Genomic DNA, 56612 nt, shown 5'->3' on the forward strand with positions numbered 1-56612 from the left:
TTGAACTGAAATTCCTTTAGTTTTCGGATGACCGTTGAGGTTGATACGGTTAGGCTTTCAGCGATGGCCGTCATGGCCACCTTTTCAATCAGTTTCTGGGCGATTTTCTGATTAAGAATGACAGGAATTTGATGGTTGACTTGACCAGTGACGTTTCAGCGACAGCCATTTTCCCGCAATTCGAGCAACGAAAGCGGCGCTTTCGCAAGCGAATGAGTGTCTGGTAACCAGCACACTCAAGATAAGGTATTTTGGATAGGTTCTGGAAGTCGTACTTGACCATCTGTCCCTGGCAATGTTGGCATTTTGGATCAGGATAATCGAGTTTAGCGATGACCTCTTTGTGACTCCTAGCCTCCACAATCTCCAAAATAGTGATATTAGGGTCTTTAATTCCGAGTAGGTTTGTGATAGAATTGAACTGTTCCATATGTGTCTTTCTAATGAGTTGTTTAAGCACTTTTCATTGTAGGTCATATGGAACTTTTTTTCTACACTCAAAAGGCTCTATAATCTCCATGGTGGATTTACCCACTACAGAAATTATAGAGCCGTTAAAAATAGCTTATTGAAATTAAGTCAGTAAAGATGTGACGTTTCCGTTGTCAAACGCTTAGGAGAAGGTTATCTACGATGCTAACGGCTTAAAGCAGCTCTTTGCAACAATGAAAACGTGTTATGTGAACTTTCAAAGTTAATCTCACCTTAATTGTGAATTTTGTGTTATACTAGTTAGGTTGTTTGTTCAACGATATAGAAAAGCGTGATAAGGCAGCTTCGCACTGCCTTTTTAGAAAGAAGATAACATGAATTTTAATGAACTTGCTCTGTCCTTAGAGATTTTATCTGCTGTGGAGACAGCAGGCTTTACCACCCCGTCACCGATTCAGGAGCTGACTATCCCACTAGCTTTAGCTGGTAAGGATGTGATTGGTCAAGCCCAGACGGGAACAGGAAAGACCGCCGCTTTTGGCTTGCCGACCCTTGATAAGATTGATACGACAAATCCTGCGGTGCAGACCTTAGTTATCGCTCCGACCCGTGAATTGGCGGTGCAGAGTCAGGAAGAGCTCTTCCGCTTCGGTCGGGATAAGGGCGTCAAAGTTCGCTCTGTTTATGGTGGATCTAGCATTGAAAAGCAGATCAAGGCCCTCAAGTCAGGTGCCCACGTAGTTGTTGGAACACCAGGTCGCCTGCTTGATTTAATCAAACGTAAAGCTTTGAAACTAGATGGGATTGAGACTTTGATTTTGGATGAGGCTGATGAGATGCTCAATATGGGCTTCCTTGATGATATCGAAGCCATCATCAGTCGCACGCCGGAAAGCCGTCAAACCTTGCTGTTTTCGGCGACCATGCCTGACCCGATTAAGCGCATCGGTGTCCAGTTTATGAAAGAACCTGAACACGTTAAGATTGCGGCTAAGGAGTTAACGACAGAGTTGATTGACCAGTACTATGTCCGCGTACGGGAGCATGAAAAGTTTGATACCATGACCCGCCTTATGGATGTGGAGCAGCCAGAATTGGCCATCGTCTTTGGTCGAACCAAACGCCGTGTTGATGAGTTGACTCGCGGGCTCAAGCTTCGTGGCTACCGTGCCGAAGGGATTCATGGGGATCTTGATCAGGGCAAACGCCTACGTGTTCTTCGTGATTTCAAAAATGATACCTTGGATATTTTGGTTGCAACAGACGTTGCTGCCCGTGGATTGGACATTTCTGGCGTGACCCACGTCTACAACTATGATATTCCGCAAGACCCAGAGAGTTATGTGCACCGTATCGGTCGGACAGGTCGTGCGGGCAAATCTGGTCAATCTATTACCTTTGTCTCACCAAATGAGATGGGCTATCTGGCCATTATCGAAAATTTAACCAAAAAGCGCATGAAGGGCATGAAGCCTGCGACAGCAGAAGAGGCCTTCAAGGCAACCAAGCGAGTAGCGCTTAAGAAAATTGAGCGTGATTTTGCCGACGAAGCTATCCGTGCGGAATTTGATAAGTTCAAAGGTGATGCCATTAAGTTAGCTGCTGAGTTTAGCCCAGAAGAGTTGGCGCAGTATATCCTTACCTTGACGGTGCCAAATCCTGACACTATGCCTAAGGTAGAAATTGCCCAAGAAAAACCACTGCCTTTCAAGTTTGCCCCAGGTCAAGCCAAAGGAAAAGGCAGTCGAGGACGTTCAGACCGTGACGATAGAGCTGGTCGCGACCGTCGTGGAGGCTATCGTGGTGACCGTCGCCGGGATGATCGCGATGGTGACCGCAGGGACTTTAAGCGCAGGTCCAATAGAAACCAGCGTGATGTCGTTAAAAAAGACAACAAGCGCCCTCACCGTACCTCGAGTGAAAAACAAACTGGTTTTGTGATTCGTAATAAAGGTGATAAGTAATGTCCAACAAATGAGAATAGGGTAAAAGCCTCTTTCTCATCTAATGCACATAAAAATAAGATGAAAGATGCTAAATGCCACAGATACGATTGTGGTAATTAGCATCTTTTTAGTGCCATTGCGTTTCCACTACTCTAGTGATTGATTACTCTGTGCTAATATTTCTGTTAGAATAATTGTCCTATCGCAAGGGAAACTCGCTACACTACCACTGTTTTACTAGATGACGATTGACAAGAGATATGGTATAATAGTTAAATGACAACAATAACGACCATTTATGCAAATCATGCTGAATACCCACGTGTTCCAGACCAGTACCTGGATGAAATTTTAGCTAAACCGATTGCCAAGCTTCAGATGGTGCGAACATCTGAAGGGCTATTGCCTGGACATATCATCTTGCTCTGGCGTATTCAGTTTGGGAGCTACCTAACCACTAGCCAACCTCACAAATACTTTGCAACGACCTATGGGATTGATGCTGAACATGACCTGGTTTGGTTAATTGAAGAGGGCTATGTCTTTATTGAAGGGGCAAGAGATGCCCTGCGCCATCAGCCGATTACTCAATTAAAAGCTTGGCTTAAGGACAAAGGGATAAGCGGTTTGTCAAAGATGAAACGTGCTGATTTGGATAAAGCAGTTTTAACGCATTTTTCTGATCAAGAATTAGAACAATACTGTCAAGAACGTGCTTATTTGTTAACAGAAAAAGGTCTCAGTACCTTGGCAAACCATCCAGAGATTGTTGCAAAACACCCACAGAAAAAATTTTAAGGAGACAACATGGAACTCACTAGAGAACAAGTTTTTGTTAATGCCTACCACTACGATGCCCGCAATCATGAGTGGGAAAAAGAGCATGGTGCACCAGAATCGAATGCAGAAGTCAAGTTTCAACTTATAGAAAAGAGTGAAGAAAACCAAAAGACGACATTTATGGCGGTCTTGCACTTTATTATTGTCCAGCAAGATTTTGTAGTGAGCGGTGTGATGTCACAAATTAACTATTTGCATAACCGTTTGGTTGAGTCGCCGAGTGAATTTTCGCAACATGACGTAGAAGAGGTATCCGCGCCCCTGCTTGATATGTTGCGCCGTCTAACCTATGAAGTAACAGAAGTTGCCCTAGATCGTCCTGGGATTAGTTTGGAGTTTTAAATGAAGTTAGCTGTTATTACAGATAGTTCTGCCTACCTTTCAGAGGATTTGAGACGTCGCGAAGGCTTATTTGTTCTGGATATTCCGATTACCATTGACGGAGAGACCTATGTTGAGGGGGTCAATCTGACACCTGAAGACTTTTATGCCAAGATGGCAGCTAGCCAAGCCTTGCCAACGACCAGCCAGCCCAGTGTGGCGGAGTTAGATGATATTTTATCTGCCTTGCCAGAGCAGGGCTATACTCATGTGATTGGTCTATTTCTCTCTAGTGGGATTTCGGGCTTTTTCCAAAATATTCAGTATTTGATGGAGGAGCACAGTGACCTGACTGTCGCTTTTCCAGATAGTAAGATTACCTCTGTGCCCTTGACCAGCATGGCGGTTAATGCTCTTGATTGGGCAGATGCGGGAGTTAATTTTGAGATGATGTTGGACAAGCTCAATCAAAAAATCGCGAAAAGCAATGCTTTTATCATGGCGAATGATTTGAATCACTTGGTCAAAGGGGGACGATTGTCAAATGGCTCTGCGATTCTTGGCAACCTCCTGTCCATCAAGCCTATCCTTTATTTCAATGAAGAGGGCGTGATTACAGTCTATGAAAAGGTTCGCACGGAGAAAAAGGCGGTTAAGCGACTGGTGGAGATTTTGCAAGAGCGAACAGCCGATGGTGACTATGAGATTGCCATTCTCCACACCAACGCCCCTGATAAGGCAAGAGAGTTCCAGCAGCTGCTGGCGGTGCTGGGCTTATCCGCAGAGATTGTACCGCTCAATAGTGTCATCGCAACCCATCTGGGCGAGGGGGGCATCGCCTTTGGCATTACCCCTATTGTATAAGGAAATGATATGATTAAGGTTATTATTGCAGGATTTTTAGGCAAGATGGGGTCAACAGCTGTCCAGATGGTACAGGCTGACCCTGAGCTACAGTTGGTCGGTCTCTTGGATCCCTTTGCGACTGAAAAAGAGATTGAGGGCGTGCCTGTCTTCACCGATAAGGCGGACTTGGTGGGCTTCTCTGCGGATGTCTGGGTCGACTTCACGACCCCTGCGGTCGCTTATGACAACACTCGCTTTGCTCTTGAGCAGGGATTTGCCCCTGTCGTAGGGACGACTGGCTTTACCGAGGCACAAATCGCCGAGCTGATTGACTTGTCTCGTCAGAAAAAGCTGGGTGGCTTGATTGCCCCTAACTTTGCGATTGGCGCTATCCTCTTGATGGAATTTGCCCAGAAAGCGGCCAAGTATTTCCCAGATGTGGAGATCATCGAGCTCCATCACGATAAGAAAAAAGATGCGCCGTCAGGCACGGCCATTAAGACCGCAGAGCTTCTGCGTGAGACCCGTCAAAGCAAGCCACAAGGGGCTACTGACGAAGAGGAGTTGCGGGCAGGAGCACGTGGGGCGGAAGTGGACGGCATGCGGATTCATTCCGTGCGCTTGCCAGGTCTCGTTGCCCATCAGGAAGTCATCTTTGGAGCGCAGGGTGAGGGTCTGACCCTTCGTCATGATTCCTATGACCGTGTATCCTTTATGAGCGGGGTCAATATCGGGATTAAGGCTGTGGTCGCCCGTGACCAACTTGTTTACGGATTAGAGAGTCTGCTCTAGGCTTAGGCAACTAATAAACAAGATAATGAGAGGAAGTCTAGTTTGAAGACAATTGAATTATTTGCAGGAGCTGGAGGGCTAGCCCTAGGAGTGGAAGCAGCAGGCTTTGAAACTATCGGATTAGTTGAATTTGATAAAGCAGCTGCCGAAACGCTGAAGGCCAATCGTCCTAATTGGCGTGTTATCCATGATGATGTCGCCAACATCTCGCCGCTTGATTTAGAAGATTATTTTCAAATCAAAAAAGGAGAACTAGACTTGCTTAGTGGTGGTGCTCCCTGCCAATCTTTTTCCTATGCTGGTAAGCGTCTAGGTTTGGAAGATACTAGAGGAACGCTATTTTATCACTATGCTGTTTTTTTAGAGAAATTACAACCTAAAATGTTTCTCTTCGAAAATGTTAAGGGCTTGGTTAGTCATGATAAAGGGAGAACCTATCAGACGATTTTGACAGTCTTCGAAGATGCTGGTTATCAAGTCCAGTCTAAGGTTCTTAATGCTTGGGACTATGGTGTTGCTCAAAAGCGTGAACGAATGATTATGGTTGGTATTCGAAATGACTTGGTTGATAAAACCGAGTTTATTTATCCGATTCCTCATAGCTATAAACCTGTTTTGAAAGATATTTTAGTTGATACACCACCTAGTGTTGGTGCCTCTTATTCTGACTATAAGAAAGCGATTTTTGAGTTGGTTCCACCTGGGGGTTATTGGCGAGATATTCCAGAAGAGGTCGCTAAACCTTATATGAAATCGACGTGGGATATGGGTGGTGGTCGGACAGGTATTCTACGTCGGTTGAGCATGGACGAGCCGTCTTTAACGGTTTTGACCTCGCCCAGTCAGAAACAGACGGATCGCTGTCATCCCCTTGAAGCAAGACCTTTTACTGTTCGAGAAAATGCTCGCATTCAATCTTTTCCTGATGAATGGGTCTTTACTGGCAGTGTTGGTAATCAGTACAAGCAAGTTGGGAATGCCGTCCCTGTAAAATTAGCCTATGAGGTAGCCAATCAGATTAAGAAAAGTTTGGAGGTAGTTTAATGTGGACACTTGATTTTATTAGCCAAGAGAATTTTTATCATCATGTTCGCATGACGATTGGCAAATATGGTGAAAAATTAACCTCATTTGATTTACAACGTTTTAATAAAAATATCATTGACCCTGTTAAATTGATTTTTGATAAAACTGTTTATCAGCAATCGTGGGAGGACATTATTAATAGTGAAATTTTCCGTCAAAGGGATAAAGCGAATAACAATGATATTGGTTATTTCCATCAAGGAATTTTTCAATACATGTTAGACTGCCGAGTTCCAGACAATGGAAAAGAGGGAGGTTGGGATGTTATCTTAGAACGCCCAAGTGCTATTGAACTTCCTGACGGTTCAACGGTTAGTCGTGTTTATGTTGAAATGAAAAATAAACATAATACGATGAATTCTGCTGCTGCTGGAAAAACGTTTATCAAAATGCAATCCCAGTTGCTAGATGATGATGATTGTGCCTGCTTTTTAGTTGAGGCGATCGCTAAGCAATCTCAAAATATCAAGTGGGAGACAACTGTTGATAAGAAGAAAGTTGGTCATAAACATATTAGGAGAGTTAGCCTTGATCAATTTTATGCTCTAGTGACTGGACAAGAAGACGCTTTTTATCAAATGTGTTTAATACTTCCAGAGGTCATTCAAGATTGTGTGACCGACTTAGCTGATACGGTTGTTCCTAACGATACGGTCTTACAGGAAATTCAACAGTCAGTAGTTCACGACGACAACCTATCTGACGAACAAGCCTTTGCTTTGGCTATTTATCTATTAGGTTTCTCAAGTTATCAAGGCTTTAATCGTCTTAATTAGAGAGAATCATCTGCAACAGAGGAAAACAAATGAAACTAACCAATCTGCCTTCTGAATTTCAGAAGGCTTTGCCGATTTTAGAGAAATTACAGGCGGCGGGCTACGAGGCTTATTTTGTGGGCGGTTCGGTGCGAGATGCCATTTTAGGTCGTCCTATCCACGATGTGGACATCGCCACTTCCGCCTATCCGCAGGAGGTTAAGAGCATTTTTCCACGCACGGTTGATATTGGGATTGAGCATGGCACGGTGCTGGTCTTGGACGGTGAGGCGGGCTACGAGGTGACGACCTTTCGTACGGAGGATGTCTATGTGGACTATCGCCGTCCTTCTGGTGTGACTTTTGTCCGCTCGCTGGAGGAGGACTTGCTGCGGCGGGATTTCACGGTCAACGCCTTTGCCCTCGATAGCAGCGGTCAGGTCATTGACCTCTTTGATGGGCTGGCTGACCTTGACCACCGCCTGCTCCGTGCGGTTGGCGTCCCTGCCGAGCGCTTTCAGGAGGATGCCCTGCGGATCATGCGTGGCTTTCGCTTTGCAGCCAGTCTTGGCTTTACCCTTGAGACTGCGACTTTTGAGGCAATGGCAGAGCTGGTACCCTTGTTAGCCAAGATTTCCGTGGAGCGGGTCTTCATCGAGTTTGATAAGCTCTTGACCGCACCATTTTGGCAGGCTGGTCTGACCAGCCTGATAGCGAGTTGTGCCTATGACTTTCTGCCTGATATGGCTGAAAAAGGAGCAGCGCTTGAGACCTTGCGTGATGGCTTCACTGAGGGCTATCAGTTTATCAGCTCCGAACAGGCTTGGGCTGCTCTGCTATTCGCCCTAAACATCAGAGAGGTCAAGCCCTTCCTGAAAAAATGGAAAACCTCCAATGACCTTCAGAAAGCTGTCGACCAGCTGGTGTCTGCCTACCATGAGCGTTTGAGTGCGGAGCCCAGTCGTCAGCTGGTCTACCGCTATGGTAAGAACTGCCTGCTCTTGGTGGAGAATCTGCGGTCTGCTCAGGGCTTATCCAGCCAGCCAGCGCTGATCCAGCAATTAGACGAGGAGCTCCCTATCCATTCCAAACAAGACATGGCCATCACCGGGCGAGACCTGATCCAAGACTTCGGCATCACACCAGGCCCCCAGCTGGGCGACATTCTGGACGAACTGGAACGGGCTATCGTCGCGGGAGAAGTGGGGAATGAGAGGGAGGAGATTGTTAAGTATCTTGTCAAGCATTTAAAAATGTTAAACTAGGAGAAAATATGAGTAATTTGCAGGAGAATGTTAATGCGCTAAAGCAATCCCCTCTATTTGCTTTATCGTTGGGGGGAAAAGAGTTATCCCACTCTAATTTTTGGGAGTGGTTAATCAATATTAGGGTTGATAGTGTCAATCCTTTTGTGGAAGTTTTTTATCCAGAGTTTTATTCTAAGAAGAATCAGTTCATTAAGGTAGAAAGAGAAAAAGGACACAGGGACTTAACCATTTATTTTGAGGATTCTAATGGTATGAGAAAGGCTGTTTTCATCGAAAATAAATTGAAATCTATTCCGACTATTGAGCAGTTAAGAACATATGAAGAGAATTTTTCTGAGAAGAATATTGTATTTGAGTTTGGTATCCTAACAGGAATAGAGCAGACATTACATTACGATAATTGGGAATTTTTATCTTATGCTAAAATTTCTGAAAGAATAGCTGGAATAAATCAAATAGTTACTCTAGATTCCCATATCTTTAACACTATTGAAAATTATGTTTCTGACATCCAACTAATAAGTTGTATACTTTTAGAGAAGTTGAACGAAGCACAGAATAGATACTTTTTTGAAAGTGATTCTGAACTTGAGAAGTTGAGATTAGAAGATATATATTTAAAGTTTTCTGGAAGTAAGTTGAGCCAATTCATTGAGAAAGAACTTAATGTAGAGTTTCAAACTCCTTGGGGTATGCCTGTGATTGGTAACTTTTTTAATAATAAAAAACCTACTGTAGATATTATGTATAAGCAGAAGGTAAATGGTGAAATTATTGGAGTTATAGGTATTCAGATTGAAGGAAGACAATTTAGACTTCATTCTGGACCAGTATCACATTATTCACGATTTGATGATAAAGATTATTATTTCAATGAGATGAAGAGAGTAGGATTTTTGGAGAATTACGATAAGAGTTCTAAATTGATAAGAGAAAAAAAGACATCTTTGAGTAAATTGTATGGTAGCTATACTGGTAAAATCAAAAATAATTTTCAAATCTATCAATATTGGAATATTAGAAATGGAATTACTTACGACGAGCTAATTGATGAAATTAAAACGGAATTACTGAAAGTAAAAAATATTATTCAAGATGGTTTTACTTTCGAGTAAAATAATCTTTTAGAAAGCACCTTATGTCAAACTTTATCGTAGAACACTTAACTAAGTCCGTCGGTGACAAGACGGTTTTTCGGGACATCAGCTTTATCGTCCATGAGCTGGATCGCATCGGTCTCATTGGCGTCAACGGTACGGGCAAGACCACGCTCCTTGACGTTCTGTCGGGGCGGTCTGGCTTTGACGGCGACCGCTCGCCCTTTACCGCTGCCAAGGGCTACACCATCAGCTACCTGACCCAAGAGCCTGATTTTGACGACAGCAAGTCCGTCCTAGACACGGTGCTGTCATCGGAGTTAAGGGAAATGGCAGTGCTGAAACGCTATGAAGCGCTGCTCCTCGACTACTCAGAAGAGAGCCAGAAAGAGCTGGAAAAGGTCATGGCAGAGATGGATGCGCTGGACGTCTGGTCGATCGAGAGCGAGGTCAAAACGGTTCTGACCAAACTAGGGATCACAGATTTGCAAGCCACCGTCGGCTTCTTGTCTGGGGGGCTGCGCCGTCGGGTTCAGCTAGCCCAGGTGCTCCTGTCAGACAGTGACCTCTTGCTCCTTGACGAGCCGACCAACCATCTGGACATCGACACCATCTCTTGGCTGACCACTTACCTGAAAACCGGTAAGAAAACAGTCCTCTTCATCACCCATGACCGCTATTTCTTGGACAATGTCGCTACCCGTATCTTTGAGCTGGCCAACAGCCAGCTTACTGAGTACCAGGGCAACTACCAAGACTATGTTCGCCTGCGGGTCGAGCAGGACGAGCGGGATGCGGCCAGCTTCCACAAGAAAAAGCAACTCTACAAGCAGGAGTTGGAGTGGATGCGTCGCCAACCGCAGGCGCGTGCGACCAAGCAACAAGCTCGTATTAATCGCTTCCATGAGCTGAAGGGGAAATTGGCGACCACGACCACCAGTACAGAGTTGGACATCACCTTTGAGACCAGTCGGATTGGCAAGAAAGTCATTAACTTTGAGCAGGTCAGCTTCTCCTATGGGGACAAGCCGATTTTGAGCAATTTTAATCTGCTCATTCAAAACAAGGACAGGATTGGCATTGTCGGAGACAATGGGGTCGGCAAGTCCACCCTGCTCAACCTCATTAGCGGAGACTTGCAAGCCACTGCTGGGACGGTTGACATGGGGGAGACTGTGCGGGTTGGCTACTTCTCGCAAAATCTTAAGGGGATGGACGAGAGCAAGCGGGTCATCAACTACCTGCAAGAGGTGGCAGACGAGGTTAAGACAACTGTCGGCACGACCAGCATTTCCGAGCTCTTGGAGCAGTTTCTCTTTCCTCGCTCAACTCACGGCACCCAGATTGCCAAGCTGTCTGGTGGCGAGAAAAAACGGCTCTATCTCTTGAAAATCTTGATTGAAAAGCCCAATCTCCTGCTCCTAGACGAGCCGACCAATGATTTGGACATTGCGACCTTGACAGTCTTGGAGAACTTCCTGCAAGGCTTTGCAGGTCCTGTGATTACGGTTAGCCATGACCGTTATTTCCTTGACAAGGTGGCGACCAAGATTCTAGCCTTTGAGGCTGGCGGTGTCAGGGAATTTTTCGGCAACTACACCGATTATCTGGATGAAAAGGCCTTCGAGCGGGACAGCTCTGCGATTGCCCCAAAAACGGAAAAACCAAAGGCAGAAAAGGAAAAAGCCGAGCGCAAGCGCATGTCCTACTTTGAGAAGCAGGAATGGGCGGTCATCGAGGAGAAGATTGCTAGCCTTGAGGAGCGGATTGCCGCTATTGAGGGTGAGATGGCGACCTGTGGAGCGGACTTTGCCCGCCTGTCCGACTTGCAAAAAGAGTTGGACGAGCAAAATGACCAGCTCCTTGCCAAGTACGAGCGCTATGAGTATTTGAGTGAGTTGGAGGGGTAGGAGATGGAACTTCATTACCTCACCCCAACTGATAACTCTGCGGTGGCCACGCTTGTCCGTCACTGTTTAGAAGATGAGGGATTGGCTTTGCCTGGAACAGCTTATTTTGACCCGCAGTTGGATGATTTGGCTGACTATTATGATAAACTGCCTCGTTCTCAATACTTGGTCATCAAGGTAGACGACAGGGTGGTTGCCTGCGGTGGTTTTGGTCCGATTTCAGAATTGGTTTGTGAGCTGCAAAAACTCTATGTAGACAAAAACTACCGTGGAAAAGGCTATGCCAGCCAGCTCTTGGCACACATTGAAGAAAAAGCGCTGCAAGCAGGCTATGAGCAGATGTATCTAGAAAGCTCCACCAAGCTAGCTGCTGCCCTCAAACTCTATGAGAAGATGGGCTACCAGCATTTAGCTCAGCCATTGACCCAGGAAACGGGCCACTACCTGATGGATGTCTGGATGGTTAAGTCGCTGTGATGGTCACTAACTATTGAGCTTGCAACTCCAGAAAGACGAGAAAGGAACTTATGGCATATATTTGGTCTTATTTGAAACATTACCCCAAATGGCTCTTGTTAAATGTGGTCGGGGTTTTACTCTTTATTGTGGTCAATCTAGGTCTGCCGACCATTTTGGCACGGATGATTGATGACGGTTTGGTGCAGCAAAATGAAGCTGCCCTCTACCGCTGGTTTTGGGTCATGTTGTTAGCTAGTCTAGCTGGTCTGGTCGGTCGCCTGACCATGGCTTATGCCACTAGCAAGTTAACGACTACCATGATTCAGGACATGCGTAATGACATGTACGACAAGCTTCAGGCTTATTCTCACCATGAGTACGAGCAAATCGGCGTCTCCTCTCTCGTCACTCGGATGACAACGGATGCCTACATGCTCATGCAATTCGCTGATCAAGCCTTGCGTCTTGGCATGATTACCCCACTGATGATGCTGTTTTCGGTGGGTATGATTCTTCGCACTAGCCCATCCATGGCTTGGATTGTGGCGGTCTCCATTCCTTTCTTGGTGGCTGTGGTGGTCTACGTCGCTAGACGAACGGAACCTTTATCAGAGCAGCAACAAACAACGCTGGACAAGATTAACCAGTACGTGCGAGAAAACCTAACTGGTCTTCGAGTTGTTCGTGCCTTTGCACGGGAAGACTTTCAGGAAGAGCGGTTTGCGACGGCCAACCAGTCGTTCACAGAGACCTCAAGCAAGTTGTTTCGCCTGACTGCCTTGACTGAGCCCATCTTTGTGCAAATCATCATCGCCATGATTGTCGCCATTGTCTGGTTTGCCATTCCGCCACTGTCGCGAGGAGACTTGCAGATCGGTGACATGGTTGCTTTTATCGAATACGCCTTTCATGCGCTGTTTTCCTTTTTGCTTTTTTCTAACCTTTTTACCATGTATCCGAAGATGGCAGTCTCTAGTCACCGGATTAAAGAAGTGATGACCCTGCCTATCTCTATCGCACCAAATGAGGATGGAGTGACAGAAACAGCGACCAAGGGCTATCTGGAATTTGACAATGTGACCTTTGCTTACCCAGGAGAGACGGAGAGTCCTGTTCTCCATAACATCTCCTTTAAGACCAAGCCCGGGGAAACCATCGCTTTTATCGGTTCAACGGGGTCTGGGAAATCTAGTCTAGTCAGCCTGATTCCTCGGTTTTATGATGTGACCTTGGGGAAAATTTTAGTCGATGGGGTTGATGTTCGAGACTACAACCTCAAGGCTTTGCGGTCTAAGATAGGCTTTATTCCTCAGAAAGCTCTGCTATTTACCGGAACAATCGAAGAAAACCTCAAGTACGGTAAGGAAACGGCGACTCTGCCTGAGCTGGAGCAAGCAGCGCAAGTATCACAGGCAGCTGACTTTATCGCTAGCCGTGAGGAGGGCTACGAGAGCTTGTTGGCAGAGGGCGGTAGTAACTTGTCTGGTGGGCAAAAGCAGCGGCTGTCGATTGCGCGAGCGGTGGTTAAGCAGGCGGACATTTATATTTTTGATGATTCTTTCTCAGCCTTGGACTATAAGACTGATGCCGAGGTACGACGGCGGTTGAAGGCGGTGACACAGGAGGCGACAGTGCTCATTGTGGCGCAACGGGTTGGTACTATTATGGATGCTGACCAGATTATCGTGCTGGACAAGGGAGAGATTGTTGGGCGCGGGACGCATGAGGAGCTCATGCTCAGCAATGCCATTTATCGCGAGATTGCAGAGTCTCAGCTCAATAGCCAGAGTTTGACAGAAAGTGAGGGCTAAGAATGACAGAACAAGGTTTTAAGCGACTGTGGCCTTATCTTAGTCGCTATCGAGGCTCACTCTTTTTAGCTGTTTTCTTTAAGGTCATCAGTATTGTAGCTGGTGTTTTGGAACCCTTTGTTATTGGTTTAGTTATCACAGAGTTGACGCAAAACCTGATTGATATGACGAAAGGTGTCGCTGGTGCAGACATTAACTATCGCTATGTGACCCTAATTTTAGGACTCTATCTGGTGCGTGCCCTCTTCTTTGAAGTCGGTGTTTACCTAGCCAATATCTACATGACCAAGGTGGTGCAAGGTGCGATGCGTGACTTACGCCAAGACCTCAGCTATAAAATCAATCGCTTGCCAGTGGCTTATTTTGACCAGCACCGGTTTGGTGATCTTTTAGGGCGATTTACAACCGATGTAGAGACCGTCTCGAATGCTCTTCAGCAGTCTTTCTTACAGATTGTTAATGCGGTTTTGAGTTTAATTTTGGTCATCTCCATGATGGTCTGGCTCAATAGTCAGCTGGCGCTAGTGGTCATGGTTAGTATGCCCATCACCTACTTGACGGCTCGGTTCTTGTTGAAGCTGTCTCAGCCATACTTCGCCGAGCAATCCAAAATTTTAGGAGACCTTAACGGGTTTGTTCAGGAGAATCTGACGGGATTCAACATTATCAAGCTCTATGGTCGTGAAGAAGCATCTAGTCGAGATTTTCGCCACATTACCAGCAGCCTGCAGGTAGCTGGCTTCAAGGCTAGTTTTTTATCCAGTCTGATGTTCCTGCTTAACTCTATCTCTGATTTGACCTATGTCGTTCTAGCGCTTTTAGGTGGGCTTCAGGTGTTGGCAGGGCGATTGACCATTGGTAACATGCAGGCCTTTGTTCAGTATGTTTGGCAGATTAGTCAGCCAGTCCAGACCTTAGCGCAGTTGTCGGGACAATTGCAGAGCGCTAAATCATCTTTAGGACGGATTTTTGCTGTTCTCGATGAAAACGAAGAAACGAGCAGTCTCCAAACGGCTGACGAAATCAATTTGACTGGTCAAGTGACCTTTAGTAAGGTTTCTTTCCAATATAGTCCAGATAAGCCCCTCATTCGAGATTTTAATCTGACAGTTGAACCAGGTGAGATGATTGCCATCGTTGGTCCCACGGGTGCAGGAAAGACTACTTTGATTAACCTTCTCATGCGCTTTTATGATGTGACTGCGGGAGCTATTTCCCTAGATGGTAGAGATATCAGAGAACTGGATAGACGGGCGGTGCGCCGCCAGTTCGGGATGGTTTTGCAGGATGCTTGGCTCTATGAAGGGAGCATCAAGGACAATCTACGGTTTGGTAACCTCTCAGCGACCGATGAGGAGCTGGTGGCAGCAGCTCAGGCTGCCAATGTGGACCACTTTATTCGCACCCTACCAGGTGGTTACAAGATGGAAATGAACCAAGAATCCAGCAACATTTCGCTGGGGCAAAAACAGCTCTTGACCATTGCCCGTGCCCTATTGGCAGACCCGAAAATTTTGATTTTGGATGAAGCGACCTCGTCAGTGGACACAAGACTTGAGCTACTTATCCAGCAGGCTATGAAAAAGCTCATGCAAGGGAGAACTAGCTTTGTCATCGCCCACCGCTTGTCAACTATCCGAGAAGCAGATAAGATTTTGGTCCTTAAGGACGGTCAGATTATTGAGCAAGGCACGCATGACAGTTTACTGGCTGACAAAGGCTTCTACTATGAACTCTACCAAAGCCAGTTTGCCAAGACAGATTAAAAAAGGCGTGAGAATGAAATAGTCTAGGAGGCTATTTCATTCTCACGCCTTTAATATCTAATAGACAATCCAAGTATTAAAAATACGGTCACACAATCAATTTCTAGTTAAAAAATGCACGGTACAGCGCTCTGACTGCAGCTTTTTCATCGCTTGTTTTAACAACAAACATGACGGAAACCTCACTGGCACCTTGGGAAATCATCACCAAGTTAATCTCCTCTTTAGCTAAAGCAAAAGTAGCAGTGGCTGCAACGCCGACATGATTTTTCATATTTTCGCCAACAATCATAATAATCGACAAATCTCGTTCGATGTCAACATGATCAACTTCTAGTTTTCGCGTTAATTGATCAATGATTTCCTGCTCTTTAATTGGACTGAGTTCACGCTCACGCACAACAACGGATAAATCATCAATCCCCGTTGGCATATGTTCGAATCTGATATTCAAATCTTCAAGAATCTGAAGTACCTTCCGTCCAAATCCAACTTCTCGGTTCATCATGTATTTGGAAATATTGATGCTGACAAATTTATCATCCCCAGAGACCCCAACAACTGGCTGGTCTTTTTTGGGACTCTCCAAGACAATTGTTGTACCAGGATGATCAGGGTTGTTTGTATTTTTGATGACAATAGGGACTTTTCCACGATAGGCTGGAATGAGCGCTTCATCATGTAAAACAGAGAACCCACCGTAGGCCAGCTCGCGCATTTCCCGATAAGTTAACTCGGGAATGGAGTGTGGCTGGTCAACGACACCTGGGTGAGCAGCAAATATCCCATCAACATCAGTGAAGTTTTCGTAAATATCAGCCTTAACCCCTGCTGCAACAATGGCGCCTGTAATATCAGACCCTCCTCGCGAGAAGGTACAGATTTGTCCGTCAACTGTAACACCAAAAAATCCAGGGATAACTAAAATTTCTTCAGAATCACGCAGTTTTTGCAAGGCATTATAGCTTGATGTTAGAAGTTGTGCGTTACCGGGTTCACCGGTGACGATAATGCCAGCTTCTTCTGGGTGAATATACTTAGCATCTAACCCTCTTTGTCTAAAGAAATAGGCAATCAATTTAGCATTGTTGTCTTCTCCAGCTGCCAAAAAAGTATCGTAAAGAAACTCGTTTCCTTCTTTCGGCAGAGTGGCTAGACTGGCGATGGCTAATGCGATGTCATCAAGAATTTTGTTAGACAAGCCAAGTTCATCAACCATGGCTTTATAGCGGTTGATGATCCAGTTTTGATCAGCCGTCACATCGTGATTAGCGGTATAATTTTTGTAGTATTTAATCAGGGCATCGGTCACTTTTGTGTCATCTGCCGAACGTTTGCCTGGTGCTGAGACAATGACGAAACGTCGTTCATTATCTGATTTAACAATGTTAAAAACTTTTTCTAGTTGCTGGGCAGAAGCAAGAGAGCTGCCACCAAATTTGGCTACTTTCATGAATGGTCCTATTCTTTCTAAAACTTTACCCTAGCATTATAGCAAAGACAATAAACTTTGTCAGTAGCTTTACAGTTTTTACTTGCATTTTCAGTTAAATCAGTTATAATAAAGTAAATCGTTTGATTATCAAATGATTTATCTATCTAACTATATAAGGGGATGATAAGGAGATGTTTGAAGAAATTATCTATGAGGTAGCAGATGGTGTTGCCACCCTGACCCTCAATCGCCCTCAAGTCTCTAATGGCTTTAATGTACCCATTTGCGAGGAGATTTTAGCAGCGATTGAGCTAGCCAATCAGGATCAAGCTGTTAAGATTCTTCTGGTCAAGGGTGAGGGAAAGGTGTTCTCCGTTGGTGGGGACTTGGCCGAGATGCAACGGGCTGTGGATGCCGATGATGTGTCATCTTTAGTGAAAATAGCAGAGCTGGTTAACACGATTTCCTTTGTCTTGAAGCGTCTGCCAAAACCAGTGATTATGGCAGTTGATGGCCCAGTGGCTGGTGCAGCCTTTAACATGGTTGTCGCTGCAGATTTTTGCATCGCGACTGAACGAGCGAAGTTTATCCAAGCCTTTGTGAATGTTAATCTAGCACCAGATGCTGGAGGTATTTTCCTCTTGACCCGCTCTTTAGGGATCAACCGAGCCACCCAGCTGGCGATGACGGCAGAAGCTGTAACAGCTGAACGTGGTTTAGACTATGGTTTTGTTTATAAAACTTGCACGTCAGATAAGTTAGATAAAACGGTTACGAATCTTATCACAAAATTAAACAGAGCCTCTTTTCAATCCTATGCGGCAATCAAACAGATGATTTGGGCTAGCGAATTTGCAGGTTGGGAAGATTATTCTAAGTTAGAATTGAAATTGCAGTCAGACTTAGCTTACAAAGAAGATTTCAAAGAAGGCGTTCGAGCTTACACTGAAAAACGCCGCCCTCAATTTACAGGAAACTAGTGATGACATTTTTTTCTTGTCAAACAACTTTGGTTGTGATATAATTTGACCATCAAAGTTCTAGCTTTGATAAGATACAGTGGAGGTGTGGTGTGGACTACAATCAAATCAATAGTTACTTAGTAGATATTTTTAACCGTGTTTTGGTTGTAGAGGAGAACAGCCTGAGACAAAGTCAGTTTAAGGATGTTAGTTTAAAGGAGATGCACACCATTGACATTATTGGAACAAACAAGAATGTCACACCATCTGATATTGCAAAAGAGCTGCTCCTAACCCTAGGAACAGTTACCACCAGCCTTAATAAACTGGAAGCAAAAGGGTACATCACACGGACACGTTCGCTGACAGATCGTCGTGTGGTTTACATTAGCTTAACAAGCAAGGGACGCTTGCTGTATAGACTTCACCGTCAGTTCCACAAAAATATGGTGTTAAAGGTATTAGGCGATATGAGCGAGAGCGAGGTCCTAGCGCTTCAAAAAGGTCTAGCTAGCCTTCACCAGTTTCTGGAGGACTTGATGTGATGACCTATGCAAGAATTAGTCAGGTTGCTCACTACGTACCTAGTCAGGTGGTGACCAATGATGATCTCGCAGCAATCATGGATACCAGCGACGACTGGATTGCTAGTCGTACGGGTATTAGAGAGAGGCGGATCAGCCAGACAGAGGACACCAGTCAGTTAGCGACAGCCGTTGCTGAGCAACTGCTCCAAAAAGCAGGCTTGACGGCAGAAGAGCTTGATTTTATCATCATTGCGACCATTACGCCAGACAGCATGATGCCTTCAACAGCAGCTCTCGTTCAGGGAGCTCTTGGAGCTACGCGTGCATTTGCGTTTGATGTTGCGGCAGCTTGCTCAGGTTTCGTCTTTGCCTTATCAACCGCTGAAAAATTAATCCAGTCTGGTCTTTATCAAAAAGGTCTTGTCATTGGGGCGGAGGTCTTTTCTAAGATTTTGGACTGGTCTGATCGTAGCACCGCTGTGCTCTTTGGTGACGGTGCTGGCGGGGTCTTGCTGGAGGCCAGCGATCACCAGTATTTTCTGGCCGAGAGCCTCAATACCGACGGCACCCATGGACAAGCCTTGCAGTCAGGAAAGTCAGGTTTTTCATCGCCTTTTGCGGCAATGGCAGAGCAGGCTGATAGTCGGGTTCAGATGAACGGTCGAGCCATCTTTGATTTTGCTATCAAGACCGTATCAAAAAGCATCCGTCAACTGTTATCCGACAATGACTTATCGGCAGAGGCTGTCGATTACTACCTGCTTCATCAAGCCAACAGTCGCATCATTGACAAGATGGCTCAAAAAATTGGTGCTGATCTAGCTAAATTCCCAGCCAATATGATGAGCTATGGCAATACCAGTGCAGCGTCCATTCCTATCCTGCTCTCCGAGTGCGTCGCCGATGGGCGGATTCGTCTCGATGGTAGCCAAACCGTCCTCTTATCAGGCTTCGGTGGTGGCTTAACCTGGGGTAGTTTACTGATTACAATCTAGTTATCAATGGGTTAGCACCCGTTTATAAAAATATTTTTATCCAAAAAGGAGACCCTATCATGGCAGTATTTGAAAAAGTACAAGAAATTATCGTTGAAGAACTCGGCAAAGATGCTGAAGAAGTCACTCTCATGACAACCTTTGATGAGTTGGACGCTGACTCACTGGATGTGTTCCAAGTTATTTCAGAAATTGAAGATGCGTTTGACATCCAAATCGAAACAGAAGACGGTTTGAACACTGTTGGCGACTTGGTTGCTTACGTTGAAGGCAAAATTTAATTCGTTTCATAAAGAAGCTATCAATATCATTAAAATATAGAAGTTAAGGCTAAATGCTTAGCCTTACTTCTTACCTGAATAGTTTGATAGAAAAAATATTTTTTTATCAAACTTGCTAGGTAAGCAAGAGAAACCTGTCTTGTTTTCCTAGCAGGTTTGCTAAGTTGTAAAAAGGATAAGAACTAAAATGAACACACGTATTACAACATTATTAAACATCAAATACCCTATTTTCCAAGGGGGGATGGCATGGGTGGCAGATGGTGATTTGGCTGGTGCTGTCTCAAATGCTGGTGGTCTGGGCATCATCGGTGGGGGCAACGCTCCAAAAGAGGTTGTTCGTGCCAATATCCAGAAGGTCAAGTCTATTACGGATAAGCCATTTGGGGTCAATATCATGCTCCTATCGCCTTTTGCGGATGACATCGTGGACTTGGTCATCGAAGAGGGTGTCAAGGTCGTGACGACAGGTGCGGGAAATCCTGGTAAGTACATGGAACGCTTGCATGCAGCAGGGGTTATCGTCATTCCAGTGGTACCGTCCGTTGCCCTTGCTAAGCGCATGGAAAAACTGGGTGTGGATGCTGTCATTGCCGAAGGCATGGAAGCAGGAGGCCACATTGGTAAGTTGACGACCATGACCTTGGTGCGTCAGGTTGTCGAAGCGGTGACGATTCCTGTCATTGCAGCAGGTGGTATTGCAGATGGTCACGGTGCGGCGGCAGCCTTTATGCTGGGGGCAGAGGCGGTGCAGGTAGGGACACGCTTTGTTGTGGCGATAGAGTCCAATGCCCACCAAAACTTCAAAGATAAGGTCTTGAAAGCTAAGGACATTGATACGGTGGTGTCGGCTTCTGTTGTCGGGCACCCTGTCCGTGCTATTAAAAATAAGCTGGCGACAGCTTACAGTCAGGCTGAGAAAGATTTCTTAGCGGGTAAAAAGACAGCTGAAGAAATTGAAGAGCTGGGAGCTGGTGCCCTTCGCAATGCGGTGGTTGACGGGGATGTTGACCATGGCTCTGTCATGGCAGGTCAGATTGCAGGGCTCATCAGTAAGGAAGAGACTTGTGAAGAGATTTTGAAGGATATTTACTACGGTGCGGCTGCAGTGATCAAGGAAGAAGCAACGCGTTGGGCAAGTATTGGAGAATAAGATGACAAAAACAGCTTTTTTGTTTGCAGGGCAAGGGGCGCAGTGTCTAGGGATGGCACGGGACTTGTACGAGACCTATCCAATTGTCCGAGAGACCTATGAAGCAGCTAGCCGTGTCTTGGGCTATGATGTGAGGGACCTTATCGATACCGATAAGGTCAAGCTCAATCAGACCCGCTATACCCAGCCAGCCATGCTGGTGACTTCTGTGGCGATTTTCCGTCTCTTGCAGGAGCAGGGATTGGTGGCTGACATGATGGCAGGTCTGTCCTTGGGCGAATACTCAGCCCTTGTGGCAGCAGGCTATCTAGATTTTGAGGAAGCAGTCGCCCTCATCGCCAAGCGTGGGGAGTATATGGAAACAGCAGCTCCTGCTGGATCAGGCAAGATGGTGGCCGTCCTGAATACGGATGTCGCTGTCATTGAGAAGGCCTGTCAAGCAGTCGCTCACTTGGGTGTGGTCAGTCCTGCCAACTACAACACGCCAGCACAGATTATCATCGGTGGTGAGGTAGATGCGGTGGATGCGGCGGTAGAGCTTCTTAAAGAGGAAGGCGTCAAACGCCTGATACCACTGAATGTCTCTGGTCCTTTTCACACGGCACTCCTCAAGCCGGCGTCGGACAAGCTAGCACTTGCTCTAAAAGAAGTGGCCTTTCATGAGGGAACTTGTCCTGTCGTGGGCAATACCGAGGCGGCTATTATGGCGACTACGGACATTCCAAGTCTGTTGACTCGTCAGGTCATGGAGCCTGTACGGTTTTACGAGTCGATTGCTACCATGCAGGCAGCTGGGGTGACCAATTTTATTGAGATTGGTCCGGGCAATGTCTTGTCTGGCTTTATCAAAAAAATGGACAAGACATTAGCTTGTCAATCAATTGAAACATTAACTGATTTAGAAAAATTATTAGAAAATATTGGAGGATAATACTTTGAAATTACAAGGGAAAAATGTGTTTATTACTGGTTCAACACGTGGTATTGGATTGGCTACTGCTCATAAATTTGCCAGTCTGGGTGCCAATGTCGTAATCAACGGTCGTGGGGAGATTCCAGCAGAAACGCTGGCTGCCTTTGAGCCCTACGGTGTCAAGGTGGTGAGCATTTCGGGAGACATTTCCAGTCAAGCGCAGGCCAAGCAAATGGTTGATAGAGCCATCGAAGAGCTGGGAAGTGTGGATATTCTGGTCAACAATGCCGGCATTACCAAGGATGGTCTGGCCATGCGGATGACGGAAGAAGACTTTGACAGCGTCCTCAAAATCAACCTAACAGGGGCCTTCAACATGACTCAAGCTGTCCTAAAACCTATGACAAGGGCACGTGAGGGGGCGATTATCAACCTCTCGAGCGTGGTTGGTCTCGTGGGCAATGCAGGGCAGGCTAATTATGCAGCGTCTAAGGCAGGATTGATTGGCTTGACCAAGTCCATCGCACGGGAAGTGGCAAGTCGCAATGTGCGGGTCAATGCCATTGCCCCAGGCTTTATCGAGTCGGATATGACAGCTGTGTTGGCAGATAAGATTAAAGAGGCGATGCTGGGACAAGTCCCGATGAAACGCTTTGGACAGGCGGATGAAGTGGCTGATGCGGCAGTCTTTCTGGCTAGTCAAGACTACCTCACCGGTCAAGTGATTGCCATTGATGGCGGCTTGACCATGCAATGAGAGAACAGTTGAGTAGGGGTGTAAAAGCTGATGACATCAGCTAAACAGCCCTGATGATTGTGGCGAGCCTTGCTCGCTCTATCCACAACCTCAAACAGCCATCTTCAGGCTGTTTGAGTTGTGCAACTCACGATTTCTCGCCTTCAAGGCGCAAACATCCTGAAGCACTCAGCCACTGCGTCTCGTTAATGTGACAGTTGTAAAAATCGTACAGTTCAAAAAGGAGAACACCATGACAAAAAACAATCGTGTCGTCGTTACAGGATACGGTATTACTTCCCCAATCGGGAACACGCCAGAAGAATTTTGGAACAGCCTATACACAGGCAAGGTCGGTATTGGCAAGATTAGCAAGTTTGATACGAGCGAATACAGTGTCCATAATGCCGCGGAAATCAAGGATTTCCCTTTTGACAAATACTTTACGAAAAAAGACACCAATCGCTACGATGACTACTCGCTCTATGCTCTCTATGCGGCAGAAGAAGCAGTCACCAATGCAGGCTTGACGCCAGACACGTTAGATAGAGACCGCTTTGGAGTGATTTTGTCGACCGGTATCGGTGGGATTTTGGAAATCGAGCAACAAGTGGAGCGAATGAACACCAAGGGTCCCAAGCGGATTCGCCCGATGGCTCTGCCAAAAGCCCTGCCAAACATGGCAGCAGGAAATATCGCCATGCGATTTGGTGCCAATGGGGTCTGCAAGTGTGTGATTACGGCCTGTGCATCGTCCAATGATGCCTTGGGGGATGCTTTTCGTGAAATTAAATTCGGCTTCCAAGATGTCATGCTGGCTGGTGGTTCAGAAGCAGCCATTACGCCATTTGCCATCGGTGGTTTCCAGGCCTTGACCGCTATGTCCACGACCGAAGACCCGCTTCGCGCGTCGATTCCTTTTGACAAGGACCGAAATGGCTTTGTCATGGGTGAAGGTGCAGGTGTTCTGGTCTTGGAAAGTCTGGAACATGCCCAAAAACGTGGGGCTACAATCTTGGCGGAAATCGTGGGTTATGGCAATACCTGCGATGCCCACCACATGACCTCGCCGAATCCAGAAGGTTTGGGGGCTATTAAAGCTATGAAGTTGGCGCTTGCAGAAGCAGGCATCGAGCCAGCAGATGTGGACTACATCAACGCCCACGGGACTTCTACTCCTGCCAATGAGAAGGGCGAGAGCGGCGCGATCGTTTCTGTCTTTGGAACCAATACGCCTGTGTCCTCAACCAAGTCCTTTACAGGTCATTTGTTGGGAGCTGCGGGTGCGGTGGAAGCTATCGCTGTTATCGAAGCGATGAAACATGCCCATGCGCCGAAAACGGCTGGTACGACAGAAGTATCTGACTACATTGAGGCGGATGTCATCTATGGACAAGGTCGAGATATGGCTATTCGCTATGCCATTTCCAATACCTTTGGCTTTGGTGGTCACAATGCAGTCATTGCATTTAAGAAATGGGAGGGCTAATGGAATTAGCAGCAATTAAAGACTTAATGGCACAGTTTGACAGCTCAAGTCTCCGTGAATTTTCTTATAAAAATGGCAGCGATGAGCTTGCCTTTAGTAAAAATGAAGGCAGCGCTTTGGCTGTGGCACCAGCTGCTCAGCCTACGGTGGCGAATGCTGCCCCCCAAGCGCAAACGCCAGTCGTTCCCCTAGATGAGCCTGCGACTGCTAGCTCTGCCATTGTCCCAACAGCACAAGCCGAAGGGGAAGTGGTGGAGAGCCCGCTCGTCGGTGTGGCCTACCTGTCGCCCGCTCCAGACAAGCCAGCCTTTGTGGCCGTCGGGGACAGTGTGAAGAAGGGACAGACCCTGATGATCATCGAGGCCATGAAGGTGATGAATGAAGTGCCAGCTCCACGTGATGGGGTTGTCACAGAGATCTTGGTGGCCAATGAAGCGGTCATCGAATTTGGACAAGGATTGGTGCGCATCAAATGATGGATATAAACCAGATTAAAGAGGCGCTGCCTCACCGCTACCCGATGCTCTTGGTGGATCGGGTGCTGGAGATGACAAACGATACGATTGTCGCATTGAAAAACGTGACCATCAATGAACCCTTTTTCAATGGGCATTTTCCCCAATATCCAGTCATGCCGGGTGTCCTCATCATGGAAGCCTTGGCGCAGACCGCAGGTGTTTTGGAGTTGTCCAAGCCTGAAAACAAGGGCAAGTTGGTCTTTTATGCGGGCATGGACAAGGTCAAATTCAAAAAACAAGTCGTTCCTGGAGATCAGCTCGTCATGACAGCGACCTTTGTCAAACGCCGTGGCACGATTGCAGTCGTTGAAGCCAAAGCCGAAGTCGATGGCAAGCTGGCAGCGAGCGGGACGCTGACCTTTGCGATTGGGGCTTAAACAGTCCAGTGGACTGTTTAAGGTTCGAGCCTGAAAATCAGAAAGCGAGAATACAGAAATCGCTAACGCAGAGCGTTCGATGTTGTTGTCCTATCCCCGCAAGACTTCCAGAGTCAGTTAAGTGACTCTGGAAGGTTCGAGTCTGAAAATCGGAAAAGGAGCAGGTTGGTCACAAGCCTAGCGAAGTGAACGACCCAACAGCTACTGCGATAGAAAAGTTTTCATTGGAATCGTTTAGTTAAGGGAAATCCCTTTGCGAAACTGCCATAAAGAGAGAAAAGTATGTTCAAAAAAATCTTAATCGCCAACCGTGGCGAAATTGCGGTACGGATTATTCGTGCAGCGAGAGAATTGGGAATTGAAACGGTGGCGATTTATTCGCAGGCGGATAAAGACGCCCTTCATGTGCTCTTGGCAGATGAGGCGATTTGTGTCGGACCTGCCAAATCGATCGACTCCTATCTGAATATCAATGCAGTGTTATCTGCTGCAGTTGTGACAGGTGCAGAAGCCATTCACCCCGGGTTTGGATTTTTAAGTGAAAATTCCAAGTTTGCGACCATGTGTGAAGAGGTAGGCATTCAGTTTATTGGTCCATCTGGTGCCGTCATGGATACCATGGGGGATAAGATCAATGCCCGTTCCGAGATGATCAAGGCTGGTGTTCCTGTCATTCCTGGTTCAGATGGAGAGGTCTTCTCTGCTGAGGAGGCGCTAGCCATTGCGGAGAAAATCGGCTATCCAGTCATGCTCAAGGCGTCAGCTGGTGGTGGCGGCAAAGGGATTCGTAAGGTCGAAAAGGCTCAAGATCTTGTTCCTGCCTTTGAGTCAGCCTCGTCAGAAGCCAAGGCAGCGTTTGGCAATGGTGCCATGTATTTGGAGAAAGTGGTCTATCCAGCTCGTCACATTGAGGTTCAAATCCTCGCAGACAAGCAAGGGCAGGTGATTCACTTGGGCGAGCGGGACTGTTCGCTCCAGCGAAACAATCAGAAAGTCCTTGAAGAAGCGCCGTCTATTGCGATTGGACAAACCATGCGCCACAAGATTGGGCAGGCAGCAGTGCGTGCAGCTCAGTCCGTTGGTTATGAAAATGCAGGAACGATCGAGTTTCTCTTAGACGAAGCTAAGGGTGAGTTTTACTTCATGGAGATGAATACCCGTGTCCAAGTCGAGCACCCCGTGACGGAATTTGTGACAGGTGTAGACATCGTCAAGGAGCAAATCCGCATCGCAGCAGGACTGCCGTTATCGGTGACCCAAGAGGAGGTCGCCATCACAGGTCATGCCATTGAATGCCGTATCAATGCTGAAAATCCAGCCTTCAACTTTGCACCGAGCCCTGGTAAGATTCGCAATCTCTACCTGCCCAGTGGTGGTGTGGGCTTGCGGGTTGACTCAGCTGTTTACCCCGGCTATACCATTCCGCCTTACTATGACAGCATGATTGCCAAGGTCATCGTGCATGGGGCCAATCGGTTTGAAGCTCTGATGAAGATGCAGCGGGCCCTCTATGAGCTGGAGATTGAAGGGGTTGTGACCAATACAGACTTTCAGCTGGACTTGATTGCGGACAAGCGAGTAGTGGCAGGGGATTATGACACCGCCTACTTGATGGAAGAATTTTTACCGCATTACCAAGCCACTCATGACTAAAATAGGAAGATACACACGAGAAGAGAGTGGGACAAAAATCGGTAATTTCGAAGAAATTCGATCTTTTCGTCCCACCTCCGCACAGTTGACTAGGACTGTAAAAGCTGATTTATCAGCGAGTTAGAGGCCAGTCAACCACTGCGTCTTGTACAATAAACAATATAGTGTTAAGAGGCCAGGACTTTTGTCTCGACTGCCTCTCTGCTAAAAAGGAGGAAGAATGGCTTTATTTTCACGAAAAGAAAAATATATCCGTATCAACCCCAATCGCTTTGCCCGAGAAGTCCGTCCACAGGTCAAGCCTGAGGTGCCAGACGAACTATTTTCCAAGTGCCCTGCCTGCAAGCAGACCATTTATCAGAAGGATTTAGGGCTAGAAAAGACTTGTCCATCTTGTCAGTATAACTTTCGGATTACAGCGCACGATCGCTTGACCCTGACAGTGGATGAGGGGAGTTTTGAGGAACTGTTTACAGGGATTGAGACCAAGAATCCTTTGGACTTCCCTCACTATATGGAAAAATTACAGGCAACCCGTGAAAAGACTGGTCTGGATGAGGCAGTGATGACAGGGACCGCTATGATTGAGGGACAGAAAGTGGCACTGGGAATCATGGATTCTCACTTTATCATGGCGTCCATGGGGACGGTCGTGGGTGAGAAAATTACCCGTCTGTTTGAGCATGCGACGCAAGAATGCTTACCAGTCGTCCTCTTTACGGCTTCTGGAGGAGCTAGAATGCAAGAGGGGATTATGTCCCTCATGCAGATGGCCAAGATTTCAGCTGCTGTCAAACGCCATTCCAATGCAGGGCTCTTTTACCTGACGATTCTAACAGATCCGACCACAGGTGGGGTCACAGCCAGCTTTGCCATGGAAGGGGACATCATCTTAGCCGAACCGCAGACCTTGATTGGCTTTGCAGGACGGCGTGTCATTGAAAGTACTGTACGGGAAACGCTACCCGATGATTTCCAAAAGGCAGAGTTTCTCTTGGAGCATGGTTTTGTCGATGCGATCGTCAAGCGGCAGCACCTGCGTGAGACCATCGGTCGCTTAATTAGTCTACATGGAGGTGTGCGATGAGTGACATCGGAAACATCATCAAGCAGGCCAGAGACCAAGCTCGCTTGACCGCTCTGGATTACGCTGAGCTCTTGCTGGATGATTTTATGGAGCTGCATGGTGATCGGCATTTCAGAGATGATGGGGCGATTGTTGGAGGTGTCGGTCGATTGGCAGGTCAGCCTGTGACCTTGATTGGTATCCAAAAAGGAAGAAACCTTCAGGACAATCTGGACCGTAATTTTGGCCAACCTAGTCCAGAGGGTTACCGCAAGGCCCTGCGTCTTATGAAGCAGGCGGAGAAATTTGGTCGCCCTGTTATTACCTTTATCAATACTGCGGGCGCTTATCCAGGTGTCGGAGCAGAAGAGCGTGGACAGGGAGAAGCTATTGCCCGCAATCTCATGGAGATGAGTGACCTAAAAGTGCCGATTATCGCCATCATCATCGGTGAGGGTGGATCTGGTGGAGCTTTGGCTCTAGCAGTGGCGGACAAGGTTTGGATGCTGGAGCATTCTATGTATGCGGTGCTTTCGCCAGAAGGCTTTGCTTCTATTCTCTGGAAAGATGGCAGCCGTGCCATGGAGGCGGCTGAGCTTATGAAAATCACCTCTTATGAGCTGCTCAAGCTGGATGTCGTGGATAAGGTTATCCCCGAATATGGGCAATTTACAAATGAAGTTGTCGCTACACTGAAAAGTGAATTGATTAAGGAACTTGACCACTTACGCCAACTGCCGTTAGAAGAGTTATTAGAAGCCCGTTACCAACGGTTTAGAAAATATTGATTTTTTGGGCAATAGGTGTTGCTATTCTGTTAAAAAGATGATAGAATTAACCCATCAGAGGTGTTTTGAGAAAACAACTGTACAGAAAGTGGTGAGGCTGAGAAATCCGCGAGTTGGTCAAAACTGGTTGCTGATGTCTAAAACTGAACAAACAAAGTTGCGGGTACAAGCCCGAATTTGGGTGGTACCGCGGAAATCGTAACAGAACTTCGTCCCTATCTAGCGCAAGCTGGATGGGGATTTTCCATATCTCTTAGTGAGTGCCAGTTGCATAGCAACTGAGCAGAGTTTAGAGATATGGATGCAGTTTGAACGGAGTGAAAACTGTAAACTGATGAATTTGGAACCGATATTAATCTAGAAAAGGAGAATTGTGATGGATTTAAATCAATTAGATATTGTTGTCAGTCATGTTAGTCAATCTAGTGAACAGTTGGAGAGATTGCTTGGTCTTGTAGCAGATTATAAAGATGAGCATTTTGCTCAGTTCACTGTCGGTAGCCATTGTCTGATGCTATCGGATAAAGCGATTATCCCATTGGAGCAGTTCCAATCTGGTATTATTCTGCACATTCAAATAGAAGATGTAGATGTGAAATATCAGGCCCTTCAAGAATCGGGAGAGATGATTCTGAATCCACCAACGAGGACTGACTGGGGGACATATTCCCTAATTGTTCAAGGTCCTGAAGGTATTGTCCTAGATTTCTATCAACTCCAGGAGAACTAACATGAGCAACAATCACAATACTGAAGAAAAAATCAGTCTGCCGAATCTTGAGACTGACCGACTTTACCTGCGAGAACGCACCGTTGCAGATGCAGAAGCGGTGTTCGAATATGCTAGCTTACCAGAGGTCTCCTGGCCAGCAGGTTTTCCACCTGTCAAAACAGTTGAAGATGAAGTGTATTACTTAGAGCATGTTCTGACGAAACGTAATGCAGACCATCATTTGCCATCGGGCTATGGGATTTGCCTCAAAGGGACAGATAAGGTTATCGGCTCTGTTGATTTTAACCTGCGCCATGCGGATGATGTCCTAGAAATGGGCTATACTCTACATCCGGATTTTTGGCAAAAAGGCCTTATGACCGAAGCTTGTCACGCTTTTTTGGAAGCCGGATTTACACTTCTCAAGCTTCATAAGATTGAAATTGCGTGTTATGATCACAACCAAGCTAGTCGAAAATTGGCTGAAAAGCTTGGTTTTACCTTAGAAGCAACCATCCGTGACCGTAAGGATGCCCAAGGGAATCGCTGTGCTAGCCTCCGCTATGGCTTGCTGAAGAGTGAGTGGGAGAAAAATGTGCCATTGAACTAAACTTAGAGTATCAAACTTAGTTTGGGAAGGAGGAAGTCCTGATGAATGAATTGCAGTTCCTGATTTATACTGCTGAACAGTTGCAGGAGACCGTCCAGGTCATTATTCGTGGAGAGACGATTTGGGTCAGTCCAAAAGAGATGAGTCGGCTGTTTGGTATGGGAGTGCCTGCTATTAACAAGCATCTCAAGCATATTTTTGAAGAAGGTGAGCTGGATGAGCAGGCAACTATTTCCAAAATGGAAATAGTTCAAACTGAAGGCAATCGAGAGGTTCTGCGTCAGCTGATTTTCTAGATGCAGGCTATCACCGCTGCCGAACAGGGCTGAATCACCTAGCCTTCTACGGTGGCAGTCGTGAGCAGATTGACCAACTCAGGCAGGATTTGATGACCAGAGGAGTCAAACTCCTCTACGATGACCGCTACCCCTACGCAGGAGGAGACAGTCACTACGCCCTCTACTGTGAAGACCCTGATGGAGTCAAAGTGGAGGTGGTGGGGGAAGGAGGAAAAGAAGAAAAATGAGAAGAACAAAACTAGCAATTATTTCAATTCTCGCTTTTATAATCTTTCTTATTTTACTACCATTGCTAGCAGAAATGAATATCATGGGGGTGTTGTTTAAATATTTAAAGCTATATTTTTCATCAGATAGCAACAAAGATTATTTTGAAGTTGTCTTATCAGCAATTGCAATTTTTACAACCTTTATTCTATTTGATTGGCAAAATACAATAGAATCACATAATAAACAGCTCGAACGAAAAGAAGAGAAAGAGAAACAAGAGAAACTATACTTAGAACAGCGAGAACGAGAACGTGCATTTTTACGACCGTTATTTTTGGCGGAGTTACAAGGAAAAAATTCAGCAATTAGATTATTCATTAGGGAAAGTGCCCCCCTTACTAACATTACAATTTACTATCAAAACATAGCAAACGAAAATTTTCAAGAGAAATTTGTTGGGAATGCTGTTTCTGGAGATTGTATTTTTAGATTCGATTCGGATAAACTTGAGTCAGCAATCATTGAGTGTAGAACTTACCTAGATGAAAATATTTATTTTCAATATCACGTTGGAAACAATTTGCTTCACTACAGAATAGTTGATGGAGAAGATTTAAATTATATCAGGGAGATACTAAAAAGACGTATTTTAAATGATAGTATTGAAAATAACTTGAGTCATATGATAGAAATATATAATATTCAATTGCAACATTCAGTCTATGAATCACTTTTTTTCAATAAATTTATAGATTTTTTCTCAAGTCACACGCAATATTGGATAACGTCAAAAGAAGATAAACTGTTTAAATTATCTGTGATACTTGGAGAAAATAATATTGAAACCTCCTTGAGTCGTTCCATTGGTTTAGATAGTAAAGAAGACTATGCCCAAACTCCAGAGATATTTTTTGAATTATTGGAGGTAATAAATAAGTATTTAAAAGATTGCTGGTATACGAGTTGTGAGGAAGCTGAACAAGAGCGAGACTATTTCATAAGCAATATAAGAAACTACCAGGGAACAGAAATAGGAAGCTATATTGAGCGATTTGAAAATGAAATGATTAATCGCGAACTGATGACTCAATACATAGATGATTTAATAATGTATTTGCAAAACAGTAAAAAATGGTTGATTTTCCTCTTAGGTGTGTTGAAGTCTATTTAAAAAGGTATGTGTCTATTTCTAAAGAAAGATTGGGATATCCAAATGAAATTGAACATGTTAAAGAACAAATTAGGAATGACTTGAGAAAAGTGTTTAGTAAATATATTTAAAAAAAGGCAATGAATAAAAGAAAGGACCACCCCATGTCAAAAGAATTATCACCAAAATACAATCCAGCTGAGGTAGAGGCTGGTCGCTACGCTAAATGGCTTGAGGCCGATGTCTTCGCACCGTCTGGTGACGAGACAGCCAAGCCCTATTCTATCGTGATTCCACCGCCAAACGTGACGGGTAAATTGCACCTTGGGCACGCTTGGGACACGACCTTGCAGGACATCATTATCCGCCAGAAGCGCATGCAGGGCTATGATGCCCTCTGGCTACCTGGCATGGACCACGCAGGGATTGCCACCCAAGCCAAGGTGGAGGAGCGCCTGCGGGAGCAGGGCATTTCGCGCTATGCCCTCGGTCGTGAGAAGTTTTTAGAAAAGGTCTGGGAGTGGAAGGAAGAGTACGCCACCACTATCCGCGAGCAGTGGGGCAAGCTGGGCTTGTCCTTGGACTACCAGCGTGACCGCTTTACGCTGGACGAGGGCTTGTCAAAAGCCGTGCGCAAGGTCTTTGTCGACCTCTACAAGAAAGGCCTCATCTACCGCGGTGAGTTCATCATCAACTGGGACCCAGCCGCTCGTACCGCCCTATCCGATATCGAGGTGATTCACAAGGACGTGGAGGGAGCCTTCTACCACATGACCTATATGCTGGAAGATGGCTCGCGCGGTCTAGAAGTAGCGACCACACGACCAGAAACCATGTTTGGTGATGTGGCAGTTGCTGTCAACCCAGAAGACCCACGCTACAGGGACTTGATTGGCAAAAACGTTATTTTACCAATCATCAACAAAGCAATTCCAATCGTGGCTGACGAGCATGCCGATCCAGAATTCGGAACAGGTGTGGTCAAAATCACGCCAGCCCATGACCCGAATGACTTCCTCGTTGGGCAACGCCATGATTTGCCACAAGTCAATGTCATGAACGATGATGGCACCATGAACGAATTGGCGGCGGAATTTGCTGGCATGGATCGCTTTGAAGCCCGCAAGGCAGTCGTTGCCAAACTAGAAGAGCTTGGTAGCTTGGTCAAAATCGAAAAACGGGTGCACTCCGTAGGACATTCTGAGCGTTCAGGTGCTGTCGTTGAACCACGCCTGTCCACCCAATGGTTTGTCAAGATGGACGAGCTGGCCAAACGGGCGATTAGCAACCAAGAGACTGACGATAAGGTTGATTTCTACCCCCCACGCTTTAATGATACCTTCCTCCAATGGATGGAAAATGTCCATGACTGGGTGATTTCACGCCAGCTTTGGTGGGGTCACCAGATTCCTGCTTGGTACAATGAAGCTGGTGAGATGTATGTTGGCGAAGAAGCCCCAGCAGGTGAGGGCTGGGTGCAGGACGAGGACGTGCTGGACACTTGGTTTAGCTCTGCCCTTTGGCCATTCTCCACGATGGGCTGGCCAGATACGGACAGTCATGACTTTAACCGATACTTCCCAACCTCAACCCTTGTTACAGGCTACGACATCATCTTCTTCTGGGTGTCTCGCATGATTTTCCAATCGCTGGAATTTACTGACCGCCGCCCATTCAAGAATGTCCTCATCCACGGTCTCATCCGTGACGAGCAGGGGCGTAAGATGTCCAAGTCTTTGGGCAACGGGATTGATCCAATGGATGTTATCGACCAGTACGGTGCAGACGCCCTGCGTTGGTTCCTTTCAAACGGCTCTGCCCCAGGTCAAGATGTTCGCTTCAGCTACGAGAAGATGGATGCTTCTTGGAACTTCATCAACAAAATCTGGAACATTTCCCGCTATATCCTCATGAATCGTGAGGGGTTGACCCTTGAGGAGGCACGTGCCAATGTGCAGAAGGTCGCTAAGAGCCAAGCTGGCAACGTGACCGACCGCTGGATTCTCCACAACCTCAATGAGACCATTGCCAAAGTCACAGACACCTTTGAGAAGTTTGAGTTCGGTATCGCTGGACACCATCTCTACAACTTCATCTGGGAAGACTTTGCCAACTGGTATGTCGAGCTGACTAAGGAGGTCCTCTACAGCGACGATGAGGCAGAAAAAGCCATCACCCGCTCCGTCCTCCTCTACACCCTTGACGCCATTTTACGCCTGCTCCATCCGATTATGCCGTTTGTGACCGAGGAGATTTTTGGGCAGCTTTCTGATAGCAGTATCGTGGTAGCCGCTTATCCAGTGGTGGATGCTTCTTTTGCCAATAGCAGAGCTGCGACAGAGGTCGAGAGCCTGAAAGATCTGATTCGTGCGGTTCGTAACGCCCGTGCTGAGGTCAATGTCGCCCCAAGCAAGCCGATTACCCTCCTGATTAAGACCGCAGACAGCGAGCTAGAAGCCTTCTTTAAAGCCAATATCAACTACATCACCCGCTTCACCAACCCAGAGAAGCTGGAGATTGGCGCAGCTATTGCTGCTCCAGAGCTTGCCATGTCAGCCGTCATCACAGGCGCTGAAATCTTCCTGCCGCTAGCAGACCTTCTCAATGTCGAAGAAGAGCTAGACCGCCTCCACAAAGAGCTCGCCAAATGGCAGAAAGAACTGGACATGGTGACCAAGAAACTCGCTAACGAGAAATTCATCGCCAACGCCAAACCAGACATCGTCCAAAAAGAACAAGACAAACAAACCGACTACCAAACCAAATACGATGCCACCAAAGCACGCATTGCAGAAATGGAGAAGTTGGTGAAGTAAGCAGATAAAACTGTATTTCAATAACCGATAAACCCCAGCAGATTGTTGGGGTTTTTGGTATGAAAATAAGTACAGAAAATTTCTGTACTTAAAGCACTATTCTAAAAATTTTATTACTTGGTTAGTTCATCAAGTTCGTCATCGGACAGGATACTACGATTGGTAAACTGAGTAATATTTGTATAAAAGCTATCAAACTGTCTGGGATTTTTGGATAGTTCATCTTGAGCAAATTGTTTGTACTTACTCTTTGAATCTATATACTGATTCTTTATTAGCTCTTTCTCTAAGTAACGATTTGGTACCGGTTTAGCATTACCATTCTTATGATATCCAAAAGTTCCTGCAAGTTTTTCTTTATAAGGGACAAAAATGATTGTTCGGATAAATTTAATAACTTGAAAGTGATAACGTTTTGTAATGAGTACTTTTGGAAGAAGGAGTAAGGGTTGATTATCAGCACCAAGAATATAAGGAGATTCAAGGTTTTCCCACGATTCAGAGTCACTATTCCAATATTCTCTGAAGTTATAGTTCTTTGTAGAAATTGGAATGCCATGAATTCTAGCTTGTTCTAGAGTATATTCGACAATTTCTTTTTTTAGTAGGCTAACTAATAAATCAGAGGTTCTATCTTCGGCAAATTTTGGTGAAAGGATTGATAAAGCGGTCAGGGTAAGTAAATTTTTTCTGCTGTTATCATCTGCTTTAGCAACAAGCTCAAAGAACTTTAATAGCATTTCTTGAGATGCGCCCTTACCCAAAGATTTTCCTTTAGATAAACCAAGATGAATGTAGTTACATTCTTGAGAATGACTGAATAATTCTTTTAATTTAGCTTGGTTATTTTGTTGGTAGAGTTTAAATGCTGTTCTAAAAAAATGTGCAACTTTTTGGTGAGCTTTACCAAAAATAGGATGCAAGTTGTTAGAGTAAAGTTTTGTAGGGTCTATAAATAGCCTAGTATCTGTTGTGGTATCTAGATTTAAAAAATCAATTTCATGATGTTTGAGATTAATAATTTTATTCATTCATTTTCCTTTTCATTTTAATTATGGAAAAAGAATTAGTTGAGTTAGTTTACTTTTTTATCAAAAATTGATATAGTTTTACAGTAGGTTTTAGAATAGTGCAGTACTTAAGTTGCCTTCTCTTCTAATTCTTAATGAAAGCTGGTAGGTTGCCGCCTATCAGCTTTTTCCATATGTTAATTATATCAAAAGTAGTGCAAAACTACAACAAAAAACACAACATATAGTGTCTCTTGTTCCGTGGGACACCATATGTTGTTTTTTTATGTTTTTATTAAATACTCTTGATATATTCGCCAATTTTTTTCACGATAGCTGTGACCAGAGCGTTACCCATAAAGAACATTCTCATTTTATCAGAGACGTCAACAATAGTTCCGTCAGAGAGTTTCTTCTTGGAGGTCCAGTTGTCTGGGAAGTCTTGGAGGCGTTCGGCTTCAACGGGTGTTAAGAGTCGATACTTGTCATTGACATAGAGCAGATGAGTGGAACGATTGACAGTTCCCTCAGATGTTAGCATGGTTCGGCCAGGTAAATTCAAGTCATCATAGGGAGACATTCCTCCTTCGGAGTAGGTGTAGGTGTGGCCATCAGCCGAGGTGCGCTCGATTTTCTTAGGTCCTCTGAGGTACTGGAATTTTTCCAGTTTTTCAGGTGAGGTCAGGAAGTATTTTTGAGGAACTTCTGACTCGTCTTGGAGAATTTGACCAAGCGTAATCGGTTGACCGTCAAAATTTGGTTCGGTATCAATCGAGTAGTATCTTCCGTGTCGCATGACGCCTGTGTTCCAAACAGTACCTGTGAAGTTATCTGAAACCTCAACGATATCATTGGTCAACTCATAGTAAACTTGACGATGTTTAACAGGTGTTTGCTTGATTGGAAATTGGGTGGCAAAGAGGCCTGTTTGATAGATGTAATCGTCATAGCGTTTTTCGTCAAAAACTTGGTCGTTTTGCTCGAATTCTTGGTCTAGTTTTTTTGCAAAAGCCGTATCGTTACGATAGACAAAGAAAAAGACTCGACGGCGGCGCTGGCTGCGGCCGTATTCGGCAGCATTGATGACCCGCCATTCAACAGAATAGCCAAGATTGTTAAAGGCTGCCAGCATAATGGCAAAGTCACGACCTCTTTGTTTGGACGGGGCTTTTAGCAGGCGGTCAACATTTTCCAAAATCAGGTATTTAGGTTGAATAATGCGGGTCGCTCGGATAATCTCCCAGAAGAGGACCCCTTTTTTACCTTCAATCCCTTGCTCGTTCTTCTTGCTTCTAGCAACAGAATAGTCTTGACAAGGGAAGCCACCGACAATCATATCCGCATCCATCATAGCGAGTTCTTCGTCGGTAATATCAGAAATGCTGATGTTTAAGTTTTTGCTATCTGGGAAGCGGTAGTCGTAGACTTCAAAAGCGTCTTGAGACTTGCGTGAAGGCTCCCATTGATTGGCCCATTTGGTTTGGAAAAAATCCTTGTCTGCCTGTTCAAGCCCTATACGGAACCCTCCCACGCCAGCGAATAATTCAAGTACGTTCATCATATCCTCAATCTATAGGTTTATTTCTTTATTATACCGCATTTTTTGCATTCGATCAACTATTTAATTTGCTATAATGGAAATATAGAGTAGCAGGAGAAGTGTATGGTTAGTTATCAAACGAAAGAGCAGATCCACAACAGAGCTTTAGAAGCTGTTGGGAAGACAATGGCAGAGCTGATGGCCAATATGCCCGAGAAAAAATCTGGCAAGAAGTCCCAAGTAGGAGATGCTTGGGAATCTTGGTTTGGGGTGGATAAAAATAGCATTGCTGGAGCAGATTTGTATGAAGCTGGCGTAGAGCTAAAGGCCACGCCCGTCAAAATTCTCAAAAACGGTACCTATTCAGCTAAGGAGCGATTGGTATTAAATATTATCAACTACATTGAAGAATACGACAAGGTATTTGAAACCTCCTCATTTTGGTTGAAAAACCAGTTTATGGAACTTGGGTTTTACCTGCATGACAAAGAATTACCTTGGACAGATTGGCAAATCTTAAAGGCTGCTCTCTTTCAGTTTCCTGAAAATGACCTGGAAATCATCAAACAGGACTGGGAGAAAATTCATGATTATATTAAGTCGGGTCGAGCACATGAATTATCAGAAGGGTTGACCCTCTACTTGGGTGCTTGTACAAAAGGTGCCAATAGCAAATCTGTTCGAGACCAACATCCGAATCTAAATGCTCCCAAAGCCATGCAAAGGGCCTATTCTTTGAAAAGCAACTATATGACCTATATTTTAAGGGAATTTATTTTTGGTGGCCGAGAAGATGACAATATTCGCTTAAAACCCTTTGAAAATGAGGTTCAGGAGCGTCAAGTAAGGTATCAGAGCGGTCATCGTCTTATTGAGGATGTTTCCATTTTACAAAATATCCGCTTGGAAGACTATATTATTCATCAACTTGCCCCTTACAAAAACAAATCGGTCGAAGAGCTAGCAAATCTGTTTGACATTCCAAAGCAGAGTAATGGGAGCTATCCTAAGTCGATTAATGCCCTCTTGATTAATCGGATGTTGGGGTTGGACAAGAATCTTGACGAAACGGAAGAATTTTTCAAGGCCAATATTACGGTTAAGACCATACGAGTAACTAATAAGCAGACCATTAAAGAAAGTATGAGTTTTCCTGCTTTTAAATTTAAAGAGTTGGTTGAAGAGGAATGGGAAGGATCGACTCTTCGAGATATTTTTGATGCCACGAAATTTTTCTTTGCTATTTTTCAAGAGAATCAGGATGGAATCTATTATTTCAAAGGGGCAACATTTTGGACCATGCCCATTGCTGATTTAGACGGTGTCGTTAAGGCTGCTTGGCAGGAAACGGTTGATACCTTAAAGCGTGGTGTTCAGTTGATTTATCAAAATGGGCGTGTGACAAATAATCTCATTTCAAAATCAGAGGGAAGAACAATCCACATTCGTCCACATGCTCAAAAAGCATCTTATGTTGCTAATAATCCTAACTCTGATCAGTTACCGGTTCCTGCTCGCTGGACTAATAAACCGGAGGCCTTTTCTAGTGACTACATGACCAAGCAATGTTTTTGGTTAAATAATGACTATGTCTTGGCACAAATTTCAGATTTGCTGGATTAGTAAACAGTTGGTATTATTCATAATTAAATAGCAAGCCTATACCTTTTCTGCTATAATATTAATAAAAACGACTACAAAGGAGAAACATCATGACATTTACAGGCTACGAACCAAGTCGCAATGTGGAGGATTTTCATTTAGCAGCCTTTGCCTACTATGATGGCTTAGAGGTTGTAGACCAGCTAAAGCCAGGGACTTATTTGGATTTGTTGGCGGAGCCGACCAATCCTTATGACTCAGAAGCGGTAGCGATTTTTTACAAGGGCAAAAAGCTCGGCTATGTGCCTAAAGACCGTAATACCTTAATCAGTCGTATGATGTTCTACGGTCACGGTGAGATTTTAGAAGCGCGTATCCAGATGGTTGATTTGACCGTTCATCCCGAGCGTCAACTGCGTGTGGTGGTGAAATTTAAGGATAATCGGTAAGCATCCCAGCTTATTATCTCTTAATTGACGACATCAACTGAACAAACTCAAAAAATTAAACTGTACAGAAAATTATCGCTAACTATTAGTAAGGATAAAAAGTACGTGCTTTTTGTCTTTTTTTTTGGTAGAATGGTGGTATCAATGGAGATAGGAGTTCAAATGGCAACATTAATTGATGGAAGAGGCATAGCAAATCGTTTGCAAGAGCAACTAGCAGAAAAAGTTGCTCAGATGAAGGAAGAGCATGCTATTGTCCCAGGTTTAGTCGTGATTTTGGTTGGTGATGATCCTGCTAGTCAGGTCTACGTTGGCAACAAGGAGCGGTCAGCACTTGCCGCTGGGTTTAAGAGCGAGGTGGTAAGAGTACCTGACATTATTTCTCAGGAGGAGTTGCTGGCTCTTATCTCTAAATACAATGTGGACGCCAGTTATCATGGGATTTTGGTGCAGCTCCCTTTGCCTAAACATATTGACGAAGAGGCTGTTTTGCTAGCCATTTCTCCAGAAAAGGATGTTGACGGTTTTCATCCGATGAACATGGGACGCCTCTGGAGCGGACACCCCGTCATGGTGCCTTGCACGCCTGCTGGGATTATGGCAATGGTTGAGGCTTATGGTGTCGAACTGGCTGGCAAACGAGCGGTTGTGATTGGTCGTAGCAACATTGTCGGCAAGCCAATGGCACAGCTGCTCATGGATAAAAACGCAACGGTGACGATTGCCCACTCTCGCACCCAAAACTTGCCAGAGTTGGCGCGTAGCGCAGACATTTTAGTCGTTGCCATCGGTCAGGCTAAGTTTGTGACCAAGGAATTTGTCAAGGAAGGTGCTGTTGTCATTGATGTGGGCATGAACCGTGACGATAATGGCAAGCTCTGTGGTGACGTTGATTTTGACGAGGTCGAACCACTAACAAGCCTCATCACACCTGTTCCAGGTGGGGTCGGTCCCATGACCATCACCATGCTACTAGAACAAACCTATCAGGCAGCCATGCGCACAGTGAACATCTAAGAGACCTACAAAAAAACGCCAGATGGCGTTTTTGAGATTAAAGTATTATTATTTCTCCGTCTTGTGGAATATGTAAACGGTCAGCAAATTCGTGTTGCTCAGCAAAAGTAGCAAGTTCCTGACGAGACAGTGCCCAGTGGTTGATGGCTTCCATATGAACGGAGATGAGAGTAGCAGGTGTATGCTGGGCAACAGCAAGAACATCTTGACTATCCATGACCACTCTTCCTAGTCCTTCTACAGCATTGCCACCTGCATTAAGAACGATAATGTCTGGTTGGTAGCGGTTGATAGCTATTTTGAAATGGTCATTCCAAAAAGTATCTCCAGCTAGGTAAAGCGTTTTTTCGTCGTCTGCTTGGAAGACCACTCCACAAACAGAGCCAATGAAGTCTCTAACTTCTTGGGGATATTGGTTGAGGTTTTCGATATGTTCCCCATTAGTTTTGTGGAGGGTAATACCACCAAAGCTAGTGGTTTGCGTCAACACACGAACATCGGTAAAACCAGCAGCTGCTATCACAGTAGCGTCAGCTTCATCTTGGACAAAAATCGGAATGCTTTTATCCAGCACCTCAGTTGCCACCTCATCCCAATGGTCTTGGTGGAGATGGGTCACGATAATGGCATCAATACCAGTAGTGATGGCTGTTCGAGTAAATGGTAAATCTACGAGAGGATTTCTGCTGGTGTTACCCGTCACCGCACCTTCAATCGGAGGGTATTCACCTTTATCGGCTAACATTGGGTCAATAAGAAACGTCTTGCCTGCATAGATCAAGCGAGCAGTTGATTGGCGAATGTGATGGAATTTCATGGTCTTATCCTTTCAAAAATGATAGGACTATGATACACTAAAAGCATAGGAAGATACAGGTGTTTTCAAAAGTATTTGCCCTAAAAACTTTAGTTTAGAAAGAAAGATATGCTAGACCAGACAGACCGCCAGATACTGACCCTCTTGCAAGCTAATAGTCGGTTGAAAATTAAGGATATGGCAGAAGCTGTCCATTTGACAGCTCCTGCTGTGACGGCTCGCCTACAGAAAATGGAAGAACAAGGTGTTATCCAGCGTTATACCGTAGAACTCAATCGTCATCAAACAGGGTGTATGGTTCATGTTCTAGTCTTAGTCACTTTAACAGAAGGTAACCACCAATCCTATAAGGACTATGTTAGTCGGTTTGCCTATCATGTTGACCGCCATTATCGGATTGCTGGAAATGTATTTTGAAAAAATAGAAGATTTATCACATTTTCTTGATGGTCTAGAGCGATATGCTAGTTATCAGGTATCCACTGTGGTTAATTTTATTGCATTTGATGATTAGCGAATAGCAATTGTATTTTTTATCATGTCAGATGATTCTTAAAATGCCTCCTCATCAAAGAGGTTGTTTTTAATGGAGGCCCCTGATGTAGTGTCTGACCAGCCGACGATGGCCTGCCCTGTCTCGGCTAGATAGCTAGCGAGCATCGGCTTGATGTCTTGTACCTGCTGAAAAATGCCCTGAAACTGGTTATTATCGTAAAGCCCTTGATAGGACTGGATGAGTATCTGATCAAAAGAGGTGGCAGGCAAGAGCAGATGGACGGCGTGTTCAGGTTTAGTCAGAACTTCTTGAATCAGCCAGTTCTCAACAGGGGTTTGTTCCAGCTCGTCAAAGAAGAAGGGGTCTTTGGGTTTCTGGTTATGGTAGATGAGGTGATTATCTTGGTCGGTGATGGCAGCGTGTAAGGGTAACTTATCTAGCCAGTGCAACGGCTCTGGTTGACCAACTGTCATCAAGTAACTGGCGAGGGCTAAGCTGGTTGATATGTCCCAATCTTCTGGGGTTAAGTTGGGGAGCTCAATGAACTGTTCTGTGGTGCTGGCTGTCAATCTAAAGGTCGGTTGATGATCATCGACCCTTTGCTCAATCAAAGTCAGCTTGTTAGGGCTCATCTGCTCAGTCATCTCATCAACAAGCTCTAGGGTGATAAATGCCTTGTACAGCTCGGCTATTATCCTCCAAAAAGCCTTATGAGAAGGGGTCTGGGGTTGGGCGAAAAATCGTTTGTTCATAGGTCTATCATAGCACAAGGCGGACGAGGGAGCAAGTTTGTGGTATAATGAGGGAAACGTAAAAGGAGAACATTTATGAGAAAAACAATAAAACTCGGGCTGGTGACCGCCCTTGGTCTACTGGTGTTAGCAGGATGTCAGAGCATGACCGACTTTTTTAAGACCACACAGGAGCAGTATCTGGGTTTATCAGGGACGGTGCGAACCTTTGACGAAAACTCGCAAGTGATTGACAAGTTGACAGGCAAATCAGTATCTATCCAAAGCGATGATCGGTTTGATATGACCGATGAGCTGGGCAATATCAGCAAGGAATCCTCCGTTCTTGATGTGACGATTGGGTCTAGTCAGGTCTTGCATGTGGGGTCAACCCTGATTTTTTCTGAGGATGGCTTGACAGATTACATGGATAAGTATGGGGCTAGTGTGGAGCTTGAGACTGATGACCGTTCCTTGCCTTTTGTCAATCGTTTCTTTAATCAAATCAAAAACGACTGGACTGGTCAGAGCAAACTGATTCTCATTCGGTCGCAGAATGGGACGCCGCTAGCGACTTATTTTGGAAACAAGGTATCGACCTCTGCGCCAAATGGCATCCCCAATACGACCTATCTGCTTATCGATGGCAAGCGTTTGATTATCTATCGTGCAGACTTTACGATTTACGACACGGATTTGCTTGATTAAGTAGAAAATCAAAAGTAAACTAGCAGCTGTTGCTAAGGTTAACTTGCTTTGAACTCTAAGCCTAAATATAAAGTAGTAGAAATTGAGATGGTGACTATCTCAGTTTCTTTTTATATTTAAAATTAAATAATCATTTAATTTTAAAAAACCATTGACTTTATAAAAATATCTGTTAAAATAAAATTAAATAAACGTTTATCAAAAAAATAGTCGTGAGGTTTACACCATGAAAACAGTTTTGAAAAATAAGCTCTTTTTGACCACTTTTGTCGCAGATGCGATTTCTAACTTCGGAGACACCTTGTATTATCTGGCTCTGATGAATTACGTCCTCCTTTTGCCCAATAGTCAGCTCGCTATTTCAGCAGTGACCTTATCAGAAACCCTGCCCATGCTTTTTAGCTTTGCTATGGGGATCAAAGCCGATCAGACCAAGAAGAAGCTGGAGATGATTATGGGAACACTGGTCTTGCGTGTCGGTCTCTACAGCTTGATTGGTTTCTTTATGGGCTTTGAGCCTAGTTTGTGGGTGGTGCTGGCTGCCAGTGCAATTAACTTTATCTCAGATTTGGCTGGTCAGTATGAAAATGGACTGTATAGCCCGATTTCCCTGCGGGTGATTAAGGCTGAGGAGAGGGAACAAGCCATGGCCTTTCGTCAATCTAGTTTCTCTTTGCTCAGTATTGTGTTTAAGTTTAGCGGAGCTCTGCTGATTGCGGTTATGAGTTACCAGCACTTAGCCTTTTTCAACGCAGCGACCTTTGCAGTAGCGGCGCTTATTATGCTAGTGATTAAGCCTAAACTCACTGCACTCTTAACTGCCGATCCGATTAAAGACGTTGAAGCCCCGATTGAACGCCAAAACTTTTTGGTTCAGATGTGGGAGAGTTCCAAGCTGGTTATTCGGGAAATTAAACAAATCCCTGCTTTGCGGACGGTTATGACAGTTATTCCTCTAATGAATGCTGTTTTCAGTGGATTGGATGTGCTCTTTCTATTTGCTGCTAGTCAGAATACCAACATGATTATCGTGAATCTGCCCTTTACCCTGACCCTCATCAGTGCGGCAGCCATGTCTGGTCGGATTATCGGCGGTATGCTGACCATGTCAGTTGCCAAAAACTGGGAAGTGACAAAGCTCGTGCGCCTGTCAGCCCTAGCTCCAGCTCCTCTCTTCTTAGGACTCTTGCTGGGCAACACCTACCTGATGATTGCTGTCCTCTTTGTCACCATGGTCAATGTCGGCATTGTCAATCCGAAAATGAATGCCCTTATAATGAATGAACTGCCAGAAGAACGCTTAGCAACAATTTCATCAGGCATTAGCACCTACTTTACCGCGGGTATCCTCTTGGTGCGCCTGCTCTTATCAGGGCTGGTATTAGTCCTTGCACCGACACCATTAGCTTTATTGTTCCTTATCGCTTCTATTGCTCTTGTTATTTGGACATTTTTTGGAAATAGCAGAGCTTAAAGCCAGCAACACTCGTTGTTAGACCTTGTATCGTCTGGCTTTGACGCATCAGCCTAGACGGTTGAATTGATAAGGGGTATAATAGATATAACAGATTGCGATTAAAGGAGTTGCCATGACCTATACCTACCATGCTCATCACAGCCAGATTGTCGACTATCTCTACGTTCCCCTCTTTATGCTTAAAAAAGAAGGAGACTTAGAATGGGATATAAATCAAAAAGAAAAAGATATTTTGAGCGATGTCTGGCATATTAAAGAAGAGATAAAAGATAAACTATCACCCTTAGACGAAGACCTCAAACGTTATAACCTCTGGAGTGAAGCTTATGCCATTTCCCACATTCTTTACATTATTCTACTGGACAAGGGGGATGACCCCAAGACCCTGTCTGAGGCTCTTGATCTCTTTGAAACCTTGTCTGAGGAGGATATTATCAAAGCCTATCAGATGACTCTGGCACGCTCCTATATTGAAGAGGAGATTGAGGCTGTGCCTCTCTTGACCTATCTGGACAAGGTCGAGATGTCTGCCGAGAATAAGTGGTACTGGTATCAAGCCATCAACAGCCCTAAAGAAACGGTAGAGGGTTTGATTAAGGTCTTGCGTCAAGTGGAGACCATCTATGCGCCTTACTATGAGCAGTTTGCGTCAGAGCGGCAGTCTTACTTGGAGGCCTTCGGTCTAGAGTCCTTTTTCGCCTATGTTCCGATGGCAGGGATGTCGAACATGGCTGAGCAGTACCAGACGACCTATGAGTTGATCTTGCTCAGTCCTATTCACATCAGGGTCATGGCTATATTTTTCACGAAGGAATTTAGCCTTCCTATCTGGCTGGTGACTTCTACTCGGATGGATCAGCTGTTGAACCAGCGAGATGTCTTAGATATGGATAGCTTCTCAACTATTCTCAAGACCATGAGTGATATCAGCCGTTATCAGGTGCTGACTGAGTTGATTCAACCCCATGCTAAGAATAAGGTCATTGCAGAAAAACTAGGCATTACAGGAGCGGCGGTCTCCTTTCATACCCAAAAGCTCATCAATTCCAAATTGCTTTTGGTTGACCATGATAACCAAACGACCAAGTATAAACTTAACGAAGGTCTCATTCAGCAGATGATAGACAAGCTTACTGGTGATTTTAACCTAGAGCAAAAAACTTCAGAACAAAAAACAGTAACGGAGGAGAAGGAAGATATGCCCGTTATGATTAAGGACGGGATTTGGTATGACCAGGCTGGTCGCCCTCTGACTGATGAGGAAAAAGCCCAAGTCAAGGATCAGGTCTACGCTGAGTTGGACAAAGACCTCAAGGATACAGGCTTTGAAGGTCTCATTAAGAAATTTATCAAGTATCTGATGGCCAAGAATGGCAAGGGATTAGGTAAATATTTGCACATGGATAGCCAAAAAACGCTAGTGGGCTGGCAACCAGAGGCGATGTCGTCTGTTGTTAATGAGCAACCTCTGCCGACGGACAGCAGTGAATTAGCCGAAGAGCTAATTGATGTCGAAGAGGATTTGGCCGATGTGGGTGAGGAATTGACGGATGTTAACTCAGAAATCGAGGACTTGACCACCGAGTTGGAGAGCTTATCAGTTAATTTAGCACGCCTACAAGCTGAAGAAGAACGGTTGAAAGCCCGTCGCCAAGCTATTTTAAAACGTTATGGTGAGCTATCACATTAACAGGTCATGAAAATAGTTCGTTTTTAACGAACTATTTTTGTTTTTATTTATACAAAATTTGAAATAAGCGACAGTTGTGGTAAAATAATTAAGGAAAGGCAAGTTTTTGCCTAGCGATGCGATAGCATAGGAAGGTCAATTATTTAGTCAAGGAGTTACCTGATGTACCATAATTTTCCAATTTTCGACTACGAAGATATTCAACTCATCCCTAATAAGTGTATCGTCCGTAGTCGGTCTGAAGTAGACACGACAGTTGAGTTCGGCGGTCATCGCTTCAAACTACCAGTGGTTCCTGCCAATATGCAAACCATCATTGATGAGGCGGTAGCTGAACAGTTGGCTCGCGATGGGTATTTCTACATCATGCACCGTTTTGATGAAGCAGCTCGCCCTGCATTTATCAAAAAAATGCACGATCAAGGGCTGATTGCGTCCATTTCGGTGGGGGTGAAGGACTATGAGTATGATTTTGTGACGTCACTAAAAGCTGATGCGCCTGAGTTTATCACTATTGACATCGCTCATGGTCATGCGGACAGTGTGATTGATATGATTAAGCACATCAAAAAAGAGTTGCCTGAGACCTTTGTGATTGCGGGGAATGTCGGCACACCAGAGGCGGTGCGTGAGCTGGAAAATGCGGGTGCTGATGCGACTAAGGTTGGTATCGGTCCTGGTAAAGTCTGCATCACCAAGGTCAAGACTGGCTTTGGCACTGGTGGTTGGCAGCTGTCTGCCTTGAAGCTCTGTGCCAAGGCAGCCAGAAAACCGATTATTGCTGATGGGGGCATCCGTACCCACGGTGATATTGCCAAATCCATCCGCTTTGGGGCGAGCATGGTCATGATTGGGTCGCTCTTTGCAGGGCATATCGAAAGTCCAGGTCAGTTGATTGAAGAAGATGGTCAACTCTTCAAGGAGTATTTTGGATCTGCTTCTCAATTCCAAAAGGGGGAACACAAAAACGTTGAAGGCAAAAAAATTCTCCTCCCGGCCAAGGGTCATCTAGCCGATACCCTCAAGGAAATGACGGAGGACTTGCAATCGTCTATTTCTTATGCGGGTGGTCACGATGTGGATGCCCTGCGCCATGTGGACTATGTGGTGGTCAAAAACTCCATCTGGAATGGGGATAGTATCTAGTAACAGGAAAAAGCTGGTCAGTTAGGACTGGCTTTTTATAAGACGAACTTCTGTGGCAAACAGTAATAGCAGAGCTGATGGTCTAGTTTTTTGAGGACTTGTGTTATAATGGGATAAGATTATTTCAGAGGAGAAATAAATGAAAGTACCATTTATCAGTCCTGAAGAACTGAGAACAGTAACAGAGCAGTTTCCGACCCCTTTTCATTTGTATGATGAGCAGGGCATTCGCGAGAAAGCTAGAGCGGTTAATGCTGCATTCGCTTGGAACAAGGGCTTTAAGGAGTATTTTGCTGTCAAGGCGACGCCGACCCCTGCAATTTTAAAAATCTTGCAAGAAGAGAGCTGTGGGGTGGACTGTGCGACAGAGGTAGAACTGCTGATGAGTCACAAACTTGGCTTTACCGACATCATGTTCTCCTCCAACAACACGCCGTCAAGAGAATACGCCTATGCCCAGAAAATTGGGGCAGTGATTAACCTAGATGCCTATGAGGACATCGCTTATTTGGAGCGTGAGGTCGGTCTACCTGAGACCATCTCGTTGCGGTATAATCCGGGTGGCGTTTTTGCTCTGGGAACAGACATCATGGATCACCCTGAGGAGTCAAAATTTGGCATGACTAGGGCACAACTGATGGACGGCTACCGTTACCTGAAAGACCGTGGGGTTAAGAGTTTTGGACTTCATGCCTTCCTAGCTTCAAATACAGTGACCAACGCTTACTACCCCCAGTTGGCACGGCAGCTGTTTGAGCTAGCAGTTGAAATTCAGGCTGAAACAGGTGTGAGCCTTGAGTTTATCAACCTATCAGGTGGTATTGGGGTTAATTACCATCCTGACCAGCAGCCAAATGATATTATGGCTATCGGCGAGGGTGTCCGTCAGGCTTATGAAGAGGTACTCACCCCTGCTGGTCTAGGTGAGGTCAAGATATTTACGGAGTTGGGGCGGTTCATGCTGGCACCACACGGGTTGTTGGTGACGACTGTTACCCATAAAAAACACACCTACCGCTCCTATCTGGGGGTAGATGCCTCTAGTGTCAACCTGCTACGTCCTGCCATGTATGGCTCATATCACCATGTGACCAACATGGATCGTCTTGAAAGCACAGAGACGGCTGTGGTCGATGTGGTCGGTGGGCTGTGTGAAAATAATGACAAGCTGGCGCGGGAACGTGAATTGCCAATGACGGAGATTGGCGATACCTTGGTTATTCACGACACGGGGGCGCATGGGTTTTCTATGGGCTATCAGTACAATGCCAAGCTCCGCTCTGCGGAAATTCTCTGGCAGACTGATGGCACACCGCGTCTCATTCGTCGGGCAGAAACCCCAGAGGACTATCTAGCAACCGTGATGGGCTTTGATTTTGGTGACTAGTCGTTATTTTCCCTTTGTCAATTTGCTTATTTTTTGCTATAATGGTTAAGATAAGAAAATGAAACGGAGTATCGATTGATATGAATATTTGGGTAGCCATGCTCTTGATTACTTTGGCAGGTCTCGGCGGTTTAGTCGGCGGTGCTTTCATCGCTCGTAAACAGATGGAAAAATACTTGGAAGAAAATCCACCATTTAATGCGGATATTATCCGCACCATGATGAGCCAGATGGGTCAAAAACCAAGTGAAGCCAAGGTTCAAGCTGTTGTTCGTCAGATGCAAAAGCAACAGAAGGAAGCAAGAGCTAAAGCCAAGAAAAAATAAGAAGTGGGCAGTGATTGCCAACTTGTCAAATCACGTCCAATGGCGTGATTTTTGATTTTGGTTGGAAGATCTCGTCATCAATTGTAAAAGTAGGTGTCGTCGACGATTAGCGCTGACAGCTCTGCTATTTTTATAAATCTCACAGAAAGAAGACGATGGATAATAGACCTATTGGATTTTTGGACTCAGGCGTTGGTGGCCTGACGGTGGTACGTGAGCTGATGCGCCAGTTGCCCCACGAGCAAGTTGTTTATATCGGTGACTCGGCTAGAGCCCCTTATGGCCCTAGACCTGCCGAGCAAATTAAGACCTACACTTGGGAGCTGGTCAATTTTCTGCGCAAACAGGACGTCAAGATGATTGTACTGGCTTGTAATACCGCAACAGCAGTGGTGTGGGAAGACATCAAGAGCCAACTGGATATTCCCGTTATCGGGGTCATTATGCCAGGAGCCAGCGCTGCGATTAAGGCAACAAGAACTGGGAAAATCGGTATCATCGGCACGCCTATGACGGTGCAGTCGGACATCTACCGCGAGAAAATCACCAGTTTAGCCCCTCAAAGTCAGGTGGAGAGCTTGGCTTGTCCAGCCTTTGTTCCTATCGTTGAGTCCAACCAGATGACCTCACCCTTGGCCAAGAAGGCTGTTTATGAGACCTTGGCGCCTTTGGTTGGTCAGGTGGATACCCTCATTTTAGGCTGTACCCATTACCCGCTCTTGCGCCCTATCATTCAAAACGTTATGGGGCAGGAGGTGGCTTTGGTTGATAGCGGAGCTGAGAGTGTGCGAGACATCTCCGTTTTGCTCAACTACTTCGGCATCAACCGAGACCCTCGCCAGCCGGCGAAAGGTCACCGTTTTTACACAACCGGAGGAGCTGACAGCTTTGCTCATATCGCAGGCGATTGGTTACCAGATGTTCCCTTCACGGTCAACCATATTGATTTAGCAGCTGGCCTAGATGAGGTAACTGTATGACAGATAAGATTTACGAATACAAAGACGATCACAACTGGTTTATCGGTAAGTGGGGCGGACACAATCTTTTATCTCAATTTGCCGAACCCATGTCAAACAAGCTCTATCTGCTCAATCAGCTATTAGCCACTATCCTTGACCAAGCTCCCTTATCTGAGGAGTCTTGGTTAGCTCAACAAGGGTATGACGTTCTGGTGATACGACTGTCCTCACAATTGAGCCTAATTGATTTTGTTCTTTCCATTATTAATCAGGAGACCGAGCGCCAGCTTGTTGCTGAGGACAGAAATGGCGCAATTTTTATCACAGAAGGTCAGCAAGTCGTACAACTCATTCTTCCTCAAGGTGGCCTTCCCCTTGAGCAATTCACAAAAATAGAGGATAAGACATGACAACTAAGATCTACGAATATAAGGACGACAAGAACTGGTTTATCGGTAAGTGGGGCGGGCATAGTTTTCTATCTGCCCTGTTGCCGGAGGAGCAGGAGGAGATTCAGGCTCTTGCCTTTAGGTTGCAAGGGTTATTCCCGCCTTACTATGACGATGACAAAGGCATGCAAGGCTATCAGGTTGAGGTCATCAAAAAAGCCTCTGATGTCTCCTTGATTCGCTTTGTGATTGACATTATCAACGATGCAGCAGGTCGTCAATTGACCATGACACAACAGGCTGGGGGTATTGTGATCAAAGAAGGGGACCGGCTCATTGATGTGTATGTTCCAACAGGTGGTATCAAGGCTTCTGATTTCTTCGGTCAGCAGGCTGGGCTGGGAGATAAGATTCTCATTGCCACTAAAAACGAAGGTAAGACCAAGGAGTTTCGGAAATTCTTTAAGCAACTGGGTATGGCGGTGGAAAACCTCAATGACTACCCAGATTTACCTGATGTGGAAGAGACTGGGACGACCTTTGAAGAAAATGCCCGCCTCAAGGCGGAGACCATTTCCAAACTGACGGGTCAGATGGTGTTAGCAGATGATTCAGGGCTAAAAGTCGATATCCTTGGTGGTCTGCCTGGGGTCTGGTCTGCCCGCTTTTCTGGACCAGGTGCGACTGATGAGAAAAATAACGCCAAACTCCTGCATGAGTTGGCCATGGTCTTTGAGCCTAAAGACCGCTCTGCCCAGTTTCATTGTACTTTAGTATTAGCAGCACCTCATCGTGAGAGCTTGGTGGTAGAAGGTGAGTGGGCAGGATACATCGATTTTGCACCAAAAGGTGATGGTGGTTTTGGGTATGATCCATTATTCTTAGTCGGAGAGACAGGAAAAACGTCGGCAGAGCTTGGTACGGACTATAAAAATTCCCATTCTCATCGGGCGATTGCCCTTAAAAAATTGTTGGAGGTATTTCCAGAATGGCAAGCCTTAAATTAGTGGTCATGAGCGACTCGCATGGTGATCGTGCGGTGGTTGAGGCCATCAAAGAGCATTATCAGGGCAAGGTGGATGCCATATTTCATAATGGGGACTCGGAACTCCCTAGTACGGACAAGATTTGGTCAGGGATTCAGGTCGTACAAGGCAACTGTGATTATGACGAGGGCTACTCCCAGCATCTGGTGACGAGCCTGCCACATCTCACAATCGCCCAGACTCATGGTCATCTCTACGCCATCAATTTTATGTGGGACAAGCTGATTTATTTTGCACAAGAAGCCCAAGCGGACATCTGTCTCTATGGACACTTGCACCGTGCGGCGGCTTGGCAAGAGGGCAAGACGGTTTTTGTCAACCCTGGCTCTGTCAGCCAGCCACGTGGCGAGGTGCAGGAGAAACTCTATGCGGTGATTGAGGCAGATGACAAGAGCATTCGTGTGAATTTTTACGACCTCAATCACCAGCTTTACCCTCGTTTATCAAAGGAATTTAGTCGATGATTGCCAAAGAATTTGAAGAATTTTTATTGTCTCATTGGACAACCTATTTGACACCGGCAGAAGACTTAGCCATTTTTGTTGATACGCATAACACCGATCATGTCATGTTACTCTTGTCAAGAAACGGTTTTTCACGCGTTCCAGTCATCACCAAGGATAGGCACTATGTCGGAACAATCAGCGTATCTGACATTGTTAATTACCAATTTGAACACGAACTGGCTTTAGAGGAGCTGGCTGATTTAGACATTTCGCACATGGTCAATAAACGCCTTGAGGCAATTTTGCCAACAGCTGACCTCACCGAAATCATGCATAAACTGGTCGATGCTTCTTTTCTACCGGTAGTGACTGCCGACGGCTATTTTAAGGGGATTATCACGCGAAAAGCCATTCTCAAGGCTATCAATAGCCTCCTTCATAATTTTGCAGGACATTATCACCTTATTCCTAAGAAAGAAGTCAGTGATGGCCAATAACTTAGAAAGATTTTTAGCAAGTAAGGAGCTCTCAGAAAATAGCAGAGCTGCCTATACTTATGATCTACAGCAGTTTTTAGAAGTGGTGGGAGATGAGATGACAAGCAGTAAGTTGCAGGTCTACGAGACTACTATTTCTACGCTGAAACCTGCTGCTAGAAGACGAAAATTGTCTACCATTAATCAATTTCTCCTGTATCTGTATGAGCAAGGAGAGGTAGGGGCTTATCATCGTTTGAAACCGCTTGATAAGGTGAAACAGACGACCACTCAACTGCCGATTCGAGACTTGTCTGTCTTATTTTCTGAGACTGACCAGACAGCAGGTCAACTGATTGCTCTTTTGATTTGGCAGTTAGGGTTGACCCCCAGCGAGATTCAAAGTATTAAGCAAGCTGATATCAATCTCGATTTTCGGATGTTGACTATCAAAAAAGGAGAATTGATTAGGGTGCTTCCCCTGCCAGAGAACCTAGTTCCCTATCTTGAACGAGTGCAAGCAGGCACTTATCTCCTTGATAAGAACGGCAAATCCTACTCAAGACAATGGCTATTTAATCGCCTGTCTCACTACCTCACCAGTTTGGGATTAGGTGATTTGACCGCTCAAAAACTGCGACAGCAGTACATCATCACAGAATTAAGTCGTGGCGTTAGTCAAGCAAGTTTGGCAAAGCAGCTGGGATTGAAAACGACTCAGACGCTCATGACCTACGAGACACATGGACATTAAATTAAAAGATTTTGAAGGACCGCTCGACCTCCTCCTTCATCTGGTATCTCAGTATAAGATGGACATCTATGAGGTGCCTTTGATTGACGTCATCGAGCAGTACCTTGCTTACGTATCTACTCTGACTGTTCTGCGTTTGGAGGTGGCTGGTGATTATATGGTCATGGCAAGCCAGCTGATGCTCATTAAGAGCCGCAGGCTCTTGCCTAAGTTGGTCGAAGCACCTCCTGAAGACGACGATTTAGAGATGACCTTGCTCCAGCAGTTAGAAGAGTATAAACTGTACAAACAGGTTAGCCAGGATTTAGCAGAACAGCACCAGCAGAGAGCCCTGCATTTTTCTAAGCCGAAAGAGGAAATTGTAGCTGAAGGAATGACCTTGACAGCAGATAAGTCGGTTATCGACCTCTTTTTATCCTTTTCAAAGGTGATGGCAGCGAAACAGGAACAAGTCAGAACCAGTCACACGACCATCGATAAAGATGATTACAAAATCGAGGACATGATGGACGAGATTAGAGACCGTTTTAGCCAAACTCATCAGCTCACTTTGGTAGCTATTTTTGAGCATCGGTCGTCTCTGAGTGAGCTGATTACCCTCTTTTTAGCGGTTTTGGAGCTGATTAAAATCAAGGCGATTGAAGTCACGCAGACAGAGAATTTTGGTGAGGTTTACCTCAAGTGGATAGGAGAGAAAGGAGCGACGGATGTCACACCTAGCTAGGATAGAAGCCCTGCTTTTTGTAGCAGGAGAAGAAGGACTAACTCTACGTCAGTTGGCAGATATGCTCAACCTGTCAGCGTCAGCATTGATCCAACAACTTGACAAATTGGCGACCAAATACCTTTCAGATAGCGAGACGAGCCTTTGCCTTTTAGAAACTGGGAAGGCCTACCGTTTGGTGACAAAAGAAGACTATGCAGCGCTGCTGCAGATCTACGCTAAAACACCAACTAACCAGAGTTTGTCACGAGCTAGTCTTGAAACCTTGTCGATTATTGCCTACAAGCAACCCATTACGCGGCTTGAAGTGGATGACATTAGAGGGGTCAACTCAAGTGGCGCCATTGCTAAATTACTGGCCTTTGATTTGATTGCAGAAGTTGGTAAAAAAGAGGTGATTGGGCGACCCAACCTTTACGCGACGACCCCCTATTTCCTTGATTTTATGGGGATCAATGACCTGACGGAGTTACCAGATGTCTCAAGCATTGTGATTGAGGAAGAAGAGAGTAATCTGTTTGCCTCAGGTGACATAGCAGAGCTACTAGAAGAGAGAAGAGAAGATGAGAATTAATAAATTTATTGCCCACGCTGGCGTAGCCAGTCGCCGTAAGGCGGAAGAGCTCATTAAGCAAGGTCTAGTGACTGTCAACGGCCAGATTGTCACGGAACTAGCGACCACCATCAAGTCAGGTGATTTGGTTGAAGTAGAGGGAACACCAATTTATAACGAAGAAAAAGTCTACTACCTCCTCAACAAACCCAGAGGGGTTATCTCCAGTGTTTCAGATGACAAAGGCAGAAAAACAGTCATTGACCTTTTGCCGACGGTTAAAGAGAGAATTTATCCTGTCGGGCGTCTGGACTGGGATACTACTGGCCTCTTGATTTTGACCAATGACGGTGATTTTACCGATAAAATGATTCATCCTCGTAATGAGATTGATAAGGTCTATGTGGCGCGTGTCAAGGGCATTGCAACCAAGGATAACCTGCGTCCCTTAACAAAAGGTGTTGTCATTGATGGCAAAAAGACAAAGCCTGCACGTTATACCATTCTTAAAGTAGATAAGGAAAAAGACCGATCAGTGGTTGAATTAACTATCCATGAAGGACGGAACCACCAGGTTAAAAAAATGTTCGAAAGTGTCGGTCTTTTAGTCGACAAGCTATCACGAACACGATTTGGGACCCTTGACGTGACAGGGCTTCGTCCGGGTGAATACCGTCGTCTCAATAAAAAAGAAATTAGTCAGTTGCACAACGCAGCCCTTAACAATATCAAATGAAACAATTACTAATTGCCCCTGTTAAGCTCTATCAAACTGTCTTATCCCCACTTTTGCCCCCAAGTTGTCGCTACCAGCCCACCTGCTCTTCCTATATGATAGAAGCGATTGAAAAGCATGGAGCAAAAGGTGTCTTGATGGGCACTGCTCGCATTTGTCGCTGCCATCCATTTGCTGCTGGTGGTGAGGATCCAGTGCCAGACCACTTCAGCTTAAAAAGACAGGACAAATAATGCCTAAATGTCAACTCCCATACTTTGCGCTTCATAAGGGATTATTAGGGCAGAAAAAACTCCTTGTAATAATTGCTTATCCCATGCTTGAGACAAGGCATCATGAATAGTATAGAAAGTCCTGTTTTCTTATTAAAGGGTATGAAAAAATCTGTTGAGTCTTCTCAACAGATTTTTTGTTAATTTTTACAAGCTGAAGCAAATTCTTCTTTGGCAAAAGCTTCATCAATGATAGTTTTGAGTTGGTTAGCAGATGCTTGCATTTTTTGAAGTTCGGCATCGTTAAGAGGAACTTTGACATTTCTAACAATACCGTGTGCACCGATAATAGCTGGTTGACCGATAAAGATGCCCTCAACACCGTCGTATTGACCATCTTGATAAACAGAAAGTGGCAATACAGCATTTTCATCATCAAGGATAGCCTTGGTAATACGGGCTAAGGCAACAGCGATACCGTAATAGGTTGCGCCTTTTTTATTGATGATTGAGTAAGCAGCGTCACGAACAGAAACAAAGAGGTCTACGAGACCTTGCTCATCAACATCACGGTTATCTTGCAACCATTGTTCCAGTTTCACACCTGCAACGTTGGCGTGAGACCAAACGGCAAATTCAGAGTCACCGTGCTCACCCATGATGTAAGCATGGACGGAACGAGCATCGATACCGATTTTATCTGCTAAGGCGTAACGGAAGCGCGCAGAATCAAGTGATGTTCCAGAACCGATAACGCGCTCTTTAGGGAAACCAGAGAATTTCCAAGTAGAGTAAGTCAAAATGTCAACAGGGTTAGCTGCAACAAGGAAAATACCATCAAAGCCTGATGCAACAACTGCTTCAACGATGCTTTTGTTGATGCGCAAGTTTTTTTCAACCAAATCAAGACGAGTCTCACCTGGTTTTTGAGGAGCTCCAGCTGTCAAAACAACGATATCTGCATCATGGCAATCGCTATAATCTGCTGAGTAGATTTTCTTTGGTGAAGTGAATGGCAGAGCATGGCTCAAGTCCTCAGCATCTCCTTGAGTTCTGTCTTTAGCAATATCAATGATACCGAGTTCCTGAGCAATGCCTTGAGTCACCAAGGCAAAGGCATAGGAAGAACCAACAGCGCCATCACCAACGAGGATAACTTTTTTGTGTTGCTTTGTTGCGATCATGTGAAAACTCCTTTGAAAATGATTTACATGTTTATTGTATCACTAAGTCTGCTCTTTGTCAGCCAAAAATTGTGAAAATAGTGATAGAAAGCGTTTTAGAATAACACAGAACTGATTTTTATATAACAAACACATCTTTTCTTTCAGTATTTTTTAAGTGATTATGCTATAATATTTACCATGACTATCATTACCTCTAAAGCAAATAGCTTGATTAAGCAGGCTAAAAAATTACAGCAAAAGAAGTATCGGATCACCTCTTACTTGATTGAAGGCTGGCATCTTGTTGAAGAAGCGCGATTGTCTGGATCAGAGATGCTGCGTGTGTTTGTTTTAGCAGAAGAGGCTTACCGAGTGTCTGATTTGCCACAGGCTGTCTTTGTTAGTCCGGAAGTGTTACGTGAGTTATCAGGTTCGCCATCACCGCAAGGGATTGTTGCGGAGGTTGCCATTTCTCATCCAGATGTAACTAAACTTGAAAAAGGTCGCTATCTGGTCTTGGAAGATGTTCAGGATCCTGGAAATGTTGGGACGATGATTCGGACAGCTGATGCCGCAGGGTTCGATGGGGTGTTGATCAATCATCGCACAGCAGATATTTATAATCAAAAAACCTTACGTTCTATGCAAGGAAGTCACTTCCATTTGCCGATTTACCGCTTGCCTATTGAAGAGATCATTAGCCAGCTGAAGGCTATTGAGGTGCCTGTTTTAG

The 56612-nt window shown here is 45.2% G+C and carries 58 protein-coding genes and 2 pseudogenes (1 of these 60 running past the window's edge); 53 read left to right on the forward strand and 7 right to left on the reverse strand.

All coding sequences use genetic code 11. The annotated features are described in order from the left end of the window. Positions 1-430, reverse strand: a pseudogene (locus ACERC8_RS02100) (transposase family protein); the annotation flags it as partial. A gap of 376 nt (positions 431-806) precedes the next feature. Here ACERC8_RS02100 and ACERC8_RS02105 point away from each other — a divergent pair. From ACERC8_RS02105 to ACERC8_RS02165, 13 genes are all read left to right on the forward strand, one after another. Beyond that, complete coding sequence (locus tag ACERC8_RS02105) at positions 807-2396, forward strand: DEAD/DEAH box helicase (RefSeq protein ID WP_373658250.1); 1590 nt, start codon at positions 807-809, stop codon at positions 2394-2396. Between the two features lie 258 nt (positions 2397-2654). Further along, positions 2655-3176: a hypothetical protein gene (locus tag ACERC8_RS02110; RefSeq protein ID WP_373658251.1), complete on the forward strand. Its 522-nt coding sequence runs from the start codon at positions 2655-2657 to the stop codon at positions 3174-3176. 9 nt (positions 3177-3185) lie between these two features. Continuing rightward, positions 3186-3560, forward strand: coding sequence for a DUF1149 family protein (locus tag ACERC8_RS02115; RefSeq protein ID WP_018368276.1), 375 nt, complete (start codon positions 3186-3188; stop codon positions 3558-3560). After that, on the forward strand, positions 3561-4403 hold the full coding sequence (locus ACERC8_RS02120) for a DegV family protein (protein ID WP_373658252.1): 843 nt from the start codon (positions 3561-3563) through the stop codon (positions 4401-4403). A gap of 9 nt (positions 4404-4412) precedes the next feature. Then, positions 4413-5177, forward strand: a complete 765-nt coding sequence (gene dapB / locus ACERC8_RS02125) for a 4-hydroxy-tetrahydrodipicolinate reductase (protein ID WP_373658254.1) — start codon at positions 4413-4415, stop codon at positions 5175-5177. Between the two features lie 42 nt (positions 5178-5219). Next, positions 5220-6221, forward strand: a complete 1002-nt coding sequence (locus tag ACERC8_RS02130; protein ID WP_373658255.1) for a DNA cytosine methyltransferase — start codon at positions 5220-5222, stop codon at positions 6219-6221. Next, complete coding sequence (locus ACERC8_RS02135) at positions 6221-7039, forward strand: Eco47II family restriction endonuclease (RefSeq protein ID WP_373658256.1); 819 nt, start codon at positions 6221-6223, stop codon at positions 7037-7039. The genes ACERC8_RS02130 and ACERC8_RS02135 overlap by 1 nt, the downstream gene beginning before the upstream one ends. Before the next feature lie 29 nt (positions 7040-7068). Beyond that, a complete protein-coding gene (locus tag ACERC8_RS02140; RefSeq protein WP_373658257.1) occupies positions 7069-8283 on the forward strand; it encodes a CCA tRNA nucleotidyltransferase in 1215 nt (404 codons plus the stop codon). Positions 8284-8291: 8 nt separating this feature from the next. Further along, entirely contained in the window at positions 8292-9401 is a 1110-nt protein-coding gene (locus ACERC8_RS02145; protein ID WP_373658258.1) for a PD-(D/E)XK nuclease family protein, read from the forward strand. Positions 9402-9424: 23 nt separating this feature from the next. Then, the gene (locus tag ACERC8_RS02150) at positions 9425-11293 is read left to right on the forward strand and encodes an ABC-F family ATP-binding cassette domain-containing protein (RefSeq protein ID WP_373658260.1); all 1869 of its coding nucleotides are present in this window, start codon (positions 9425-9427) and stop codon (positions 11291-11293) included. A 3-nt stretch (positions 11294-11296) separates the two neighbouring features. Continuing rightward, positions 11297-11770, forward strand: a complete 474-nt coding sequence (locus tag ACERC8_RS02155) for a GNAT family N-acetyltransferase (protein WP_373658261.1) — start codon at positions 11297-11299, stop codon at positions 11768-11770. Between the two features lie 50 nt (positions 11771-11820). After that, positions 11821-13563 carry an ABC transporter ATP-binding protein gene (locus tag ACERC8_RS02160; RefSeq protein WP_373658262.1) on the forward strand — a complete coding sequence of 581 codons (1743 nt, stop codon included), beginning with the start codon at positions 11821-11823 and terminating at the stop codon, positions 13561-13563. Positions 13564-13565: 2 nt separating this feature from the next. Next, positions 13566-15329, forward strand: a complete 1764-nt coding sequence (locus ACERC8_RS02165) for an ABC transporter ATP-binding protein (protein ID WP_373658263.1) — start codon at positions 13566-13568, stop codon at positions 15327-15329. A gap of 103 nt (positions 15330-15432) precedes the next feature. On the opposite strand, the gene ACERC8_RS02170 is transcribed toward ACERC8_RS02165, so the two are convergent. Beyond that, complete coding sequence (locus tag ACERC8_RS02170) at positions 15433-16782, reverse strand: aspartate kinase (protein ID WP_373658264.1); 1350 nt, start codon at positions 16780-16782, stop codon at positions 15433-15435. 173 nt (positions 16783-16955) lie between these two features. On the opposite strand from ACERC8_RS02170, the gene ACERC8_RS02175 reads away from it, so the two are divergent. The 19 genes and pseudogenes from ACERC8_RS02175 to ACERC8_RS02265 all read left to right on the forward strand — a co-directional run bounded on the left by ACERC8_RS02175 (position 16956) and on the right by ACERC8_RS02265 (position 34019). Continuing rightward, positions 16956-17744, forward strand: a complete 789-nt coding sequence (locus ACERC8_RS02175) for an enoyl-CoA hydratase (RefSeq protein ID WP_373658265.1) — start codon at positions 16956-16958, stop codon at positions 17742-17744. A 92-nt stretch (positions 17745-17836) separates the two neighbouring features. Next, positions 17837-18271 (forward strand): MarR family winged helix-turn-helix transcriptional regulator, encoded by a 435-nt coding sequence (locus ACERC8_RS02180; RefSeq protein ID WP_373658266.1) that lies wholly within the window; start codon positions 17837-17839, stop codon positions 18269-18271. Further along, entirely contained in the window at positions 18271-19248 is a 978-nt protein-coding gene (locus tag ACERC8_RS02185; RefSeq protein ID WP_373658267.1) for a beta-ketoacyl-ACP synthase III, read from the forward strand. The genes ACERC8_RS02180 and ACERC8_RS02185 overlap by 1 nt, the downstream gene beginning before the upstream one ends. Positions 19249-19307: 59 nt before the next feature. Then, positions 19308-19529 (forward strand): acyl carrier protein, encoded by a 222-nt coding sequence (locus ACERC8_RS02190; RefSeq protein ID WP_373658268.1) that lies wholly within the window; start codon positions 19308-19310, stop codon positions 19527-19529. 187 nt (positions 19530-19716) lie between these two features. After that, positions 19717-20682: an enoyl-[acyl-carrier-protein] reductase FabK gene (fabK, locus tag ACERC8_RS02195; protein ID WP_373658269.1), complete on the forward strand. Its 966-nt coding sequence runs from the start codon at positions 19717-19719 to the stop codon at positions 20680-20682. 1 nt (position 20683) lies between these two features. Next, complete coding sequence (fabD, locus tag ACERC8_RS02200) at positions 20684-21613, forward strand: ACP S-malonyltransferase (protein ID WP_373658270.1); 930 nt, start codon at positions 20684-20686, stop codon at positions 21611-21613. Between the two features lie 4 nt (positions 21614-21617). Next, positions 21618-22352: a 3-oxoacyl-[acyl-carrier-protein] reductase gene (gene fabG / locus ACERC8_RS02205; protein WP_373658271.1), complete on the forward strand. Its 735-nt coding sequence runs from the start codon at positions 21618-21620 to the stop codon at positions 22350-22352. A 232-nt stretch (positions 22353-22584) separates the two neighbouring features. Further along, positions 22585-23820 (forward strand): beta-ketoacyl-ACP synthase II, encoded by a 1236-nt coding sequence (gene fabF, locus ACERC8_RS02210; RefSeq protein ID WP_373658272.1) that lies wholly within the window; start codon positions 22585-22587, stop codon positions 23818-23820. Then, positions 23820-24296, forward strand: a complete 477-nt coding sequence (gene accB / locus ACERC8_RS02215; protein WP_373658273.1) for an acetyl-CoA carboxylase biotin carboxyl carrier protein — start codon at positions 23820-23822, stop codon at positions 24294-24296. The genes fabF and accB overlap by 1 nt, the downstream gene beginning before the upstream one ends. After that, on the forward strand, positions 24293-24715 hold the full coding sequence (fabZ, locus tag ACERC8_RS02220) for a 3-hydroxyacyl-ACP dehydratase FabZ (protein WP_373658275.1): 423 nt from the start codon (positions 24293-24295) through the stop codon (positions 24713-24715). Before accB ends, fabZ begins: the two co-directional genes overlap by 4 nt. A 282-nt stretch (positions 24716-24997) precedes the next feature. Further along, positions 24998-26368, forward strand: coding sequence for an acetyl-CoA carboxylase biotin carboxylase subunit (accC, locus tag ACERC8_RS02225; protein WP_373658276.1), 1371 nt, complete (start codon positions 24998-25000; stop codon positions 26366-26368). A gap of 220 nt (positions 26369-26588) precedes the next feature. Then, entirely contained in the window at positions 26589-27455 is an 867-nt protein-coding gene (gene accD / locus ACERC8_RS02230; RefSeq protein WP_373658277.1) for an acetyl-CoA carboxylase, carboxyltransferase subunit beta, read from the forward strand. Then, entirely contained in the window at positions 27452-28222 is a 771-nt protein-coding gene (locus ACERC8_RS02235) for an acetyl-CoA carboxylase carboxyl transferase subunit alpha (RefSeq protein ID WP_373658278.1), read from the forward strand. The genes accD and ACERC8_RS02235 overlap by 4 nt, the downstream gene beginning before the upstream one ends. 376 nt (positions 28223-28598) lie before the next feature. After that, complete coding sequence (locus ACERC8_RS02240; RefSeq protein WP_373658279.1) at positions 28599-28952, forward strand: VOC family protein; 354 nt, start codon at positions 28599-28601, stop codon at positions 28950-28952. A gap of 1 nt (position 28953) precedes the next feature. Beyond that, entirely contained in the window at positions 28954-29544 is a 591-nt protein-coding gene (locus ACERC8_RS02245) for a GNAT family N-acetyltransferase (RefSeq protein ID WP_373658280.1), read from the forward strand. 41 nt (positions 29545-29585) lie between these two features. Further along, complete coding sequence (locus ACERC8_RS02250; protein ID WP_373658281.1) at positions 29586-29840, forward strand: hypothetical protein; 255 nt, start codon at positions 29586-29588, stop codon at positions 29838-29840. After that, positions 29831-30070, forward strand: a pseudogene (locus ACERC8_RS02255) (VOC family protein); the annotation flags it as partial. The gene ACERC8_RS02250 and the pseudogene ACERC8_RS02255, both read left to right, overlap by 10 nt. Beyond that, positions 30067-31224, forward strand: coding sequence for a hypothetical protein (locus ACERC8_RS02260; RefSeq protein WP_373658282.1), 1158 nt, complete (start codon positions 30067-30069; stop codon positions 31222-31224). The pseudogene ACERC8_RS02255 and the gene ACERC8_RS02260, both read left to right, overlap by 4 nt. A 143-nt stretch (positions 31225-31367) precedes the next feature. Further along, entirely contained in the window at positions 31368-34019 is a 2652-nt protein-coding gene (locus ACERC8_RS02265) for a valine--tRNA ligase (RefSeq protein ID WP_373658283.1), read from the forward strand. 113 nt (positions 34020-34132) lie between these two features. On the opposite strand, the gene ACERC8_RS02270 is transcribed toward ACERC8_RS02265, so the two are convergent. After that, on the reverse strand, positions 34133-35050 hold the full coding sequence (locus tag ACERC8_RS02270; protein WP_373658284.1) for a hypothetical protein: 918 nt from the start codon (positions 35048-35050) through the stop codon (positions 34133-34135). Between the two features lie 274 nt (positions 35051-35324). Continuing rightward, positions 35325-36587: a DNA (cytosine-5-)-methyltransferase gene (gene dcm / locus ACERC8_RS02275; RefSeq protein WP_373658322.1), complete on the reverse strand. Its 1263-nt coding sequence runs from the start codon at positions 36585-36587 to the stop codon at positions 35325-35327. A gap of 105 nt (positions 36588-36692) precedes the next feature. Here dcm and ACERC8_RS02280 point away from each other — a divergent pair, with 105 nt between their 5' ends. From ACERC8_RS02280 to ACERC8_RS02290, 3 genes are all read left to right on the forward strand, one after another. Further along, positions 36693-38192, forward strand: coding sequence for a MutH/Sau3AI family endonuclease (locus ACERC8_RS02280; protein WP_373658285.1), 1500 nt, complete (start codon positions 36693-36695; stop codon positions 38190-38192). Between the two features lie 89 nt (positions 38193-38281). Beyond that, on the forward strand, positions 38282-38620 hold the full coding sequence (locus ACERC8_RS02285; protein WP_373658286.1) for an HIRAN domain-containing protein: 339 nt from the start codon (positions 38282-38284) through the stop codon (positions 38618-38620). 162 nt (positions 38621-38782) lie between these two features. Continuing rightward, positions 38783-39637 carry a bifunctional methylenetetrahydrofolate dehydrogenase/methenyltetrahydrofolate cyclohydrolase gene (locus ACERC8_RS02290; RefSeq protein ID WP_373658287.1) on the forward strand — a complete coding sequence of 285 codons (855 nt, stop codon included), beginning with the start codon at positions 38783-38785 and terminating at the stop codon, positions 39635-39637. A gap of 37 nt (positions 39638-39674) precedes the next feature. Here ACERC8_RS02290 and ACERC8_RS02295 read toward each other — a convergent pair whose 3' ends face one another. Then, entirely contained in the window at positions 39675-40454 is a 780-nt protein-coding gene (locus ACERC8_RS02295; RefSeq protein WP_373658288.1) for an MBL fold metallo-hydrolase, read from the reverse strand. A gap of 108 nt (positions 40455-40562) precedes the next feature. Between ACERC8_RS02295 and ACERC8_RS02300 the strand changes: the two genes are divergently transcribed. Further along, positions 40563-40871 carry an Lrp/AsnC family transcriptional regulator gene (locus ACERC8_RS02300; RefSeq protein ID WP_373658290.1) on the forward strand — a complete coding sequence of 103 codons (309 nt, stop codon included), beginning with the start codon at positions 40563-40565 and terminating at the stop codon, positions 40869-40871. A gap of 135 nt (positions 40872-41006) precedes the next feature. On the opposite strand, the gene ACERC8_RS02305 is transcribed toward ACERC8_RS02300, so the two are convergent. Continuing rightward, the gene (locus ACERC8_RS02305) at positions 41007-41702 is read right to left on the reverse strand and encodes a hypothetical protein (protein ID WP_373658291.1); all 696 of its coding nucleotides are present in this window, start codon (positions 41700-41702) and stop codon (positions 41007-41009) included. Positions 41703-41777: 75 nt separating this feature from the next. On the opposite strand from ACERC8_RS02305, the gene ACERC8_RS02310 reads away from it, so the two are divergent. The 16 genes from ACERC8_RS02310 (at position 41778) to yidD (ending at position 54734) form a co-directional block, all read left to right on the forward strand. Further along, a complete protein-coding gene (locus ACERC8_RS02310) occupies positions 41778-42389 on the forward strand; it encodes a DUF5052 family protein (protein WP_373658292.1) in 612 nt (203 codons plus the stop codon). Between the two features lie 226 nt (positions 42390-42615). Further along, complete coding sequence (locus tag ACERC8_RS02315) at positions 42616-43863, forward strand: MFS transporter (RefSeq protein ID WP_373658293.1); 1248 nt, start codon at positions 42616-42618, stop codon at positions 43861-43863. Positions 43864-43978: 115 nt separating this feature from the next. Further along, positions 43979-45556, forward strand: coding sequence for a hypothetical protein (locus tag ACERC8_RS02320; protein ID WP_373658294.1), 1578 nt, complete (start codon positions 43979-43981; stop codon positions 45554-45556). A gap of 162 nt (positions 45557-45718) precedes the next feature. Further along, positions 45719-46702 carry a GMP reductase gene (guaC, locus tag ACERC8_RS02325; protein ID WP_373658296.1) on the forward strand — a complete coding sequence of 328 codons (984 nt, stop codon included), beginning with the start codon at positions 45719-45721 and terminating at the stop codon, positions 46700-46702. 139 nt (positions 46703-46841) lie between these two features. Next, the gene (locus ACERC8_RS02330) at positions 46842-48089 is read left to right on the forward strand and encodes a diaminopimelate decarboxylase (protein WP_373658298.1); all 1248 of its coding nucleotides are present in this window, start codon (positions 46842-46844) and stop codon (positions 48087-48089) included. A gap of 80 nt (positions 48090-48169) precedes the next feature. After that, positions 48170-48415 (forward strand): YneF family protein, encoded by a 246-nt coding sequence (locus ACERC8_RS02335; protein ID WP_018368317.1) that lies wholly within the window; start codon positions 48170-48172, stop codon positions 48413-48415. A gap of 155 nt (positions 48416-48570) precedes the next feature. Then, positions 48571-49395, forward strand: a complete 825-nt coding sequence (racE, locus tag ACERC8_RS02340) for a glutamate racemase (protein ID WP_373658299.1) — start codon at positions 48571-48573, stop codon at positions 49393-49395. Next, complete coding sequence (locus ACERC8_RS02345; RefSeq protein ID WP_373658300.1) at positions 49392-49787, forward strand: hypothetical protein; 396 nt, start codon at positions 49392-49394, stop codon at positions 49785-49787. The genes racE and ACERC8_RS02345 overlap by 4 nt, the downstream gene beginning before the upstream one ends. Next, positions 49784-50773, forward strand: coding sequence for a nucleoside-triphosphate diphosphatase (locus ACERC8_RS02350; RefSeq protein WP_373658301.1), 990 nt, complete (start codon positions 49784-49786; stop codon positions 50771-50773). Before ACERC8_RS02345 ends, ACERC8_RS02350 begins: the two co-directional genes overlap by 4 nt. After that, positions 50755-51276, forward strand: a complete 522-nt coding sequence (locus ACERC8_RS02355; protein WP_373658302.1) for a metallophosphoesterase — start codon at positions 50755-50757, stop codon at positions 51274-51276. Before ACERC8_RS02350 ends, ACERC8_RS02355 begins: the two co-directional genes overlap by 19 nt. Further along, positions 51273-51755, forward strand: a complete 483-nt coding sequence (gene cbpB, locus ACERC8_RS02360; protein WP_373658303.1) for a cyclic-di-AMP-binding protein CbpB — start codon at positions 51273-51275, stop codon at positions 51753-51755. The genes ACERC8_RS02355 and cbpB overlap by 4 nt, the downstream gene beginning before the upstream one ends. Continuing rightward, a complete protein-coding gene (xerD, locus tag ACERC8_RS02365) occupies positions 51745-52488 on the forward strand; it encodes a site-specific tyrosine recombinase XerD (protein ID WP_373658304.1) in 744 nt (247 codons plus the stop codon). Before cbpB ends, xerD begins: the two co-directional genes overlap by 11 nt. Continuing rightward, on the forward strand, positions 52478-53212 hold the full coding sequence (locus ACERC8_RS02370) for a segregation/condensation protein A (protein ID WP_373658305.1): 735 nt from the start codon (positions 52478-52480) through the stop codon (positions 53210-53212). The genes xerD and ACERC8_RS02370 overlap by 11 nt, the downstream gene beginning before the upstream one ends. Next, a complete protein-coding gene (gene scpB, locus ACERC8_RS02375) occupies positions 53196-53786 on the forward strand; it encodes an SMC-Scp complex subunit ScpB (RefSeq protein ID WP_373658306.1) in 591 nt (196 codons plus the stop codon). Before ACERC8_RS02370 ends, scpB begins: the two co-directional genes overlap by 17 nt. Beyond that, the gene (locus ACERC8_RS02380) at positions 53776-54501 is read left to right on the forward strand and encodes a pseudouridine synthase (protein ID WP_373658307.1); all 726 of its coding nucleotides are present in this window, start codon (positions 53776-53778) and stop codon (positions 54499-54501) included. The genes scpB and ACERC8_RS02380 overlap by 11 nt, the downstream gene beginning before the upstream one ends. Beyond that, positions 54498-54734 (forward strand): membrane protein insertion efficiency factor YidD, encoded by a 237-nt coding sequence (yidD, locus tag ACERC8_RS02385; protein ID WP_373658310.1) that lies wholly within the window; start codon positions 54498-54500, stop codon positions 54732-54734. Before ACERC8_RS02380 ends, yidD begins: the two co-directional genes overlap by 4 nt. A gap of 179 nt (positions 54735-54913) precedes the next feature. Here the strand turns inward: yidD and ACERC8_RS02390 are convergent, their stop codons facing one another. Then, a complete protein-coding gene (locus ACERC8_RS02390; RefSeq protein ID WP_373658312.1) occupies positions 54914-55897 on the reverse strand; it encodes an L-lactate dehydrogenase in 984 nt (327 codons plus the stop codon). A 180-nt stretch (positions 55898-56077) separates the two neighbouring features. Between ACERC8_RS02390 and ACERC8_RS02395 the strand changes: the two genes are divergently transcribed. After that, positions 56078-56612, forward strand: partial view of a TrmH family RNA methyltransferase gene (locus ACERC8_RS02395; protein WP_373658313.1) — the 5' portion only. The gene runs 212 nt beyond the window's last position; only the first 535 of its 747 coding nucleotides appear in the window; the start codon lies at positions 56078-56080; its stop codon lies beyond the right edge, outside the window.

Origin of the sequence: Streptococcus sp. E29BA (assembly GCF_041807805.1) — a bacterium.
Lineage (GTDB): Bacteria > Bacillota > Bacilli > Lactobacillales > Streptococcaceae > Streptococcus > Streptococcus entericus.

Bases quoted from the DNA above. Each gene is read 5' to 3' on its own strand.
- ACERC8_RS02265 (WP_373658283.1), top strand. From the start codon at position 31,368: ATGTCAAAAGAATTATCACCAAAATACAATCCAGCTGAGGTAGAGGCT.
- ACERC8_RS02185 (WP_373658267.1), top strand. From the start codon at position 18,271: ATGACCTATGCAAGAATTAGTCAGGTTGCTCACTACGTACCTAGTCAG.
- ACERC8_RS02165 (WP_373658263.1), top strand. From the start codon at position 13,566: ATGACAGAACAAGGTTTTAAGCGACTGTGGCCTTATCTTAGTCGCTAT.
- dcm (WP_373658322.1), bottom strand. From the start codon at position 36,587: ATGAACGTACTTGAATTATTCGCTGGCGTGGGAGGGTTCCGTATAGGG.
- ACERC8_RS02295 (WP_373658288.1), bottom strand. From the start codon at position 40,454: ATGAAATTCCATCACATTCGCCAATCAACTGCTCGCTTGATCTATGCA.
- fabF (WP_373658272.1), top strand. From the start codon at position 22,585: ATGACAAAAAACAATCGTGTCGTCGTTACAGGATACGGTATTACTTCC.
- ACERC8_RS02105 (WP_373658250.1), top strand. From the start codon at position 807: ATGAATTTTAATGAACTTGCTCTGTCCTTAGAGATTTTATCTGCTGTG.
- ACERC8_RS02320 (WP_373658294.1), top strand. From the start codon at position 43,979: ATGACCTATACCTACCATGCTCATCACAGCCAGATTGTCGACTATCTC.
- ACERC8_RS02300 (WP_373658290.1), top strand. From the start codon at position 40,563: ATGCTAGACCAGACAGACCGCCAGATACTGACCCTCTTGCAAGCTAAT.
- ACERC8_RS02170 (WP_373658264.1), bottom strand. From the start codon at position 16,782: ATGAAAGTAGCCAAATTTGGTGGCAGCTCTCTTGCTTCTGCCCAGCAA.
- ACERC8_RS02260 (WP_373658282.1), top strand. From the start codon at position 30,067: ATGAGAAGAACAAAACTAGCAATTATTTCAATTCTCGCTTTTATAATC.
- fabD (WP_373658270.1), top strand. From the start codon at position 20,684: ATGACAAAAACAGCTTTTTTGTTTGCAGGGCAAGGGGCGCAGTGTCTA.
- ACERC8_RS02355 (WP_373658302.1), top strand. From the start codon at position 50,755: ATGGCAAGCCTTAAATTAGTGGTCATGAGCGACTCGCATGGTGATCGT.
- ACERC8_RS02330 (WP_373658298.1), top strand. From the start codon at position 46,842: ATGAAAGTACCATTTATCAGTCCTGAAGAACTGAGAACAGTAACAGAG.
- ACERC8_RS02110 (WP_373658251.1), top strand. From the start codon at position 2,655: ATGACAACAATAACGACCATTTATGCAAATCATGCTGAATACCCACGT.
- ACERC8_RS02335 (WP_018368317.1), top strand. From the start codon at position 48,170: ATGAATATTTGGGTAGCCATGCTCTTGATTACTTTGGCAGGTCTCGGC.
- ACERC8_RS02235 (WP_373658278.1), top strand. From the start codon at position 27,452: ATGAGTGACATCGGAAACATCATCAAGCAGGCCAGAGACCAAGCTCGC.
- ACERC8_RS02160 (WP_373658262.1), top strand. From the start codon at position 11,821: ATGGCATATATTTGGTCTTATTTGAAACATTACCCCAAATGGCTCTTG.
- ACERC8_RS02345 (WP_373658300.1), top strand. From the start codon at position 49,392: ATGACAGATAAGATTTACGAATACAAAGACGATCACAACTGGTTTATC.
- cbpB (WP_373658303.1), top strand. From the start codon at position 51,273: ATGATTGCCAAAGAATTTGAAGAATTTTTATTGTCTCATTGGACAACC.
- fabZ (WP_373658275.1), top strand. From the start codon at position 24,293: ATGATGGATATAAACCAGATTAAAGAGGCGCTGCCTCACCGCTACCCG.
- racE (WP_373658299.1), top strand. From the start codon at position 48,571: ATGGATAATAGACCTATTGGATTTTTGGACTCAGGCGTTGGTGGCCTG.
- ACERC8_RS02370 (WP_373658305.1), top strand. From the start codon at position 52,478: ATGGACATTAAATTAAAAGATTTTGAAGGACCGCTCGACCTCCTCCTT.
- ACERC8_RS02135 (WP_373658256.1), top strand. From the start codon at position 6,221: ATGTGGACACTTGATTTTATTAGCCAAGAGAATTTTTATCATCATGTT.
- xerD (WP_373658304.1), top strand. From the start codon at position 51,745: ATGGCCAATAACTTAGAAAGATTTTTAGCAAGTAAGGAGCTCTCAGAA.
- yidD (WP_373658310.1), top strand. From the start codon at position 54,498: ATGAAACAATTACTAATTGCCCCTGTTAAGCTCTATCAAACTGTCTTA.
- ACERC8_RS02115 (WP_018368276.1), top strand. From the start codon at position 3,186: ATGGAACTCACTAGAGAACAAGTTTTTGTTAATGCCTACCACTACGAT.
- ACERC8_RS02190 (WP_373658268.1), top strand. From the start codon at position 19,308: ATGGCAGTATTTGAAAAAGTACAAGAAATTATCGTTGAAGAACTCGGC.
- fabK (WP_373658269.1), top strand. From the start codon at position 19,717: ATGAACACACGTATTACAACATTATTAAACATCAAATACCCTATTTTC.
- ACERC8_RS02350 (WP_373658301.1), top strand. From the start codon at position 49,784: ATGACAACTAAGATCTACGAATATAAGGACGACAAGAACTGGTTTATC.
- ACERC8_RS02240 (WP_373658279.1), top strand. From the start codon at position 28,599: ATGGATTTAAATCAATTAGATATTGTTGTCAGTCATGTTAGTCAATCT.
- dapB (WP_373658254.1), top strand. From the start codon at position 4,413: ATGATTAAGGTTATTATTGCAGGATTTTTAGGCAAGATGGGGTCAACA.
- ACERC8_RS02120 (WP_373658252.1), top strand. From the start codon at position 3,561: ATGAAGTTAGCTGTTATTACAGATAGTTCTGCCTACCTTTCAGAGGAT.
- ACERC8_RS02250 (WP_373658281.1), top strand. From the start codon at position 29,586: ATGAATGAATTGCAGTTCCTGATTTATACTGCTGAACAGTTGCAGGAG.
- ACERC8_RS02315 (WP_373658293.1), top strand. From the start codon at position 42,616: ATGAAAACAGTTTTGAAAAATAAGCTCTTTTTGACCACTTTTGTCGCA.
- ACERC8_RS02270 (WP_373658284.1), bottom strand. From the start codon at position 35,050: ATGAATAAAATTATTAATCTCAAACATCATGAAATTGATTTTTTAAAT.
- ACERC8_RS02155 (WP_373658261.1), top strand. From the start codon at position 11,297: ATGGAACTTCATTACCTCACCCCAACTGATAACTCTGCGGTGGCCACG.
- ACERC8_RS02390 (WP_373658312.1), bottom strand. From the start codon at position 55,897: ATGATCGCAACAAAGCAACACAAAAAAGTTATCCTCGTTGGTGATGGC.
- ACERC8_RS02145 (WP_373658258.1), top strand. From the start codon at position 8,292: ATGAGTAATTTGCAGGAGAATGTTAATGCGCTAAAGCAATCCCCTCTA.
- ACERC8_RS02280 (WP_373658285.1), top strand. From the start codon at position 36,693: ATGGTTAGTTATCAAACGAAAGAGCAGATCCACAACAGAGCTTTAGAA.
- ACERC8_RS02310 (WP_373658292.1), top strand. From the start codon at position 41,778: ATGAGAAAAACAATAAAACTCGGGCTGGTGACCGCCCTTGGTCTACTG.
- guaC (WP_373658296.1), top strand. From the start codon at position 45,719: ATGTACCATAATTTTCCAATTTTCGACTACGAAGATATTCAACTCATC.
- accC (WP_373658276.1), top strand. From the start codon at position 24,998: ATGTTCAAAAAAATCTTAATCGCCAACCGTGGCGAAATTGCGGTACGG.
- ACERC8_RS02175 (WP_373658265.1), top strand. From the start codon at position 16,956: ATGTTTGAAGAAATTATCTATGAGGTAGCAGATGGTGTTGCCACCCTG.
- accD (WP_373658277.1), top strand. From the start codon at position 26,589: ATGGCTTTATTTTCACGAAAAGAAAAATATATCCGTATCAACCCCAAT.
- ACERC8_RS02140 (WP_373658257.1), top strand. From the start codon at position 7,069: ATGAAACTAACCAATCTGCCTTCTGAATTTCAGAAGGCTTTGCCGATT.
- ACERC8_RS02150 (WP_373658260.1), top strand. From the start codon at position 9,425: ATGTCAAACTTTATCGTAGAACACTTAACTAAGTCCGTCGGTGACAAG.
- accB (WP_373658273.1), top strand. From the start codon at position 23,820: ATGGAATTAGCAGCAATTAAAGACTTAATGGCACAGTTTGACAGCTCA.
- ACERC8_RS02305 (WP_373658291.1), bottom strand. From the start codon at position 41,702: ATGAACAAACGATTTTTCGCCCAACCCCAGACCCCTTCTCATAAGGCT.
- scpB (WP_373658306.1), top strand. From the start codon at position 53,196: ATGTCACACCTAGCTAGGATAGAAGCCCTGCTTTTTGTAGCAGGAGAA.
- ACERC8_RS02380 (WP_373658307.1), top strand. From the start codon at position 53,776: ATGAGAATTAATAAATTTATTGCCCACGCTGGCGTAGCCAGTCGCCGT.
- ACERC8_RS02290 (WP_373658287.1), top strand. From the start codon at position 38,783: ATGGCAACATTAATTGATGGAAGAGGCATAGCAAATCGTTTGCAAGAG.
- ACERC8_RS02245 (WP_373658280.1), top strand. From the start codon at position 28,954: ATGAGCAACAATCACAATACTGAAGAAAAAATCAGTCTGCCGAATCTT.
- ACERC8_RS02285 (WP_373658286.1), top strand. From the start codon at position 38,282: ATGACATTTACAGGCTACGAACCAAGTCGCAATGTGGAGGATTTTCAT.